This is a genomic window from Stenotrophomonas muris, assembly GCF_052751275.1.
In genome coordinates, this window is sequence record NZ_CP199879.1 from 1,465,775 (window position 1) to 1,522,966 (window position 57,192).

Sequence of the window (57,192 nt, forward strand, 5' to 3'; positions counted from 1 at the left end):
AAGGCAGTGGAGGGCCTGCGGGTGGAGGCCGCTCGCGTGTTGATCGAGCAGAGCCGCTACACGATGGATGAAGTGGCGACTGAAACGGGCTTCGGTGATACCGAACGCATGCGACGTGCCTTCCTGCGCGCCTTCGGCCAGCCGCCGCAATCGCTGCGGCGCAACGCACGGGGCGGGGCGGACTGAGTGTTCATGGCTGGATTCATGGGATGATGCACCACTGCGCCCGACTGCCACTACATGCACACACTGACCGATCCCCACCTGCTGAATGACATCGCTGAGATCGGCCGTATTGAAGCAGTGCCGCGCATCCTTGAAACCGTCGCCCATATCACAGGCTCAAGATTCACCGCGATTGCCCGGGTGACAGAAACCACGTGGACCGCCTGCGCCACCCTGGACACCCTGGGGTTCGGGCTCGTTCCGGGCGGGCAGCTGGTCCTCGAAACCACCCTCTGTGACGAGATCAGGCAGTCATCGACCTCCGTGGTGTTCGCGCACGCCAGTGCACATCCGCTGTATTCCAAACACCATACGCCCAGGATCTATGGGCTGGAGAGTTACGCCTCCGTGCCGATCCATCGGCCGGATGGCAGTTTCTTCGGCACCCTGTGTGCCATTGATTCGTCGCCGGGCAACTTCGATGAGGCGCATGTCCAACGATCCATGGAGCTGCTTGCCGACCTCGTTGGCAACTACCTCGACAAAGAGGATCAGCTGCTGGAGGCAGAGACAGCCCTTTCAACGGCACAGCGTGTTTCCGATCTGCGCGATCAGTTCATCGCGGTGCTGGGCCATGACCTCCGCAGCCCGCTGCAGGCCATCAGCGTGGCCGCCGATTCACTGGAACGTGAGGCAACTTCCGAGCGCCAGCAGCGGATGCTCGCGCACATCGCCGCCGGCGTCACCCGGATGGATGGCCTCATCGGTGATGTGCTTGATTTCGCCAGGGGGCGGCTGGGAGGAGGCATTCCGGTCTCGCTCCAGGAAAGCCACACCTTGCAGGCGGCGCTTGAACAGGTTGCAGAAGAAGTGGCGATCGCTACCGGTCGGCAGGACATCAACGTCCAGATGCGGATCGAAGGTGGCGTGGTCTGCGACACCGGCAGGCTGTCGCAGCTGCTGGCCAACCTGCTGACCAACGCAGCCCAGCACGGCGAGCGCTCCGCCCCAGTCACGCTGAGGGTTCAGGCCGCATCCCATCGCCTCACGCTGGATGTGCATAACGCCGGCTGCATTGCGCCTGAGCGGCTGGGGACGATTTTCAGCCCGTTTTCGCGTGAGCAGGGCGAGCTGCCCAAGCCAGGGCTTGGCCTGGGCATCTACATTGCATCGGAAATTGCCAAGTCCCACGGCGGCACACTGGACGTGCAGTCGAGTGAGAGCGACGGCACCGTGTTCACATTCCAGATGCCGACCGCGGCGCGTCCATGAAGGTGGGCGCCAGGCAACAGAAGGGCTCCGGCACCGCGCCGGAGCCCTGGCCACTCACTTTTCCTGCAGGAACGTCAGCAGGTCCTGGTTGACCTTGTCCTTGTGGGTGTCGGTCAGGCCATGCGGCGCACCCGGGTAGACAATCAGCCTGGCGCCCTTGATCAGTTTCGCTGACTGGCGGCCAGAGATATCGATCGGCACGATCTGGTCGTCGTCACCGTGGATCACCAGGGTGGGGACATCGAACTTCTTCAGGTCGGCGCGGAAATCGGTGGCCGAGAACGCGGCGATCGAATCGTAGGTGTTCTTGTGGCCGCCCTGCATGCCCTGCGCCCACCACGCATCGATCAGCCCCTGCGACACCTTCGCACCGGGGCGGTTGAAGCCATAGAACGGGCCCGACGGAATGTCCCGGTACAGCTGCGCGCGGTTATCCATCTGTGCCTTGCGGATGCCATCGAACACTTCGATCGGCAGGCCGTTGGGGTTGTCGGCGGTCTTCAGCATGAACGGCGGCACCGAGCTGATCAGCACGGCCTTCTTGACCCGGCCGGTGCCATGCCGGCCGATGTAGCGCGCCACTTCGCCACCACCGGTGGAGAAGCCCACCAGGGTCACATCGTGCAGGTCCAGTGTGTTGATCACCGTGGCCAGGTCATCGGCGTAGTGATCCATGTCGTTGCCGTCCCACGGCTGGCTGGAGCGCCCGTGGCCGCGACGGTCATGCGCGATGACGCGGTAGCCATGGTTGGCCAAGAAGATCATCTGCGACTCCCAGCTGTCCGAATTCAACGGCCAGCCATGGCTGAAGGTCACGACCGGGCCGTCCTTCGGGCCCCAGTCCTTGTAGTACAGCTGCACGCCGTCGGCGGTGGTGATGTAGCTGGCAGTGCGCGCGATGGCGGTGACCGGAGCCGGCTTGGCTGGTTCGGCGGCCTGCGCGGACAGGCCGGCCTGGACCGAGAGGGCAAGGGCGGCAACGGCCAGGGTACGGGCGAAGGTGTTCATGCGGAAACTCTCATGGGTGGGTGGTGAGACGTACTTTGCGCCTGCAATCAGGCGTCCGGGTGATGAAGTGTCCGGATTTCTTGATAGATCGTCTTGCATGGATGTGCGCACACCAATCGCTCGCGATCGCCTGTTGACAAGGTAGAACGACCGTTCTACCTTGCAGCCATGAGCAAGCTCACCACCGACACCCAACAGAAGATCCTGGCCACGGCCGAGGCGCTGATCTACCAGAACGGGATCCACGCCACCGGCATGGACCTTCTGGTGAAGACCTCGGGCGTGGCGCGGAAGAGCATCTACCGCCACTTCGAGAACAAGGACGACGTGGCCGCCGCTGCATTGAAGGCGCGCGACGTGCGCTGGCTCGCCTGGTTCCGGCATGAGTGCGAGAAGGCGGACAGCCCGGAAGCACGCATCCTCGGCATGTTCACCGTGCTCAAGAACTGGTTCCAGTCCGAGGGCTATCGCGGTTGCGCCTTCATCAATACCGCAGGGGAGGTCGGCGACCCTGCCGATCCGATCCGGGAAATCGCGCGGAATCACAAGCAGAAGCTGCTCGATTACACGCGGGAACTTACCGAACAACTGGATGTTGAGCAGCCGGCGGACCTGGCCCGTCAGCTGCTGATCCTGATGGAAGGCGCCATCACCCTGTCGCGCGTGATGGGTGATTACGGCGCCGCAGACACCGCGAAGGACGTTGCAAAGCTGTTGTTGGAACAGGCCAAGCGTTAGCGCCTGGGTACGCCAGATCCTTTGAAGCAACCCGTATATCCATTTCTATTGGAGGTCTCCCCGTGTCCGCAGAACAACCCCGTCCGCCGCTTCCTCCGTTCACCCTCGAATCGGCCACGCAGAAGGTGCGCCTTGCCGAGGATGGCTGGAATTCCCGCGATGCCGACAAGGTGTCGCTTGCCTATTCGCTCGACACCCAGTGGCGTAACCGTGCCGAATTCACCAATGGCCGGGAGGAAGCCCGGCAGTTCCTGGCACGCAAATGGAACAAGGAACTCGAGTACCGCCTGATCAAGGAGCTCTGGGCCTTTACCGAAAACCGCATTGCGGTCCGCTACGCGTACGAATGGCACGACGACTCCGGCAACTGGTTCCGTTCCTATGGCAACGAAAACTGGGAATTCGGAGAGGATGGCCTGATGCAGCGCCGCTTCTCCTGCATCAACGACCTGCCGATCAAGGAAAGCGACCGCAAGTTCCATTGGCCGTTGGGGCGTCGCCCGGACGATCATCCGGGGTTGTCGGAACTGGGTATGTGATTCCCGCTGAGGCGCCTTCCGAAGCGCGCTCAGGCACGAGGGGGCGGCCGGCATCTGCGCCGGCCGGGGCAGGGGCGCAATGGACATGCAGGCAAGGGGCGGAGTCGATCCGCCGGCAACGACCGATTCGCAGGAACTGACATTCCACTGGCTCTATCAGCGGGTGCAGGGTTTGGTTGAGCACAGCATCTATCCGAAGGCGGGCAGGGTGGAGACGTGGGCGTTTCGCATCGGCATGGGTGCGGCGATCGTCGGCATTCTCACTGGCCAGCTTCCGGATCGATGGCTGCCTGTCGGCGCAGTGCTGCAGGTGGTTGTTGCCTGCCTGGCAATCGAAATTGGAGGGTTCATTGCCGGGGGCGTCCTGGCCGCCCGCAGGGGCATTCGCCAGTTCAGCCAGCCTCGGCTCTCGCACGCGCGGGAGATGGATGGCGATTTCGCGCACTGGCAAGCGGTGGTGACCGAGCTTCGCGGATTTCCGCGCGTCCAGCGCGAGCGGCGCCTCAAGTACGTCAGTCACCTGCGCACAAACATGATTGAGCGCATGGGCATGATGTATGGCGGGCTGCAGCGGCTTGGACCATTCCCGCTGTTGATTGCCCTCTACCTGCAGTTCCGCGGATGGAAATGGGGCGACTGGGCGGGCGCTTTCGATGTTGGATTGCTAGGCGCACTGCTTATCTTCGCCATGGTGCTGCTGTACCTGCTGGGCTGGATGCTGATCGGCCTTCGCACCAGGCTGGATACCTACGTGGCATTGTTGGAGGGCTCTATCCACGAGCCCGAACCCTCGAAGCCAGCGCCGTGAGGGATAAACAGAACTGTGAGCCATCCAGTGAAGCATACGCATGGCTCAAGAGTGCCGCGCTGAAGAGTAAAAGTCGCGGTTGCCTGCATTGGTCGGATCGTACATGTCGCCGACTTCACAGGCCTGTACCCCGCAGATGGGCATAGTGCCCCTTGGGTAGTGTGAGCGCGTCCATCCAGCCACGGGATTTTCCCGAACGCCAGGAGGTCACTGTGCCAAGTTGTGATGAAGGAATGAAGTTGACGCGTCGCCAGGTGATCGCCGGCGGCGTCACGACCGTGGCAATGTCCGCCGCACCGGGGGCGTCATCGCTCGCCGCCGAACTGGCGACGCCCCCGCCGCCCAGGCCGCCGGTCGTCAGCACGGTGGCGTTGACCGTCAACGGCAAGCGGCGGGAGCTTGAGCTCGACACGCGGACTACGCTGCTCGATGCCCTGCGCGAACATCTGAAGCTGACCGGGACCAAGAAGGGCTGCGACCACGGTCAATGCGGTGCCTGTACCGTGCTGGTCAACGGTGAGCGCATCAATGCCTGCCTCAGCCTGGCGGTGCAGCACCAGGGCGATGCCATCACCACCATCGAAGGACTCGGAACCCCCGATGACCTGCATCCGATGCAGGCCGCCTTCATCAAGCATGACGGCTACCAGTGCGGGTACTGCACGCCGGGGCAGATCTGCTCGGCGGTGGCGGTACTGGACGAGATCAAGCGGGGTGTCCCCAGCCATGTGCAGGCAGACGTCAGCGCACGGCCCCGGGCCACCAACATGGAGATGCGCGAACGCATGAGCGGCAACCTCTGCCGCTGCGGAGCCTATTCCAATATTGCCGAGGCGATGGAAGAGGTTGCAGGCGTGACCCCTGGGAGGCGCGCATGAGGGCCTTCAGTTACGAACGCGCGAGATCCCCGGCCGAGGCCGCCAAGGCCGTCGCCGGTATCGAGGGCGCGAAGTTCCTGGCCGGAGGGACCAACCTGCTCGACCTGATGAAGCTGGAGGTCGAGACGCCAGCGCACCTGGTCGATGTGCAGGACATCGGCCTGGACAGGATCGAACCCACCGACGAGGGCGGCCTGCGCATCGGCACGCTGGTCACCAATACCGCGCTGGCCTCGCATGAGCGCGTGCGCCGCGACTACGCGGTGCTGACCCGCGCGATCGTGGCAGGCGCCTCCGGGCAGCTGCGCAACAAAGCCACCACCGGCGGCAACCTGCTGCAGCGCACGCGCTGCCCGTATTTCTACGATCCCCATCTGCCCTGCAACAAGCGCCTGCCCGGATCAGGGTGCGGCGCACTCGAGGGGTTTTCCCGTCAGATGGGCGTGATCGGCACCTCGGACAGCTGCATCGCGACCTATCCGGGCGACATGGCGGTGGCCCTGCGGGTGCTGGACGCCTCGATCCAGACCGTCAGCGGTGACGGCAGTACGCGCAGCATCCCGATTGCCGATTTCCATCGTTCCCCCGGCGACAGGCCGCAGCAGGACAACGTGCTGCAGCGCGGTGAGCTGATCACCCACGTCACGCTGCCGAAGCCCCTGGGCGGTCGGCACGTGTACCACAAGGTACGTGACCGCGCGTCCTATGCGTTCGCACTGGTGTCGGTCGCTGCGGTCGTGCAGCGAGACGGTTCGGCGCGGTTCGCCTTCGGTGGAGTTGCGCCGAAGCCGTGGCGCGTCGAGGCAGCCGAACCGCTGCTGCGCGACGGCGTAAAGGCCGCGACCGGGCAGGTGTTCGCCGGCGCCCGTCCGACGCCGGAGAACGCATTCAAGATCGCGCTCGCCGAGCGCACCCTCGCGGCCGTGCTGGTGGAAGGAGAGCGCTGATGCCCCTTGAATTCAACGCCCCCGCCGGCGACAACCTGTTCGACAAGGCCAAGGTCGTCGGCAAACCGACGCCGCGCATCGACGGTCCGCGCAAGACCACCGGCACCGCCCCCTATGCCTACGAGCGCCACGACGTGGCGCCGAACCAGGCCTACGGCTACATCGTCGGTGCGGGCATCGGCAAAGGGCGCATCATTTCGATGGATGCCTCCCGCGCGCGTGCCGCGCCCGGCGTACTGGCGGTCATCACCGCACCGGAAACCAAGCCGGTCGGCAAATCGAACTGGAACAATGCGCCGCTGTTCGGTGGACCCGAAGTGGCCCACTACCACCAGGCCATCGCCTGCGTGGTGGCAGAGACCTTCGAGCAGGCCCGCGCCGCCGCGGCGCTGATCCGCACCCGCTACGAGCGCAGCAAGGGCCGCTTCGATTTCCCGGCCCTGGCACCGACCGCGCCGCTGGCAAAGGGGCGTGACGGCAAGCCCGACCGGCAGGCGCTGGGCGATTTCGACACCGCCTACGCGAGCGCCGCGGTCAAGCTCGACGAGACTTATCACACCTCCGACGAAAGTCATTCGATGATGGAGCCGCACGCCACCATCGCCGCCTGGGAGGGTGACACGCTCACGCTGTGGACGGCGAACCAGATGATCGACTGGGCCAGGCAGGGCATGGCGGCGATCCTCGGCATCGACCCTGCCAAGGTGCGCGTGGACTCGCCCTATATCGGCGGCGGCTTCGGCGGCAAGCTGTTCATCCGCGCCGACGCGGTGCTGGCCGCGTTGGCGGCCAAGCAGGTCGGGCGACCGGTGAAGATCGCGCTGCAACGCCCGTTGATGCCCAACAACACCACGCACCGGCACGCCACCCTCCAGCGCGTGCGGATCGGCTGCGGAAAGGATGGCCGGATCTCCGCCATCGCCCATGAGAACTGGTCGGGCAACATCAACGGCGAGGATGGCGAAAACGGCACCCTGCAGACGCCCAAGCTCTATGCAGGCGCCAACCGCCTGGTGGCCAACTACATCGCCACGCTCGACATGCCCGAAGGCAATGCGATGCGCGCACCGGGTGAAGCACCGGGCCACATGGCGCTGGAAGTGGCGATGGACGAAATGGCCGAGAAGCTGGGCCTCGATCCGATCGCGTTCCGCATCCTCAACGAGCCCGAGGTCGTGCCCGGCGATCCGTCCAAGAAATTCTCCGACCGCAACCTGGTGCGCTGCCTGCGCGAAGGCGCGGAGCGCTTCAACTGGAACAAGCGCAACGCCCGGCCGGCGCAGGTCAGGGAAGGGCACTGGCTGGTCGGCATGGGCGTGTCCGCGGGCTACCGCGGCGCACCGACGATGAAGTCGGCGGCGCGGGTCCGGCTTGACGGCCAGGGCGGGGTGGTTGTCGAGACCGACATGACCGACATCGGCACCGGCTCCTACACGATCATCGCGCAGACGGCAGCCGAGACCATGGGCGTGCCGCTGGACCAGGTCCAGGTGACCCTCGGCGACTCCCGTCATCCCGCCTCCGCCGGTTCCGGCGGCCAGTGGGGCGCGGCAAGCTCCACCGCGGGCGTGTACGCGGCGTGCGTCAGCCTGCGCCGCAAGGTGGGCGAGAAACTCGGCTTCGACGGCGACACCGCAGACTTCGCCAGTGGCCGCATCCAGGCGGATGGGCGGACCATCACGCTGGCGGAAGCGGGGGCACTGTCGGCGGAGGACGGCATTGCCTTCGGCGACTTCAAACAAGGCTACGACGTCGGCACGTATGCAGGGCATTTCTGCGAGGTCGCCGTGCATGCCTACACTGGAGAGACGCGCATTCGCCGCATGCTTGCCGTATGCGATGGCGGCCGGATCCTCAATCCGCTGTCAGCACGCAGCCAGGTCATCGGCGGGATGGTGATGGGCGCGGGCGCGACCCTGATGGAGGAGCTGGTGGTCGACAAACGGCTTGGTTTGTTCATCAACCACGACCTGGCCGGCTACGAGGTTCCCGTGCACGCCGACATTCCGTACCAGGAAGTGGTCTTCCTCGACACGCTGGATCCGGTGATCTCGCCGATGAAGGCCAAGGGTGTGGGTGAACTGGGCATCTGCGGGGTTGGCGCCGCGATCGCCAATGCGATCTACAACGCAACCGGCGTGCGCGTGCACAGCTATCCCATCACCCTGGACAAGCTGTTGCCCGGCTTGCCCGACATAGGCTGACGGTGCGCATGGACCGATCCGCAGCCTCACCCGCGCTGGAGGCTTCAGCGGCAGGCGGAGGGGAGCCCGGCGATCTTGCCGAGGACCTGTCCGCAGCGCCAGGCTTCCTCGCCGAAGGCAGCCCGCGCGGCGTGCTCGAGACGGCCTTGACGCGCGTGCGTGCGGGGGAGCACGCCGTGCTCGCGCTGGTGCTGGAAACCGATGGCTCCACCTACGCCGGTGCCGGCGACATGGTGCTGTTCTGCAACGGCAGCCAGGTCGGCTGGCTGAGCGGCGGATGCCTGGAGCCCGAGCTCGCGCGACGCGCGGAGCAGGTGAGCGCGGCAGGGCGGGTCGACTGGATCGAGATCGACACCCGCAGTGACGACGACCTGTTGAGCGGATCCGCGCTCGGCTGCCGCGGCCGGCTTCGGATTGCACTTCTGCCGTTGCGTGCCATGTCCGGCGTCGACGACGTCATCGAGGTCTGGCTCCGCGAGGGCGTGTCACTCCAGCGCGACCTTCGCAGGTCGGGGCAGGTCGTTTTCCGTGCCGGCCATCGCGAGCAGGCATGGCAGCTGCATCCGATGGAGGGTACACAGCCCTTTGGCGAGGGCGCGTGGCGTTTGCCGTTGCCCCGGCTTCCGCGGGCCCTGGTGTTGGGGGGCGGTCCCGAAACGCCCTTCCTGGTTCCGCTGCTGCGCGGCCTGGGGTGGCGGGTCAGCGTGGCCGAACGGCGAGCGCGCTGGGCCCCAGCCGGGCAGTGCGCGGATGCGCATCTTCAGACCAGCCCGGCCGAGGCCCTTCATGGCGACTGTTGCGACGCGGCACTGGTGATGCATCACGATTTCGAACTGGACCGGGAGACGCTGGTGGCCCTGGCTGATACCAACGTCGCGTTCATTGGACTGCTGGGTCCGCGGCGAAGGCGCGAGGACCTGTTCAAGCTGCTGACACCGGATCAGCGCCACCGGCTTTCCCCGAGACTTCGATCACCGGTCGGCCTGAACATCGGCGGCCGAGGGCCGGAGGCGATTTCGCTCAGCATCGCCGCACAGCTGCAGCAATGGCGAAGCGCGCACGGCAGGTGACTGACGCGCATGCGGTCGTCGTGCTTGCTGCCGGCGGGAGCACCCGACTTGGCCAGCCCAAGCAGCTCCTCACCCGGCAGGGCGAGACCCTGGTACACCGCGTAGTGCGGCTAGCGCTGGAGCTCGCGCCAGCGCAAGTCCTGGTCGTGGTGGGCGCGAACGCACAGGCCGTGACATCCAGCGTTGCCGGGCTGGATGCCACTCCGGTAACCAACCACCACTGGGAGCGTGGCCTGGCGAGCAGCCTGCAGGTTGCCGGCGCACACCTGCTGCCCACGGTGACCGCGGTGATGATCGTGGCATGCGACCAGCCCGCAATCGAGCGCTCCCATCTGCAGGCGCTGCTTTCCGGTGCCCGCGCCGCAGCGTCAACGTGCGCGGGCACCCGCCACGGAAATGCGCTTGGCGTTCCCGCAGTCGTGCCGCGCGCCTGGTTCACCCCTGTCGGTGCAGCCGGTGACCGCGGCTTCGGAGCGCGCCTGCGGCAACTTCCTGTCGATACGGTGCATGTCCTTCAGGCACCGGAACTGGGCCTGGATATTGATACGCCAGAAGATCTTGCGCGTGCGCGCGATGCGGGCTGGATCGATGCCGGGAGGTGACCCGCGTGGTCACTTGGCCAATGCCTGTCGCGCAGGTGACCAGTGTGGGCCACATCGCGCACCCTCAGGCACCCCGCCCCCGAACATCTGCAGCACCCGGTCCGACAGAACAGGTTCCGGCACGTCAGCCAGCACCTGCTCCAGATAGCCCACCGGCTCCAGCTGCCATTGAAGTAGCGTGCCAAGCTGCAGAACGGCGGGCGCCCGCTGCTCCGCGTCCAGTGAGACCTGCAACAGCAGATGGTGCGAGCGCCCCTCCAGCCACAGCACGGGTATGCCCCGGCAATGAACCTCGAACTCGGCATCTCGGTGCCGCTCTACGAACTGGAAGCCCTGTCGTGGCCGAGAGTCCACGAACTGCATCGCCTGGCGGCGCAGTTGTGAGAATCGATCGTCGTTGATGTTTTGGAACGCGACAGGCGAGGGCACTAGCGTCGCCGGCCACTGCGCCTGTGCCGCAACCACCACCACAAGACAGAGCGCGTTGGCCGCCCAGCGGCACCACGCCACTCACCCCTCCGGATGCAGGCGCGTACTGGCGTGTGCGGTAAGGCCGATGCCAGCCATGATCAGGCCCTCCATGACGCGAGGGCCGACGTACTGCTCCAGCTCACCGTTCTCGCGGGCACGCTGCGCGGCCAGCAGGATCTCCAGCACCACGCGCAGACCGGCCAGCGAGCAATCGGTATCCGCCAGGGCGATGCGTCGGCCGGGCATCTGATGGCGCTCTGGCCAGGGCTGGCCATCGGAGGCGGCGCCCGAGCCGATGCTGTGCAGCAGGGCGATGAGGGTGTTCGGGTCCAAGGCAGGGCCGTTGGCGGGCGCGTCGTGGATCGGGTGCGGGGCAGGGGAGTGGGGCTGGGTCATGGCTGGGCTCCTTGCGTGCATGCAGAAGCCGCCACCGATAAAGGTGGCGGGCGGTGCGAGGTTCGAAACCCGGTCTACGCTAAACCGGCAGGCACAAGGCCTCCACGCACCGCCCGCCATAGTCGGCCGACGGATTGCCAGCCGGCACCACCTGAGGGGTGATGCCGGCTGGCAAGCGTTTACTTCAGCGTAGAACCGGGGTTTCGAATCCCGGCCACCCGTTTCCGGTGGCACGCAAAGGAATACGCCCGGTTGTGCGCGATGCCAATGCAGTAAGGCTGATGCCGTCACCACATTCAACATTTTCAGAATCGTTGTATACCGCGCAATGAGGCCGGAGCCTTGCACTGCAAGGCTATCGGCGATGTCGGTGGTGCACGCCTGACGAGTGTCGGCATCCGCCCGGCGAGGCCGTGAACGAGGCGGATGCGACAGGGTTGCCAAAGGCCGCCAGGCGTCAGTAGCCCTTCAACGCGACCTTGGTCCGCTCCAGCCATGCGGCATTGTGGCTGCGTGCGTGACGCGACCAGTGCTGGGCATCATCGATGATGCTGGCGAACAGGCTGCGGGCCTGCTCACGATCGGCGGGCTGCGGCTGTGCCATCAACCACTCGGCGTACAGGCAGCGGGCGGCGGCATCGTTTCCGCATTCCACGGCTCGCTCGAACGCGGCACGGGTGCCGGGCGCTTGGGCAGCCGCCAGTGCCTGCGCGTAAAGCAGGGTCTGTTCCGGCTTGCGGCGCACATCCGGATGGCGGGCGAACAGGCCGTCCAGCGTCTCCGCCGCAAGCGCGGGCTGCCCGGAATCGAGGCGGGCACGGGCAAGGCCGGTCAGGATGTAGGGATCGTCGCCCAGCGGCGAGCTGGCCGCCTGCTCCAGCAGGGTTCTGGCTTCCTCGGCCTGGCCGGCATCCAGCAGCGTCATGCCCAGGCGAACCCGATTCTGCACGGTGGGCGTACGCGCCAGTTCGGCACGCGCGTTGCGCAGGTCCTGGCCCGGGTCCATGAGCTGCTTGGCGGAGCGGATTGCCTGCCGCGCGCCGCGCGAGTTGCGGGCTTCCGGGAAGTAGATCGCCAGGAAGTAGACGATGCTGCCTAGCAGTGGGAAGGAGAAGAGCAGGATGAGCCAATAGAGGCTCTGGCCCGAGCGGATGGCGTGCACCGCGAAGTAGATGGCCGCCAGTACGTGGAGTCCGATTCCGATATAGGGCATGTGTGCCGCCTCGTTCCTTGTGAGGGGTGGAACTATAGTGGGGGAGGGGTGGGGCGCCAATGGGCGGGGTGATCGGACGTGACGCGTCACGTTAATAGAGTGGATTCTGCAGAGCGGAGCGCAGCATGCCACTATGTGGCCGAGCTGCATTGATGGAAGGGGATACATGGAGCGTACGAAAAAGACACTGACGATGGCCGATGTTGCTGGATGGGGTTCGGCGCTCGTCACCTTTGGATTGATTCAAGGCGCCTTCTATCTGAAGGCGTACTGGGGCCATTTCGGACTGGATCCCTTTCAGTTTGTCGCCGTAAGCGAGCTTGCGCTGGCGGGCCTTGCGAGCATTGGCATGGTGTTGTTGTTCCTGCCGGTTGCGTTGCTACTTGGTGGCTGGATCGAAGGAAAGGTGACGGCGAGCAAGTCTAAATCCAGCCTGCTGGCGTGGTTGGCGATGGTGCTTTGTCTTGTGGGTCTGGTGGCAGTGCTTTGGTGGTCGAACGGATGGTCCCTTCTGATAGGTGCAGCCTCGGTGGGCATATATGCAATAGCTGTGCGCCTGTCACCAGTGCTCCCAACCGCCGTAAAGGACTCGCCGTGGCTGATCTATGCTCTCGTAATGCTTGTCTACGTGTCGATTTCTTCGAGTTGGCTTGGATCGCGGCGCGCCAAGGAGATCACTGCCAGCGGAAACCCGTCCACGGTGAGTGTGACAATTGATGGCAAAGTACAAGGCGGCCTGGGACTTGCGGGTCGCTTAGGTGATAGTTACGTGCTGTGGGAGCCAGCGGGGAAAGTTGTGCTTCTTGTGCCTGCGGAGGACGTCAATAAGCTGGAGATCGCGCAAAAGCGTGTGATGCCTGTCAAGTCAACCCAATCGTGATGAGGAATTTCTATCTGAGGTGGTGAATGGCCGCAGATGCTCGAGATCAACGCAGGGTGGTCAGTTGATCCTTGGAGATACTCAGCACCGCACCTCTCTCAGCTAGCTAGATGGAAAAAAAGGCACCTGCATTTTAGCAGCAAGAACCCTTTAAATAATTGGAAATCTCGTGAAAACTCAGGCTCAGCCTCTCCTTTGGAATGACAGATGGACCGCCGTCGAGGGCGTAAAAAAACGTGGCGGCGGACAGGGCTCCATTACGCAAGTTCGCGGAAACGTCTGTGGACGGCTTGGCGCACTGAAAGAAATGCTCCCAGATCCACAAGATCGTGACGAGCGCCGGAGGCGAATGAAGCAAGAGGTTGCGGGACTAATAAAAGTTCAAGGGGACGGCGTCCCCCAAATCTTTGAATCTAACGTTAGCCAAGCCGCAGATGACGAAGAGCTTTACCTCGTCCAGGCCTGGATTGACGGTAATAACCTGCAGCAGTACGTGACAGCGCCCATGCCCATCGACGAATCGCTGGAAATTGCACTGTCACTAGCGCGCATTGTTGAAAGATGTCATGCCAATGGCGTCCTGCATCGCGACATCAAGCCAGAGAACATTATTGTTGACACAGCAGGGAAGCTGCATCTGGTCGACTTCGGCATCGCCTGGCTCCCCCTCGAAGATCGCGAGGACGGGTGGCATACGCGAGCAGGGCAGGAACTCGGGAATCGCTTTGTGCGCCTGCCGGAGATGACCGCTGGCCAGCTGCGCAATGACCCCAGATCGGACGTTACCTTCGTGGTTGCAATACTTTTCTACCTTCTGACAAACGAATACCCGCGAACGTTGTCGTTCGGCGGGGGCGGCGAACCACCCCATAAGCGCCTGCGCAATTCTTTTCCGACTACAACTAAAGATGACCCCAGGATGGATAGGCTAACCAGCATCTTTGATGTCGGTTTCCAGCTTGCGCCAAATCTGCGCTTCCAATCAATCGACAATCTAATCGAGCGCATTGATGAGATTCAACACCCTCGCCAGACCGCTCAACCCGTCGACATGGCGGAATCGGTGGCGCGATATCAGGAAATGATGAGTGAGCACGAGACGGCACAGCGCCACATCGTCCTCATGTCCATGCGAGGGGCCGCTGTTGCCTTTGAGCAGCGTATTCGAGAGCTTAGCGAATCACAGCAACTCGTTCCGTCGATGATGGCGGGCAGCCCGCTTCGAGAGAACGACTCTTGGGTTACGTCCGTGACTTTTACACACGCCACAGGGGGGCAGGAAGTGTCATCACGACACGTGATACAGATGGACGAGGCGGATATCGTCTGCACATTCAGCGTTGACGGCGAGCGTAGCGATTACTACCAAGGGCACGCAGTAGACACCATCAGGTTGAACGAAGAGGTGCGCCACCACGCAGACATTTTCTTCGCCCTGGTGCTAGGCGCGTTCGTACGGAAGGTGGCTGCCCAGCGTGCATTCATGAATCTACTTGAGTACTGAGTAAATGAATAGCCTAGATGAGCTTTCGGCGGCCGATTGATGAGCAGTCTGTTTCGACCGCCGAGCGCATCAGGGCTGCAGCGGGACGTCTGTGACGAGCGCGAGCGAGACACGGCCGGCTGCCGCCGCGGCAAATGGGAACGGCCTGATCGTACGTTGGCAAATGCCCTTCTGCACGTTCCCAGAAGGCCCGCCGCATCCGGCCATTCTCAAATTACCGTGGCCCATCCGTCGGCACAAAATTTCTTAGAAGCCCTCCGCCCAATATTGTCGGTGAAGTAGGTCTCACCGTTTTACGGGTATACCTCCAACATGAGTAGCGTCCGCCGCCGCCATAGACCCATGTCCAGTCCGGGGGTGTAACATCGACAAAGAATGCCTGACCCAGCAATGATTCTCCTGCGCGAAGACGGTCCCCGCAGAATATTTCATTGGTGCCGGCCAAGCCCTGCAGCTTGCATGCAATATTTGCCGCGGGCCCCACTGCTGTGAGTGAGCTACGATCGTGACTAGCAGCCCCTCGCGGCACCCCAATACGGGCGAGAAGAATGTCGCCTAGATCGACACCGACTCGAGCGTCCACTCGCTCGATCCCGTGCTGCTTCAGGACTGGATTCACAACATCCTCCAGCACGAACAACATTTCGCTACATGCGGAAAGCGCCTTAGATGCGATCGAGGCAGCGTTTTCACCAACGCCCAACACCGCCATCAAGCCATCACCAGTATTCTTCTCAACGTAAGCGCCGTGCCTGAAAAGGACGCGCATCATGGAAGGAATCACGCAGTTCAGCATGAAAAGAGTCTTCTTTAGCTCATCAATTTGCGACGAGGACGTCCTTCTAGTGAAGCCGCGGATGTCGAAGAAGATCACGGCAGCCGTTACACTGCGCGCTGAACCGATAGAGAGATCCTCTACGGATGGCGCTACACGCCCGCTGGTGATATCACTCAGGCGCTCAATCGTCGTCGGGACGCTATTTGCGAGGGCTGAGACATAGCCGCTGTAGTCCGCAAATGAAAGGCGAGGGCTCATGTCAGTTCACCGCAACTGCGAGGGCAATTGAAGCGCAGGCGGCTCCGAACCAGACTATCGCTCGTCGAACATGGAGCGTCTTCCTGATGAGAATCCGACTCACCTCAAAATTCTGGCGCGCGTACTCCCGCCCGATGTCTTCGTCTGTCAATTTCTCAACTGATTTCCAGTAGTCCTCTGCGCTCTTAAAGCCCGAGACATCAGTCCAGAAGATATGCCCATTTCCGCTATGAGGCGTTCTGGGAAGCACTGTATGCAGCGCGTAGAACGATGCCACCCCAGCGAATGAAACCCCCACGATCCGCAGGATTGGATCGGCGCTCTTTGCCTGATCGGAAAGACCCAACCCGATAAGCACAAGCGCCGCAGCTGCCACCGCCGTTGCCTTCACATCCATCAACTGGACGTATTGATTCAGATATCCGTTTACCGTCGATGGAAAATTCCGCCTGTCCATGGGCACCCCAAAAGAAATTTTGGAAAGATTACGCCAAACCGGGCTGCAGCCGCGTCTCCTGGGGTGTAGGGGCGTCGCCGCACGAGAGCGCCTTACACGCGCTGGCGTGACCTCGGCCCACGAGTCATGTAGACCACATTGGACGCGCACACATGCCCAACTGCCGTTCTCTGCGGATTCTGAGGGCATCGGCAAGGTAGATGACGCTAGATTTCGCCGTGGACGAGACTCTCCGGGTGGCCGAAGCCCGGAGGGACAGCCTCCGCCATCATCAGTCGCCATTCCCGGGCAATGTTGCAAGTCAGGGCCCACCAAGGCATGTCGCACGGCTCCAGCTGATGACCTTCGGGTGTGAAAAGTGTCCACATTTGAATCCGAAACCGGCCCAAGGGCCGGTCAAGTCAATACGGCCTTGGCCGGAGTCTGAGGTCGCAGGCAAGAGCCGAGCCAGAGGCCCAGCCATTGCCATGCGGAGGACACGAACGCCGCCACAGCCCGATACATCATTTCGCATAATGTATATTATGTTCTAGCCAGACTGGCCCGGGCGACCGCCGCCCGGGCCCAACCCGCGCTGCAGGCTCCCCCTTCAAATGGCCGCCCCAACACCGGCAGAACCGCGCCCCACAGGCCGAGCCTTTCTCACCCCGTATCCAAACGCCGTCGTGTAGGCTCGGCGCACCACTTAAGGACGGGTTTGGCGATGCGCCTGGCTGATTTTATCGAACAGAATGCGCGGGAAATCCTCGACGACGCGGTGGCATTCGCCGAAACGCAGGCACCCGATACCGTCGAGTTCAGCGCAAAGCAACTTCGGAATCATCTTCCCCAGATTCTTCAGGCGGTCATAGACGATCTCAGATCGCCGCAGACAGACTCCCAGCAGCTCGCAAAGTCCCACGGGCTTGCACCGTTGAAACCCGGCCCCGAGTCCGCCGCGTCCTATCATGGCCGAACCCGCGCCATCGCCGGCTTTGGCCTCAACCAGATGGTGGCTGAGTATCGAGCGCTTCGGGCTTCGGTACTTCGGCGATGGGCATCCGACCAGCGGCTGGTCACTTCATCGATCGATGACATCCTTCGTTTCAATGAGGCCATCGACCAGGCGGTGGCCGAATCCCTTGCTCAGTTCTCTGCCGAGGTCGAATCCTGGCGGCAGATCTTCCTCGCGGCGCTCGGGCATGATCTCCGAGGCCCCTTGGCAGCGATCATCTTCTCGGCAGACACCCTGGCCAGTGGGCTGCAGGACCCAGCTTTGGCCAAGCAGGCCGAGCGGATCATCAACGGCAGCATGCGCATGAAAAAGCTGCTGGACGACCTGCTGGCTTACAGCCGCAGCAAGCTGGGCGATGGGATGGCCATTCATCTGGTGGACTGCGATCTTGCCCAATCGCTTGGCGAGGAAGTCGAATTGCTTCGCGCTGCCCTGCCCCACGTCCCTATCACGTATGAGGTTGAAGGCGATGCCCGCGGTTGCTTCGATGCCTCTTCGTTGCGCGAGGCGGTTCACAACCTCACGACCAACGCCGCAAAGTACGGCGAACACGGCACCGATGTGCGGATCAGCCTTGAGAGCCTCGCCGACCAGACCCTGATCACGGTGAGCAACGCGGGGGCCGAACTGTCGGACGAAGCGTTCAACAGCCTGTTCGATCCCTTGCGCCGAGGCTCGCACAACGCGTCACAGGGAGAACACGCGAGCCTTGGCCTCGGCCTGTTCCTGGTGCGGGAAATCTGCCACGCGCACCGCGGCACTGTTCGTGGACGATGGCGTGATGGCCGCACCTCATTCGTCATCACACTCCCGAAGAATGCTGATTGATGCGGCCGACCTGGCGACGGCACTACAGGAACCTGTGCATTACGAAGACATCGACCAACCCGCGCCTGCCATGCCGGAAGGCCTCTGGCAGCGTTCCAACCACCGCAAACCCCAGCTTCCGGTACAGCGCCACCGCCGGGCCGTTGGTGCTGACCACGTAATTGAACTGCATGGCCAGGAACCCTTCCGCCCTCGCCAGCTCCAGGCTGTGTTCCACCAGGGCTCGGCCCACGCCCCGCCCCTGTGTCGCGGCGTCGACCACATACGTGGCGCTGGCCACATGCGCCCCAAGGTCAGGGAAATTCGGGCCCATCTTGTACATGCCCACAACCCGGCCCTCCAGCACAGCTACATGAGGTGCCTCGGCCTGGCACCAATGCGCGCGAAACGTCTCGACAGCGAAAGAGCCAGCAAAGGGCAGTGCATCCTGCGTCGCAATGGCTTGCTTGAACATGCCCCACATCACGTCGAAATCGCCTGCACGGGCGGGCCGGATATCCATGCGACTCCTGCAGATCTGTGGTGGTGACCAAGCCGGACACTACCAGAATCCAACGCCTGCTCCGTAGCTGCTTCACGCGCCACCGCCATCGGCTCGGCAATAGTTGCAGATATTCCGGCCTTCAGAGCAGTAGATGCCCCCTGTTTCCGCGCACATCCCGCACCGGCTTCGACGGTGGCGTGTTCCTGCCTGCGTCCTGCTGGGCATCTACCTGCTGTACCTGCTGGCCGGCAACATCTTCCTCAACACACCCCTGTTCGACCAGGTCACCAACCGCAAGCCGCACAAGTTCGTGATGACCACTGGGCCGGCCATTACCGTGCTGCCAGGCCACGTGATCGCCTGGAATGTACACATGCGCGGCCATGTGAACCACACGGTCTACGTGCTGCACGCCGACCGCGCCAGCGCTCGTCTGGCGGTTCTGCCCCTGTTCCAGCGCGAGGTGCGGGTGCCCCGGCTGCAGGCCACAGGGGTTTCGGCCGAGATCAGCCGCGTGGAAGAGGCCATCCCGCCACCGCCGCGCAGCGACCGCGGCTGGACCCTGCGCTTCGATGCCATCCACAGCGACAGTATCCGCAGCGCACGTTTCGGCAAGCTGCTGATCATCGGCCAGGGCCAGGGCACGGTGGGCTTCCTCAAGCAGCTGCGCGGCGGGCCGTCGGAACTGTTCGAATCCGAGGTTGCATTCAGCGATGCCGACACCAGTTTTGACGGCGTGCAGCTGTTGGGCGACATGGATCTCACCGCGCGCTTCAGCTATCCGCGCCATTATCGGGACCAGGCGCCCGGCCTGGCCAAGTTGAAGCTGCTGCATGCCCAGCTCGAGGTCGATGCCCGCAGCCAGGGCCTGCGCATGGACACCAATGCCACAACGCCGAAGATCTCCAGCGCACCAGTGCCCGGACGGCTGCAGGCCGCACTCCACCTGATCGATGGCCGCCTGCAGCCCGGCGACCACGCGCTGTGGCAGGTGCCGCTCTACCTGGGCGACGGCGCCCCCGATCGCGGCATGCTGGCGCTGCAACTCAATGTGGCCAGGGACGTGCGCCTGCAGGCCCGCTTGCCGCCAAAGTCCGGTTCAGGCAGCGAGGTGGATGCCGATCTGCATATCAGTGGCCGGGACATTCCCTTCCAACAGCCCGCACAGCTGCTGGAACGCAGTTCTGGCACAGTGCGCGGCGAATGGACGTTCACCTCGCTCAACTGGATCCCTGCCCTGTTCGTGCGCAAGCCGTGGCTGCAGCTGGATGGCGGCGGCACGCTGAAGGCGGACCTGCGCCTTCGCAACGGCGAGCTGACCGAAGGCAGCACCGTTGACATTCCTGCAGCCGAAGCCGTGGCCGAGGTGGCGGGTGTGCGCTTGGCGGGCACGGCCAGTGCCCACGGCGAACTGAAGGCCGGCACGCCCAGCCAGGCGCGGCTGGCCGTCCGGTTGCCCCGCTTCACCGCGCGGCCAGGCGATGCCAAGGACGTACGCCTGTTCGACGGCCGGGATCTGGCCCTGGACCTGACCGGCGATGGCCGCCTGCAGGAACTGCGCAAAGGCGTCCGCGCGCAGCTGCGCTTCAGTGAAGCCACCATCCCTGACCTGACCGCCTACAACCGCTACCTGGGTTCGCCCGAGGTGCGACTACTCCGTGGCACCGGCACCGTGAGTGGTGATGCGACCCTCGATACCGACGGGCGCGTCGGCCATGGCACGGCCCGGCTGTTGGGGCGCAACGCCAGTGCAAAGGTGGCAGGGCTGGACATGGGCGGCGATATCGACGTGAACGCAACACTGCGCCGGGGAGACTTCAACCAGCGTCATTTCGATCTGTCCGGCACCACGGTCGAGCTACGCAACGTGCAGGTGGCGGGCACGCAGGGCTCGACGGCATGGAAAGGCCGCGTGGACTTCAGGCGTGGGCGCATCGATGCGCAGTCGCCGTTCCAGGTGGATGCCACCACGGACCTCGATCTCAGCGATGCGCGACCGTTGCTGGCGCTGTTCGCAGAGCGCACCGACTACCCGCGCTGGACCTTGTCCCTGCTGGATTCCGGACAGGTACAGGCGCAGGCGACGCTGCGCTGGCGCCCTGGCCATCTGGTCATCGATGGCCTGCAGGCCGAGAACGACCGCCTGTCGGTACGCGCGCGGCTGGATCTGCTGGAACAGCGCAAGCGCGGTGATCTCTATCTACGGTGGGGGCTGCTGGGTGCGGGCATCGAGCTGGACGGCGACCAGCGCCAATGGCATCTGGCCAAGGCACGCGAGTGGTTTGACCAGCAGCCTTCGCTGCTGCCAGCGGGCCAGGGCACGGGTGCTGCAGGCTCGTCGCACTGAAGGCAACCGTCTGCATCCATTGCCGGCCCCGGTGCGTATACACCGACGCCCCAATTGACGAGTTGCACGCAATGAACAAGCGCACACAGGCCTATGGCCTTCTGGGATGGGTGGCGATCACCTTCGCTGCCGCCGCACTGGGCGCGTGGGCCTCGACGTCCGCCGCCAGCTTCTATGCCACCCTCGTCCTGCCTGCATGGGCGCCGCCTGCCGGTGTGTTTGGCCCGGCATGGACCCTGCTGTACGCCATGATGGCGATTGCGGCGTGGCTGGTCTGGCGGGAGCGCGGCTGGCGCGGCGCGCGGCCTGCGCTGTGGCTCTATCTGGTGCAGCTGGCCATCAATGCACTGTGGAGCTGGCTGTTCTTCGGCTGGAAGCTGGGCGCCCTCGCCTTCGCCGACATCCTGGTGCTGGTGGCGCTGGTGTGCGCGACGATGCTCGCGTTCGTGCGCGTCCGCACGATGGCAGCCGTACTGCTGCTGCCCTATCTGGCCTGGATTTGCTTCGCCTCGGCGCTCAACTTCGCAGTCTGGCGTGCCAACCCCGGGCTGCTGTGATAGCGCGCCGCATCGCTTACGCCTGGGCCACGACCTGGGGGCGCCAGTTCCTCAACAGTGCCGGCTTGAACGCCTGCTGCCCGCAGCCGGCGGGGCAACGCACCACACGCGCCGACGAATGGCTGACCAGGCCTTGTCCTTCTTCGGCCTTGAACACCGTCTCGCAGGACAGGCAACGGGCCACCAGCGAATACAGGTGCAGCAACCGGCCACTGGCGGGGTCCTGCAGTGCATCCACATCCAGCAGTTCGAACTGGCAACTGTCAGCCAGCATGCGGTACGGCGTAGAAGGCAGGGTCTGCAGGTTCACGGGCGTGGTATCCGACGGAAGTCGAGCCACCCTAGGGCAGCCGCTGTCGAGCCGGCGTGCAGCGCAGATGCACTGGCCGCGAAGCCGGCAGAGACGCCTGACGCATGCGCATCGCTGCTTGTATGAAGAATTCAGTTTCAGATGGAGGACACGCCACATGCACAGGGAGGTAGGCGGATACGCTCTTTTGCTTCACCATCCATGGTTACCGGATACACCGCTGGGTCGTTCCTGCCCTTCACGAATCATGAGTCCCGCCCTTGATGCCTTCTGCTGAGCCCACGCACGACGCGGCCCTGTCGCGTTGCGCGCGCGAACCGATCCATACCCCCGGCGCGATCCAGCCGTACGGTGTGCTTCTGGTGGTGGAACCGCACTCGCTGCAGGTGCGTGAGCGCGCCATCAGCCACCCCGCCCTGCTGCAGCAGTTCGGCGAGCCATTGATGCAACACGTCGCCGAGGTGCTGGGTGGCGTGCTGGCGCCGTTCCAGGCGGTGTTGCAGCAGGCCACGGTCGGCAGCAGCGCACACGTGGGCGCGGTGCATCTGGATGGCCATGGCCGCCACCAGCTGCTCGTGCACCGGTCTGCAACCGACCTTCTGGTTGAACTGGAGGCGCCGGTTCCGGGCCAGCCCGGTTCGCTGGAAGAGCTGTACCCGGCGATCCGCGAGCTGATGTCCGGCATCGAGACCGCCACGACGGTGGAAGACCTGTGCAGGCTGGCCGCCGCGCATGTGCGACGCCTCACCGGCTTCGACCGCACCCTGGTCTACCAGTTCGATGCCGGCTGGAATGGCACGGTGGTGGCCGAGGATGGCAACGGCCTGCTGCCATCCTATCTGGACCTGCGCTTCCCCGAATCGGACATCCCCGCCCAGGCGCGTGAGCTGTACCGCCGCAACCGGGTGCGCCTGATTGCGGACAGCGATTACACCCCTGCGCCGCTGCTGCGCGCGGAAGCGCATCGCGACGCGCCGCCCACCGACCTGAGCCTGGCCGTGCTGCGCAGCGTCTCGCCCGTGCACCTGCAGTACATGCGCAACATGGGCACCGGGGCATCAATGTCCGTGTCGCTGGTGCACGAAGGGCGGCTGTGGGGCCTGGTGTCCTGCCACGCGGTGCAGCCGCGCCGCCTGCCGTACCACGTGCGTACGGCCTGTGAGTTCATGGGCCAGATCCTGTCGCTGCAGATCGCGCTGAAGGAGCGCGCGCGCGCGATCGAGGAACGCGTGGCCCGTCGCTCGGTGCTGGTCAAGCTGCTGGCACGCATGGCCGGGGACGAAGAGTTCATGGCGGCGCTGCGCCACGATGAGGCCAGCCTGCTGTCCCTGACCGGCGCGGCCGGCGCGGCCATCGTGCACAAGGGGGACTGCATGCGCGTGGGGCAGTGCCCGCCCCCCAGCGAGGTGCTGGCCCTGGCCGACTGGCTGGCCAACCTGCACGCCGGGCAGGAAATGTACTGCACCGATCATCTCGCCGGCGACTGGTCGCCTGCCGCGCACCTGACCGACGTGGTCAGTGGCCTGCTGGCGGTGTCGATCTCGCAGCTCCATCACAGCTACCTGATGTGGTTCCGGCCGGAGGTCGTGCGCACCGTGCGCTGGGGGGGCGACCCGCGCAAGACCGAGGCACCCGGCGTGGCCCTGTCGCCGCGCAACTCGTTCGAGGCGTGGAAGGAGACCGTGCAGCAGCGCAGCCTGCCGTGGAGTGATGCCGACTGCGATGCCGCGCACGAAATGCGCACCGCCATTGTCGACATCGTGCTGCGCAAGGCCGAGGAAATGGCGGAGCTGAACGAACAGCTGGTGCGCAGCAACAAGGAACTGGAAGCGTTCTCCTATTCGGTCAGCCACGACCTGCGCGCTCCCTTCCGCCACATCGTCGGCTACTCGGAGCTGCTGGGCAGCTCTGCGGGCGAGCGCCTCAACGACACCGAACGCCGCTTCCTCGACACCATCGTGGAATCGGCGAAATCTGCCGGCACGTTGGTGGATGACCTGCTCAGCTTCTCGCAGATGGGCCGCTCGACGGTGGGCAGGGTGCGGCTGGACATGGCTGCGCTGGCCGAGGACGTACGCAGGACGTTGGCCCTGGACTATGCCGGCCGCGAGGTGCAGTGGACGCTGGCGCCGCTGCCGGAAGTCGAGGCCGATCCGACCATGCTGCGCCTGGTCTGGCAGAACCTGCTGGGCAACGCGATCAAGTTCACCCGCGAGCGCGAGCAGGCGGTTATCGAGGTCGGCCACGAACGCAACGACGACGAAGACCATTTCTTCGTGCGCGACAACGGCTGCGGCTTCGACATGCGCTACGTGGACAAGCTGTTCGGCGTGTTCCAGCGCCTGCATCACGTCGAGGAATTCGAAGGCACCGGCATCGGCCTGGCCAATGTGCGCCGCATCATCGGCCGCCACGGCGGCCGCACCTGGGCCGAGGGCGAACCCGGCAAGGGCGCCACGATCCATTTCACCCTACCCCGTTCCACAGGAGATCACCCATGAGGGACCTGCGGCCGATCCTCCTGGTCGAGGACAGCCCCAAAGACGCCGAACTGACGATGGCCGCGTTGTCACGCTGCCAGCTGCTGAACGACGTCATCCACGTGCGCGATGGCGCCGAGGCGCTGGACTACCTGCGCTGCGAAGGCAAGTTCGCCGGCGCCATGCACGGCGGCCCGGTCGTGGTGCTGCTGGACCTGAAGCTGCCCAAGGTCAATGGCCTGGAAGTGCTCGAACAGGTCCGTGGCGACGCGCAGCTGAGCAGCACCCCGATCGTGATGCTGACCTCCTCGCGCGAGGAGCAGGACCTGGTGCGGAGCTACGAACTGGGCGTCAATGCATTCGTGGTCAAGCCGGTCGATTTCAAGGAATTCTTCGATGCCATCCAGGGGCTGGGCATGTTCTGGGGCATCACCAACCAGCCACCGCCGCACCGGCCCAACGGTTCGGGGCAGCACCATGCGTGATGGATCGCGCCGCAGTGAGCGCCTGCGCATCCTCATGCTGGAGGACAGCGCGCTTGACGCGGAGCTGATCAGCGCACAGCTGCAGCGCGCAGGCCTCGACTTCGAGGCCGAGCGGCTGTGGACCCGCAATGCGTTCATCGAGGCGATCGACAATCGCCCCTTCGACATCATCCTGGCCGACCATGTACTGCCCGGATTCGATGGCGATGCCGCCCTTGCGCTGGCGCGCGAGCGCATCCCGCACACGCCTTTCATCTTCGTCTCCGGCACCCTGACCGAAGAGCTGGCCGTGCAGGCCTTGACCCGCGGCGCACGCGACTATGTGGTGAAGCAGCGCCTGCAGCGCTTGCCGGATGCCATCCGTCGCGCGCGGCAGGAAGCCCACGAGCGCAACCAGCTGGTGCAGGCGCAGGCTGCGCTCAATGAGAGCCAGGCGCAGCTGCAGCAGGTGACCGACGCCGTTCCGGCGCTGATCGCCCGGCTCGACAAGGACCACCGCTACCGCTTCGCGAACAAGGCGTTCCTGGATTGGCATGGCGTGAGCCAGGCCGAATTGCTGGGACGCCTTGCCCGCGATGTCAGCGGCATCAGCGCCTTCGAACGTGCCCTCCCCAGCCTGGAACGCGTGCTGCAGGGCGAGCGCACCAGCTTCCAGGTCGAGCTCGTGCATCGCAGCGGCCAGTCACGATTCGTGCAGATGGACTGCGTGCCGGAGCATGCCGCCGATGGCAGCGTGGCCGGCTACATCTGCATGGGCAGCGACGTATCGGTGTTGAAGCAGGCCGAACTGGCCCTGCGTGAGGACAACCAGGCCCTGGAGCAGCAGGTGCAGGCGCGCACCGCCGAACTGCGGGCCAGCAAACGGCGGCTGCAGGCAATCTTTGAATCCAGCTTCCAGCATCAGGTGCTGCTGGATCTGTCCGGGCGCGTGGTCGATGCCAATGACGCTTCATTGGCCGCCGTGCTGGCGGACAAGAGGGACATTGTCGGCCAGCGCTTCGGCGAATCCCTGTGGTTCGCCAACACCGACGGCGTCGGCGCGGTGGTTGACCAGGCCGTCGCCGCGGCGGCGCAGGGTCGCAACTCGCTGCATTCCCTCGAGCTGGAACTGCCCACCGGCCGGCGCAGCTTCGACGTCTCGCTGCGCCCGCTGCTGGACGCCGACGGCGTGGCCACTGCCGTGGTATCGGAGGCGGTGGAAACTACTGCGCGGCGGCAGGCCGAGCATGCGCTTCGCCAGTCGCAGAAGATCGAGGCGGTCGGCCAGCTCACCGGCGGCATCGCGCATGATTTCAACAACATCCTGACGGTGATCTCGGGCAACATCGAGCACGCCATGCTGCTCAGCGAACGGGCCGGCGAAGCCGGCGCGATGGCCAGCCGTGCCCTGGACAATGCCCTGAAGGGGGTTGGCCGTGCCGCCAGCCTCACCCAGCGCCTGCTCGCCTTTGCCCGGCGCCAGCCGCTGCACAGCCAGGCAGCCAACCTCAACGAGTGCCTGCTGGACATGCAGGACATGCTGCGGCGGGCGCTGGGCGAACTGGTGCAACTGGACATCCGCACCGCCGAGGACATCTGGTGCGTGGAGATCGACATCAGCCAACTGGAAGCGTCGGTGCTGAACCTGGCGGTGAATGCGCGCGACGCGATGCCGCACGGCGGCCGCCTGGTGATCGAAGTCGACAACAGCCACCTCGACCACGACTACGCCGCATTGTTCCCGGATGCTTCCCCCGGCGAGTATGTGATGCTGCGGGTGCGCGACAACGGCCACGGCATGGACGCGGCCACCCTGGCGCGCGTGTTCGAGCCGTTCTTCACCACCAAGCAGGTCGGCCGCGGCACCGGGCTCGGCCTGTCGATGGTGCACGGCTTCGTGAAGCAGTCCGGTGGCCACGTGCTGATCGATTCGGTGGAAGGCGGCGGTACCAGCATCACCATGATGTTCCCGCGCTCGCCTCTGGCGCTGCCTTGCGAGGCTCGCGTCCCGCAGACGGGCCTGGCCGGCTACTCGCCACGCGAGGAAACCGTGCTGGTGGCCGAGGACAACGACGATGTCCGTGCGCATACAGTCGATGCGCTGCGCCTGCTGGGCTACCGCGTGCTGGAAGCGCACGACGGCCCCTCGGCGTTGCGGCTGCTGGAACGGCCGGACACCAAGGTCGACCTGCTGTTCTCGGACGTGGTGATGCCGGGCATGTCCGGCTGGGAGCTGGTGCGTGAGGTGCGTGAACGCTGGCCGGCAATCGCGGTCCTGTTCACGTCAGGCTATCCACGCGACCACGATGCGGTTGGCGCGCAGGGGCGTGCAGCCGCCCTGCTGCCAAAGCCATTTACCCGCAGTGACCTTGCGCTGGCAGTGCGCACCGCGCTGGAGGCTGCGCCGCGCTGAGGTCAGGCGGACGCATCGCGCATGCCTGCCGCGATCCGGTTGATATCCGCGCACTCGATCGTGGCCGGCGGGTTTTCTCTTCCGGCCAGGGCGATCATGGCCATGCCCAGCGCCAGGTTGCTGGTCATCAGCGAGGGCGCGAGCGCACCGGCCAGTTTCATCAACGGTGCGCCGCCCCAGTACAGGGGTTTCAACAGGGCATGCCGGGTACCTGTCCCCGGCACCGGCCGGACCCCGCCCGGACGCAGCATCACCGCGCGCAGCGGCAGCGCCTGCAACGCCCGCTCGGTCTCGCCCTTCACCCGCAGCGGCATCAGCCGGCTTTGCGGGTCCGCGCCTGCGCCGGAGACATACAGGAAGGACCCCTGCGGATTCACCGCAGCCCAGGCGCGGGCCACTGCCAGTGTGGTGTCCAGGGTCACGCGCCGGTACTCGGCCTCGGCAGTGCCAACCGGTGGCGCACCGGCACAGTAGAAGCATGCGTCGTACCCGGCCAGTTCATCACGCTGCGCGTCGATATGCAGGAAGTCCGGGACCACCCGTTCGCTGCCGGGTCCGCGCAGGCTGCCCGGGCGCCGCACCAGCGCGGTCAAGCCGGCAACCTGCGGCGAACGCTGGCAGGCCAGGGCAACGCCCTGCCCCACCAAGCCTGCAGCGCCGGTCAGGAGAATCCGCAATGTCCGTGCCTGAGCCATGGCCAGGGCCGCACTAGAGTTTCACGAACCGCTGGATCTTGCGCGCCAGCCACCCGCTGAACACCAGCGGTGCATCCAGCGCCGACACGCAGATGCACGGCACCCCCGGCGCGGTCACCGGCTGATGCTCCACGTCTTCATCCAGGTCCGCCACGTCGCCGGGTGCGAACAGCCCCAGCGCATCGTTGTAGGAACCGCGCAGGATCTGGGTCAGCTCGCTGCGGCCATGGCTGTGCATGGGCAGGCATTTGCCCGGGGCGATCCTCAGCATGATCAGCGAAGGCATCTGCTCGGCACGGATGCAGTGCACGCCGGGTGCCATCCAGCGCCAACGCAACCCACTGAGCGATGCCCCGAAGTAGGGGTGCAGCGAGGCAGGCAGATGGTCCGGGTCGGCCTCGGGCCGCTCCTTCGGCACGGGACGCGCGGCCTGGTCCATGGCAATCGGCATTTCCGCAGCCAGCTGCATCAGCATGGCCTCGCGCAGCTGTTCGCGGCGTGGATCAGGCGCGGGCGGCTGGGTCTGCTCGAGCAGCACCGAGCCGATCGCCTCGGCCTCGCGCAGGCGCTGGCGGCAGTGCGGGCACTGCTCCAGATGCGTACCAGCGACCACGCTCAGTGGCGCGGGCAGCGCGCCTGCGGCGTAGCTCATCAACGTCGATTCGTGCAGGTGGTGGCGCGGGTTCACAGCGCACCTCCCACTTTGGCCTGCAGCTGCAGGAACGCGCGCCGCAGATGCGACTTGACCGTGCCCAAGGGCATGCCGATCGCCTCGGCGATCTCGCTGTGGCTCTTGGCCTCGAAATAGGACATGCGCAGCAAGCGCGCCTGCACGGCAGGCAGTTCGTTGATGCGCTGGCGCAGCCGGGCCTGGTCGGCAAACTGTTCGGCGCTGCTGCGTTCGATCACATCCAGGGTTGCTGCGTCCTCGACGGCAGCCTGCACCTGCATCCAGCTGCGCTCGCGGCGGATGCGGTCAATGTGCAGGTTACGGGCGATGCGATACAGCCACGTGCTCAGCGCACCCTGCGCGGGATCGAAGTCGGCCGCGCGCAGCCATAGCCGCAGCAGGCTCTCCTGCGCCAGTTCCTCGGCCACCGCGTCAGGCACGCCCAGGCCCCGCAGGTATACGCACAGCCGCGGCATGAAGTAATCATAGATCCGCATGAAACAGTCGCGGTCACGAAGCCGTGCCACGCCGTCCATGTCACCGGCCCAGTTCGTCGGCTCGCTGCTCGGCTGCTGGGAACTGGACACGATGCGTGCGGTATCGAAGTTGAGGGGGTTGCTGGCGGCGTCAGGGTACATCGGCGTTCGCGGCGGGCGGGTGAAGGTCTGTCCTCTGTACGCGCAGGGGCCGTGATTGGATGCAGCCGCTGCAGACGCATCCAACCGCCCATCCCCGCCGTATGACCTCAGCCCTCCTTTCCCGGATGAACGCGATGCGTACCGCCTGGCTGCTGCTGTGCCTGCCCCATGCCGCGCTGGCCGCGCCCTGGCTGCGAAGCGAGGGGGTAGCAACGTCGTCGCGCGGCGACCTGCTCTACCGCGAGGTGCACTGGCGACGCGATGCGGCCGAGGGTGCCGAGCGCTGGGTGCTGTACCAATGCGCGGACGGGCGGCCTTTCGCCCGCAAGCACCTGCCGGCCAGCGCGGACCCACAGGCGCGCGGCTATACCCTGGAGGACCGGCGCAGCGGCCAGAAGGCCGACGTCGAGGCCGCCAGCGGCAGGGTCTCGATCGCGTGGAAGGAGGATGCCGGCAGCCCACCGGTGCAGCGCGAGCTCGACCTGCCGACCGGCGCGGTCATCGACGCAGGGTTCGACGCGGCGGTGCGCCTGCATTGGCAGGCGCTCATGCGCGGCGAGCGTGTGACCCTGCCCTTCCTGGTTCCAGCGCGGCAGCGCTACTTCCCGGTACAGGTAAGGCGCACCGGCCCGCAGCGCTGGCAGGGGATCGATGCGCAGTCGATCGAGGTCAGCCTGGACACCTGGTACGGCGGCATCGCGCCACGCCTTGCGCTGGTATATGCCAGCGCTGACCAGCGCCTGCTGGAGTTCCGTGGCACCAGCAACCTGCGCGATCAACGCGGTGCCTATCCACAGGTGACGGTGCGCTTCATCGCCGCAGCGGCTGGTCGCCCCGCCAGCGAATGGCAGCAGGCCTGGGCGCAGCCGCTGACAGATCGCTGCACCGTTACGGCCAGGTGAAATCTAAATTTCCTGCCGCGCTCCGCATCCAGTGGGCCTTCTGCCGCGTAGAGGAAGACACGAAACCCGCCGAGATCCGCCATGGCCTCTGTAGCGCCCCTCCCCCGTCGACGCTGGCGTCTGCTGCGCACGCTGCAGCGCTGGTTCGATACCGGCAACGCCGCAGAGGCCACCGGCGAGCGGCCGGGGCGGATCGACTGGGTGCGCGCCGTGCCCTTCGTGCTGATGCACCTGGCCTGCATCGCAGTGATCTGGGTGGGCATCTCGTGGACAGCGGTGATCGTGGCTGCAGCACTCTATGCGGTGCGCATGTTCGCCATCACGGCGTTCTACCACCGCTACTTCTCGCATCGCACCTTCCAGGCATCGCGGCCGGTGCAGTTCGTGTTCGCGGTGATAGGCGCCTCCAGCGTACAGCGCGGGCCGCTGTGGTGGGCCGCCCACCATCGCCACCACCACCGTCACGCCGACCAGCCGCTGGACCCGCACTCCCCCCGTGAGGGCGGCTTCTGGCGCAGCCACATGGGCTGGTTCCTGACCCGCGAGGCCTTTGCCACCGACCTGTCGCGGGTGCCCGACCTGGCGCGCTACCCGGAGCTGCGCTGGCTGGACCGCTTCGATACGGCTGTGCCGGTACTGCTGGCCGCAGCGCTGTATGCACTGGGCGCCGGGTTGGAGCGCTGGGCGCCAGGCTTGCATACCTCCGGCTCGCAATTGCTGGTGTGGGGCTTCTTCATCTCCACCATCGTGCTGTTCCACGCCACGGTCACCATCAATTCGCTGGCCCATCGCTTCGGTCGCCGCCGCTTCGAGACCCGCGATGACAGCCGCAACAATCTCTGGCTGGCGCTGCTCACCTTCGGCGAAGGCTGGCACAACAACCACCACTTCTTCCCGGGCACCGTCCGCCAGGGCTTCCGCTGGTGGGAAGTGGACCTGACCTGGTATGGACTGCGCGCGATGGCGGCGCTTGGGCTGGTCAAAGGGCTCAAGCCGATTCCCGAGTGGGTGCTGGCCAAGGCGAGGTACTGACATGCGCATCGCGATCATCGGTTCGGGCATTGCGGGACTGGCCAGCGCCTGGTGGCTGGACGGCGAACACGACGTCACGCTGTTCGAGGCCAACGACTATCTGGGCGGCCATACCCACACCCACGACGTGCAGGTGGATGGCGTCCGCATGGCGGTGGACACCGGCTTCATCGTGTTCAATCCCCAGCACTACCCGCTGCTGACCGCACTGTTCGACGAGCTGGGCGTAGCCTCGCAGCCGACCACGATGAGCTTCTCGATGCACAGCGAGCGCAGCGGCGTGGAGTACAACGCCACCTCGCTGGATGGCCTGTTCTGCCAGCGCCGCAACCTGGTGTCGCCGCGGTTCTGGGGCATGCTGGCCGACCTGCGCCGGTTCTACCGCGATGCCCCCCTGTTGCTGGCAGAAGACGAGGGCCCAACGTTGGGGCAGTACCTGCGCAGCCAGCGCTACGGCGATGCCTTCATCGACGAGCACCTGCTGCCGATGGCCTCCGCGCTGTGGTCGTCCCCGACGGCCACGGTGATGGACTTCCCGGCGCGCTATCTGGCCCAGTTCATGGCCAACCACCAGATGCTGCAGATGACCGGGCGTGCACCGTGGCGGGTGGTGAGCGGTGGATCGGCCCGCTATGTCGACGCCCTGCGCGCCCGCTGGCGGGTGCATGAGCGGCTGGAGTGCCCGGTACAGTCGGTCGAGCGCATGCCGTGGGGCGCTCGCGTGCACAGCGCGGCCGGCGTGGAAGGCTTCGATGAGGTCATCCTGGCCTGCCACAGCGACCAGGCCCTGGCGCTGCTGCGTGACGCCGACCCCATCGAACGCGACGTGCTCGGCGCCATCCGCTACCAGGCCAACGAAGCGGTGCTGCACACCGACGCGTCATTGCTGCCGCGCAACCGCAAGGCGTGGGCGGCATGGAATGCCCATGTGCCCCGCGACCCTGCTGCGCCCTGCACGGTCAGCTACTGCATGAACCAGCTGCAGGGCCTGCCCGGCAGCACGCCCCTGGTGGTCACGCTCAACCGCAGCGAAGCAATCGACCCCGGCAAGGTGCTGCGCACCCTGCATTATGCGCACCCGGTGCACGACCATGCCGCAGTGCGCGCGCAACAGCGCTGGGCCGAGCTGCAGGGCCGCCGCCACACCTGGTTCGCAGGCGCCTATTGGGGCTGGGGCTTCCATGAGGACGGCATCCGCAGCGCCCGCCGCGTGGTCGATGCACTGCGCACCTGTGAACCGCACCACGTCATGGCGGCTCCCGGCGAGGTGGCCGCATGAGCGCCAGTGCGCTCTACTTCGGGCAGGTGGCGCACCGCAGGCACCTGCCACACCCGCATGCGTTCCGCTATCCGATCGCACAGCTGCTGCTCGACCTGGATGAACTCGACAGCGTGTTCGCCGGGCGCTGGCTGTGGTCGATCAATCGCCGCAATCTGGCCGAGTTCCGTCGCAGCGATTACTTCGGCGATCCCGCGCGGCCCTTGGCCGATGCAGTGCGCGACCACGCTGCATCAACCCTGGGCTACCGGCCCACCGGCCCGGTCCGCCTGCTCACCCATCTGCGCTTCGCCGGTCACGTGTTCAACCCGGTCAGCTTCTACTACTGCTACCGGGCCGATGGCAGCACGCTGGACTGCATCGTCGCCGAGATCACCAACACACCCTGGAAGGAACGTCACGCCTACGTGCTGCCGGTCGCAACGGCCACGCAGGAAGGCACCTCGCTGCGCTGGCGGTTCGACAAATGCTTCCATGTCTCGCCCTTCATGCCGATGGATTGTCATTACGACTGGCGGTTCAACTGCCCTGATGAGGACCTGCGCGTGCACATGCAGGTCTGGCGCGACGGCGCGCGCCAGTTTGATGCCACCCAGGTCATGCAACGACACCCCCTGGATGGCCGCGGGCTGGCCCGCGTCCTGGCCTGCTATCCACTGATGACCACCCAGGTGGTGGCCGCCATCCACTGGCATGCGTTGCGGCTGTGGCTGAAACGCAATCCCGTACACGACCACCCTACCCTTGCCGAGAAACCGCGATGAATTCGATGATTCCTTCGGTCGCGCTGCCGCGCCCCGGCGCATTGGATGCCTTCCTGCGCCGCCGCCTGCTGGCCCAGCTCGCCCCGATGCGCGACGGCCGCCTGTGCGTGCGCGACGCGCTGGGCGAAGTCTGGTTGGGCGATGCCCGCGGTGAGCTGCATGTCACCGTCACCATCGAGGACCCGGCGTTCTATCGCAAGGTGGCGGCCCAGGGCAGCGTCGGCGCCGGCGAAAGCTACATACATGGCGAATGGCGCTGTGACGACCTGGTCGCCCTGATCCGGCTGCTGGTGCGCAACCGCGATCTGCTCGACAGCATGGAACACGGCCCGGCGCGCGTGGGAGGCTGGCTGCTGCGCGGCTGGAACCGCCTGCGCCGCAACAGCCGTGAAGGCAGCCGCCGCAACATCGCCGCGCACTACGACCTCGGCAACGACTTCTTCGCCCTGTTCCTGTCACCGGACCTGATGTACTCCTCGGCCCTGTTCGCCGAAGAGGGCGAGTCGCTGGAATCCGCCTCGCGGCGCAAGCTGGACCGCATCTGCCAGCAGCTGCAGCTCAAGCCGGGCGACCGCGTGGTGGAGATCGGTACCGGCTGGGGTGGTTTTGCGCTGCACGCGGCGCAGCACTACGGCTGCCACGTCACCACAACCACGATCTCCGCCGAGCAGCATGCACTGGCCAGCGAGCGCGTCCGCGTAGCCGGGCTGCAGGACAAGGTCACGCTGTTGATGCAGGACTACCGCGACCTGCAGGGCCAGTTCGACAAGCTGGTATCGATCGAGATGATCGAAGCCATCGGCGCCGAATACCTGGACACCTACATGGCAACGCTGCAGCGCCTGCTCAAGCCCGATGGTGTCGCCCTGCTGCAGGCCATCACCATCGAAGATCACCGCTACGAGCAGGCACGGCGCAGCGTCGACTACATCAAGCGCTATGTGTTTCCGGGCAGCTTCATTCCGTCGATCAACGCGATCATGGCGGCCAAGACCCGATCCAGTGACCTGCAGCTGGTCGCCCAGCAGGATTTCGGCCACTCCTACGCACTGACCCTGCGCGCCTGGCGCCAACGCTTCCTTGCCCAGCTGCCCGCTGTGCAGGCACAGGGCTTTGATACGCGCTTCTGCCGGATGTGGGAGTTCTACCTGGCCTATTGCGAGGGCGGCTTCCTGGAGCGTTCGATCGGCGTTTCGCATCTGCTGCTGGCGCGCCCCGGGCATCGTCCCGCTGGCGCATCGGGTCAAGGCGGCTGAGGTGCGCCGGTTCTGGGCCAATCTGCTTGGCAACCAGCTGGTCTGGCTGTGCGCCGTGGCCGGCGCCGGGCGCGGCTGGCAATGGCCGGCGCTGCTGGCAGCGTCGCTCTACATCGGCAGCCAGCTGCTGACCTCGCCGCAACCTCGGCTGGATCTTCGGCTGATGCTGTTGGCGCTGGCCTGCGCGTGGCTGGTCGACGCCAGTGCCGCCGCCAGCGGCACCGTACGCTACGCCGCGGCCCCGCTGGGCTGGACGCCACCCCTTTGGATCATGGCGTTGTGGGCCGCGTTTGCGATGACGCTGACCACTTCGATGCGCTTCCTGCTGCGCCACCCTGCCCTGCCAGCCGCGTTCGGCCTGCTGCTGGCCCCGCTGGCCTATCTCTCCGCAGCGCGCGGTTTCGATGCGGTTCGATTCACTACGCCGCTGTGGCAAGGCCTGCTGGTACTGGGGGTGGGCTGGAGCATCGCGCTTTCGCTGCTGTGCATGGCCGCTCGTCGCGGCTCCCGCACCATCCCGCCGCCCTTGGCCGGAGCGCCGTCATGATCAATCTGGTGTGGGTACTGCTGTATGCCGTGCTTGTGATGAGCTGGGGCTGGGCCTGGCAGCGGCGCCACCGCAACATCGGCGTGGTCGATGTGCTCTGGGCCAAGGGCGTGGGTGCTTCGGCCCTGTTGCTGGCTTGGCTCGGCGATGGTGCGGCGGCGCCACGGATTGCACTGGGCGTGCTCGGTGGCCTGTGGGGCAGCCGACTGGCACTGCACCTGTGGCATCGGGTCCGCCATGAACAGGAAGACGGTCGCTACCGTTATCTGCGCGAGTACTGGCAAGGGCATCAAGCCAAGATCTTCGGCTTCTTCATGGCCCAGGCACTGCTGGTCGTGCTGTTCGCCCTGCCCTTCGTCGCGGTGGCTGCCAATCCACAGACCAGCATGACGTTGTGGGTCGTGGCCGCCGCACTCGTCTGGCTGCTGAGCGTCGGCGGCGAGAGCCTGGCCGACCATCAGCTGGCCCGGTTCCGCGCGGATCCTGCAAAACAGGGTCGCACCTGCCGCGACGGGCTCTGGCGTTACTCCCGCCACCCGAACTACTTCTTCGAGTGGCTGCACTGGTTCAGCTATGTCCTGCTCGCGGTCGGCTCGCCGCTGTGGTGGCTGGCGTGGTCCGGCCCGCTGCTGATGTATGTGTTCCTGCGCTACCTGAGCGGCATTCCATTCACCGAAAAGCAGGCGCTGCGCAGCCGCGGCGACGATTACCGCGCCTACCAGCGCAGCACGCCGATGTTCTTCCCCTGGTTCCCTCGTCCTTCCAAGGAGCATTCCGCATGAGCGCGATTCCGTCACTGACCCCGGCCGACGACGCGGAAGCCGGGCTGATCGCCTGGGCCGAACGCGGCCTGGTTCCCGATGCCGCGCTGCGCGCCGGCATCCGTCGCTTGTGCGCGCAACGCCTGCACGAGGAAATGCTGGGCGGTATCGAAGCACAGTCCGCACGCTTCGGCCGTCGCATCGCCGAGCTGGCCGACAGCCCGCTCGCGCTGCATACCGACGCGGCCAACCGCCAGCACTATGAGGTTCCGGCGGCCTTCTTCCAGGCCTGCCTGGGCAGGCGCCTGAAGTACAGCAGCTGCTACTACCCCACCGGGCGCGAAACGCTGGACCAGGCGGAGGACGCCATGCTGGAGCTGTACGGCCAGCGCGCCGGACTGGCCGATGGCCAGCAGATCCTCGAACTGGGCTGCGGCTGGGGTTCGCTGACCCTGTGGATGGCCGAGCGCTATCCCACCGCCGCGATCACCGCCGTGTCCAATTCGCACAGCCAGCGCCAGCACATCATGGCGCAGTGCCAGGCCCGGGGGCTGCACAACGTCGAGGTGATCACCCGCGACGTCAACCAGCTCGAGCTGCCAACCGCACGCTTCGACCGCTGCGTCTCGGTGGAAATGTTCGAGCATGTGCGCAACTACGAGCGCCTGCTGGCGCGCATCAGCCAGTGGCTGAAGCCCGACGGCGCGCTGTTCGTGCACATCTTCGCCCACCGCACGCTGATGTACCCGTTCGAGACCGAGGGCGGCGACAACTGGATGGGCCGCCATTTCTTCACTGGTGGCCTGATGCCGGCGGCCGACACGCTGCTGCATTTCCAGCGCGACCTGCGGCTTGACCAGCGCTGGTTGCTGGACGGCACCCACTACCAGCGCACGGCCGACCACTGGCTGGCCAACCAGGATGCAGCACGCGAGGCGGTGATGCCGGTGCTGGTCGCGACCTACGGCCAGGCCGCCGCGAAGATCTGGTGGCAGCGCTGGCGCATGTTCTGGATGGCATGCGCCGAGCTGTTCGGCTACGACGACGGCCAGCAGTGGCTGGTCGCCCACTATCTGTTCCGCCCCCGTTGAGGTGTGACATGCGCATGCGCTCGCTGCTTCCCCTGCTGGCATTGAGCCTGTTTGGTTCCGGCTGCAGCTCCACCGATACCCGTCCCCTGCCCCGCCCGCCCTCAGTGGACGTGCCACGCTTCATGGGCGACTGGTATGTGATCGCCCACATCCCCTCATGGCCGGAGCGCAAAGCTTTCGACGCGGTGGAGAGCTACGCATTGAAGCCCGACGGGCGCATCCAGACCACCTTCACCTATCGCAAGGGCAGCTTCGACGCCCCCCAGAAGTCGATGCACCCAGTTGGACGGGTCGAGAAGGACGGCAACGGCGCCATCTGGGGCATGCAGTTCATCTGGCCGATCCAGGCCGAGTATGTGATTGCCTGGCTGCGCGATGACTACGGCCAGACCATCGTCGCGCGCAGCAAGCGGGACTACGTGTGGTACATGGCACGCACGCCACAGGTGTCCGAGAGCGACTACCAGCAGGCCGTGCAGCGCATCGCGGCCATGGGTTACGACACCGCAAAGCTGAGGCGCGTGCCGCAGTCGGTGCGCTGAGCCATCGGTCATCCCCACGCAGCACCTGCTGACGGCAGGGCGTGTCGACATCTGCTTGCGCCGGATGTCGCATTCATCACCGCTGCCGCATTGTTCATCCGGCACGCGCGCAGCCGCTGCCGGACCCGAGCGTACAGCGACGCCGCCCCTGCCCTGCCTGCAGTAGCTGGCGCCGGGGTCGCGAACACTCAAGACTCGACCGCGGCGGCCGCTAATGGCCAATGCAGGGCTGTGCGCGCCGGCCACAATGGCCGACGAAGGGTGCATTCCGGTCGTGGCCGATTTCACAATGGAAGGAACAGGCAGTTGAAGGAAGAACGACGCAACACGTTGCAGGCCAGTCATCGCTCGATCCTCAGCTTCTGGCACAGGGTTGAGTTCTTCATACCCTACGATCTGCAGGGCCAGGTCCTTGAGTCGAAGGACGCGGACTGGAGCGTACGGCAGCTGTCCAGGGATCAGCTCGAGCGATTGGACCCGAAGGATCTGTGGTCCCCACCCCTGCCATTCGGTCGCAGGCTGAGCGGATTCGATGTCTACCTCGGCATATTCGACAAAGCCCAGCTGGCCGATATCACCCAGCGGGTACTGGCTGAGACGCCAAGCGGAGACGAGTCGCTGGAACAGGACGAACGGGCCGAACTGGAAGGCCTGACCTGCGCGGCCAGCCTGCGGGCAAGCGCCGAGGGCGTGCTGCAGCTGGGTGAAATCTCGGTATCGACCGTTCCGTGGGCACTGGGCACGATCTCCAGGCGTGGCTTGCAGGGCCTGGACTTCGACGCCTTCCAGGCAAGCCTTGAAGCACTCAAGCGCGACGTAGCAACGTTCCGCAGCGGCGCTGCCACCCCCGCCGGACAGGGTGAGGGCCCAACGCCCTGCAGCCCCGACGACCTGTTGCGCCTGCTCGACATCCTGTGCAACTGGTCGGGTCATGACCCTTCCGCGGGCGACGCGTCCGCTCCGCTGCTGGTCATCCGGGCGAAAAGCGTTGAAGACAAGCCGAAGCCGGAACGGGCAGCAAAAGCCACACCCCCAGGGCCGGACAACGAGCCAACGGCGGAAGCGGACGACGCCGAGGACGACGAGGCCCAGCCCGAAGAGGACGCGGAGATCAGCATCCTCAACAGTTTCTTCGTCGAGGATATCGCGCGGGCCATCGGCGCACTCGACCAGGGCAAGGCCAGTGCGCCCCTACGCGCCTATCTGAGCCCATTGCCTGAAAGCCGACGCGAAGACCTTTACACCCCAGAAGGCCATGCGCTGATTGCCGACCGGCTGCGCCCGCGCCACATCAATCGGGGCCACTGGCCCGGCGATCCTGCACACACGATGAGCCTGATGCAGCAGTTCGCTGTGAACAGCATCTTCGAGCAGGTGCGCGATTCAGGCATGTTCTCGGTCAATGGCCCGCCCGGAACCGGAAAGACCACGCTGTTGCGTGAGGTCTTCGCTGAGAACATCGTGCGGCGCGCACGTGCATTGTCACAGTACGCGACGCCAGCCGCTGCGCTCGGCCCAGCCCGCGAAGTGAACTTCGAAGGTGAGAAGCCGTGCAGGGTCTCGCCACTGAAGGCCGACCTGACCGGCTTCGAGATGGTGGTCGCATCGTCGAACAATGCCGCCGTGGAGAATATTTCGCGTGACCTGCCGAAGAGCCGGTCACTGGGCAAGCCCGGAGGGTCGCGCTGGCGCAACAGCACAGGGGACGTGACCTTCGACTACCTGCGGCCACTGGCCCGCAACCTGCTCGAATGGAACGGCAGGGGCGCCTATGAACGACCGGCGGCAGACAGCGATGCCTGGGGGTTGATCAGCTGCGCGCTGGGCAGGAAGGCCAACCGCGAGGCACTTGTGCGGGCCATCAGCAGGAGCGCCCCAAAAGATGGCAAAACCCCCGCACCGAAGGGCTACGACCGCGCCCGCCACCAGTCGCTCTGGGAGTGGCGGGACAACCCAGCAGCGATGAGCTTCCAGCAGGCCAGGCAGGCGTTCGGCAAGGCCGATGCGATCGTCAATGGCCTGGTCGAAAAGCTTGATCGGCTCGCCTCGCTCAGCCGTGAGATCAGCGGCAACGATGAGGAGAGCTTCTGCCGGCAAACGACTTCTCAGCTTCGCGATGCACAGCGCGCGCATGAGGAAGCTGCACAGCAGTGCCGTGCACTCGAGGGCCAGCGCAGCAGATCCGATGAACAGCTCGCCCTGCTCAAGGCGCAACGCATCCTGCTCAGGGAAGAGAAGCCTGGCTGGTGGGCCCGCATCTTCGACCGGCAGCGCGCGCACAGCCATGCGGCCGCAATGGTGCAGAACGCAGATCATCAGCACCGATGGACCCAGCGCGGGCTCGAACTCGGGACGCAATGTGATACGGCGCAACAGCACCTGGGCCGAACCGCGAGCACCCTGGCCGAGGCATCGGCCGCCGCGCAGGCACGGGCGCAGCAATGGGCTGGAATGACGCAACAGCTCGAACAACTGAAAGCCGAATTCGGCACCGCGTCCCATCCCGCCGACGCGGCCGAACTGGAAGATCAGGACTGGCAGATCAAGGGAGTCTGGAACAGCGAGCAGCTCAACGAGCAGCGCGCCAACCTCTTCGTGGCGGCACTGCAGCTTCACCAGGCCTGGCTGCACGAAGTCGTGCAGAAGGGCGGCGGCTTCGCCCAGAACGTCATTGCACTGTGCCACCTGCTGAGTGGCAAGCGGCTGCAGGAGCCACGCGATGCGCTGGCCATCTGGCAGAGCCTGTTCATGATCGTGCCGGTTGTCTCCAGCACGTTCGCCTCGGTCGCACGCCAGTTCCGACATCTGGGGCCGGACTCGATCGGCTGGCTGTTCATCGATGAAGCTGGCCAGGCCGTGCCGCAGGCGGCAGTCGGTGCACTGCTGCGCTCCAGGCGCGCGGTCGTGGTGGGTGATCCGCTGCAGATCGAGCCGGTGTTCACCGTGCCGGTCAAACTGCTGCAGGCGCTGGGCCGAACCAGCGCACTGCCCGCAGGCGTGAACGTCTCGCCCGACAAAACCTCCGTACAGGTACTGGCCGACGAGGCCAACCCGCTCGGTGCCCGCATGGAGTCCGGCGGCTCGCCGCTCTGGATCGGCAGTCCGCTGCGCGTGCATCGTCGCTGCGTCGAACCGATGTTCTCCATTGCCAACACGATTGCCTACGAGGGGAAGATGATCTTCTCCAACCCCTGGGAACCCAGTGCGGCGCGGCCACCCGCCGACAGCCTGGACATCGGCAGCAGCGCCTGGGTACACGCCCCCGGCCGCACCAGCGACAAGCAGGTCGTGCCGTGCCAGATCGACCTGGTGCAGCAGGCGTTGGCCGCGCTCTACCACAGCACCGGAAGCCTTCCCCCGGTCTACATCATTTCGCCCTTCAAGCGCATCAAGAATGCCCTGCTCGAGCGACTGCGGAGCCAGGACGCCTGGCTTGGCCCGGATGCCCCACCCGGCACGCAGGCGCCACGCACCACCGAACTGCGCACGTGGTGCAGGGAGCGCGTCGGCACCGTGCACACCTTCCAGGGCAAGGAGGAAAGCATTGTCTGGATGGTCCTGGGCTGCGACACGGACACGGTGGGCGCGGCGCACTGGGCCTCCAGCAAGCCCAATCTGCTCAACGTCGCCGTCACCCGTGCCCAGCACCGCTGCTTCCTGATCGGAGACACCGCACTCTGGGGCGGCCTGCGCCACTTCTCAGACGCCCATGCCAAACAGTTGCCCCGCATCACCCCGGCGCAGTTCCTGGGTCGCATGTCGATCCCCCGCGTGCAGACTCGATAGCCCTGCCCTGCCCTGACGGCGTCAACCAGTCAGGTCAGGGGCGCAGGGTCACGCCAGCGTGACGCGTCACATTAATGGTTCCGGCAGCCACGACGGGACGCCTGCAGCACCCCATCCATTTACGTCACGAATGCGTAAGCCCCGGCCGATCAACTGCGTCCATCGATCTTTAGGAATAGTCGTAAAAACGCAACGAATTCGATGTTCGACGCGACAGCGGCGCCAGAATGGCGGCCACGCCCATGGGCGCCGACCACCTCCCGCGCATGAATGGATTTCCTGCACCGCGTCGGCTTCGCCTGGCGCTCCTGGACGATCACGAAGTCGTCCGTCGCGGCACCGCCCTGCACCTGTCAGGCGATCTCCGCTTCGACATCGTCGCCAGCCACGGTTGCAGCAACGAACTGCTCTGCAGCCTGCAACGCACACCAGTGGATGTGGCCATCATCGATCTCACGCTTGCCCGTGACGACCTGGGTAGCCTCGAGCTGGTTGCGCTGCTGCGCCGGGAATTTCCGCGCACGCCATTGCTGGCCTTCGCCACGCTCTGCCCCACCACCAACCTCAACAGCCTGATCGATGCCGGACTCAACGGATTCGTCAGCAAGGCCGAACCGCTTGCTGCATTGTCCGACGCCATCGTACGTGTTTCCCAGGGCCTGACCCGGGTTCCACCGGACGTCAGGCTGGCCGGCGACCGCGGCGAGCTCAGCCGCAACGAGCGCGAAGTGCTGGGCCTGCTGCTGGAAGGCTTGACGGTCTCCGAGATCGCATTGCGGCGGCACCGCAGCATCAAGACTGTCAGCACGCAGAAGGTTGCTGTGCTGCGCAAGCTGGGATTGCGCAGCGACGTGGAAATCTACGCACTGCGCGAACGACTGGAGACACCGTGAGGCGCCAGCCGCCGTTGCGCCGCCGCTTCCTGTCCACGGGGCTGCTGGCGCTCCTTCTCCTGCCGGCTGCCTCGGCCGAAGATATCCGCTCGCCACGCTGGCTGCCGGGCAGCACTGTACGGGTCGCCACGACTCCCTCCCTGCGCCCCCTGCCCGCGGCCCTGGCCGATCCGTCATCACCGCCAACGCTCGCCCATGGCTATGCCAACCTGGTGGCGCGGCACGCCCAATTCCGTTTCCTGGAACACCCCTACCCGACAACCGCCGCATCGATCCTCGCTGTATGCCATCACGAGGCTGACCTGGTCATGGTGTTTGGCGGCGCAAGGCACCAGGCGCTGCCCTGCCCCGGCCTTGCCGCGTCCACCCCGTTCCGTGGCGGCGCCACCCTGTTGGCCGGACGCGCCGGCGAGTGGCTGCCACGGGAGATGCGCGAACTCGACGGCCGGGTCATCGCCGTCGTTGAAGGCGGACCCTACGCCAGCTGGCTGCACGCGCATCACCCGCAGGTCCGGCTGCGGCAGCTGCCAGACCGGCATGCAGCACTGGCGGCAGTCGAAAGCGGGCTGGCGGACGTGGCGATTGGCCTGGAGCCCACGCTGCGCCCCCTGGTTCGACGCCATTTCAATGGCAGCCTGCGCCTGCAGCCGTTCGATAGCGGCTTCTCCACCGACCTTTACCTGCTGGTTCGCCGGGAAGACCAGCAACTGCTTGGGCGCATCGAACAGGCATTGCGGGAGATCACTCTGGAAGAGCACGCAGGCCTGCTCCACTTGTGGGCAGGCCAGACCCTGCCTGCCGCGGCCGGGAATGCACTGGACTGGATGCAGGCGTCGCCCCCGCGCGGATGGTTGCTGCTGGCCCCACTGCTGATTGCCCTGCCGCTGCTGTGGCTCGCAATGCGCCACCTGCGGGCGCGCGGTGACCGAAGCAGCGCGCATGCCATCGGCGTGATCAGCCACGAGATGCGCAACTCGGCGCAGGCCGTGCTGACCTCGATCGAGCTGCTGGGGCAATCGACATTGCCCAAGGGCGAGCGTGACCTGCTCGCCGCTGCCAGCAGCGCCAGCCAATCCCTGCGCAGCCTGTTGAATCGCGCACTGGATTTTTCGCGCCTTGCGAGCGGCGCTTTCAAGCCGCATGCGCAACCCTGCGATGCAACCCAGCTGTGCCGGCAGGCTCTGGAGGCGATCCGGCCACAGGCCCAGCGGAAAGGCCTGCAGCTGCATCTCGATGCCCAGGGCGCATCCCCGTCGAACATCCTGGTGGACGCCGATGCGCTACGCCAGATTGCCAGCAATCTATTGGCGAACGCAGTGAAGTTCAGCGATTCCGGCCGCATCGAGCTGCGCCTGCAACTGATGCCGGCAGCGCGTCCGCGGGCGCTGCTGCTGGAGGTGATCGACAGCGGCATCGGCATCGCGCCGGCGCAGGTAGCCACCCTGTTCCAGCCTTTCCAGCAAGGCAGCAGCGGACAGCGGCGTGGCGGAAGTGGGCTGGGGCTTTCCATCGCGCGCGAGCTGGCCCGCGCAATGGGCGGCGACCTCACCGTGCACAGCGTGCTGGGCCGTGGCAGTCGCTTCATCCTGCGCCTGCCGGTGTGCCCGGCTGGCACCGGCGTGGATGCCCAGGACATGCCCGTGGGCGATACGCCACTGGCCGGACTGCACCTGCTGCTGGTCGAGGACCACGAGCTCAATCGCCACGTGATCGCCGAACAGCTGCGGCGCTGGGGCGCAGAGGTGTGCGCCGTGAAAGATGCGGCCAGTGCCCTGGCCGAACAGGCACGACAGCCCCGCTCCGTTGCTCTGATCGACATTGGGTTGCCTGGCGCCGATGGTCACGTGCTGGCGCGCGAGCTACGCGGGTCTGCCGGGCGCACCGTTCGCCTGATCGCATTGTCTGCCCGCACCGGACGGCGTCATCGCGCACGCTGCCACCGCTCGGGCTTCGACGCGGTGCTGGCCAAGCCACTGCGCGCCGCCCAGCTGCTGCCTGCGCTCGGCATTGCGCGACCAGAGGGCCCGGGCGCAGCCGCGCAGACGATTGACATGGACGCGGCCTACATCGCCGACATCCACGATGAGCTCGGCAACATGGAGCGGGTTATTGATCGAGCGGATGCATCGGCACTGGGCCATCACGCGCACCGATTGCAGGGCACGCTGCAGATGCTGGGCCAATGCGAGCATGCGGCCATCGCGGCGGAGCTGGTCGACCTGGCGCATGACGCCGCGCCGGACTGGGCCGATGCGCGGCGCCTGCTGGACGTGCTGAAGGCCGGACAGGGCTCCCGCCCAGCGGGAACCCTGCCAATGCCTTGATCAGGCGGCCAGGCGCTCGACCTGGCGACGGGTCAGGTCATTGAAGCGACCCAGCGACATCAGGTGCTGGTGGATCAGTGCCAGCCAGCCGCTGCGGTGCCACTCGACCACGGTGGCTTCCGGCAGCGCAACGAACTTCTCGACGTCCACCACCAGGAAGCCATTGAGGTTGAACTCGCGGCCATCCGGGGTACGCACGGTGGCGTTACGCTCGACCAGCAGGCCGTTGTCGGTCAGGGCCTTGGAGAAGGCCAAGGTCTGTTCGTGCTCGCGGGTGTACTGGCCGCAGAACTCCAGCGCCTGCTGCACCATTTCGGTGGCCTTGCCGTCAACGAACAGCGGCTGGCCTTCCTCGCCGCCCTTGACCACGCGCGGGCTTTCTTCGTCGATGCCCAGCAGGAAGTCATTCTCCGCGCCGGTGTCGATGAAGATGAAGGGGTGGCGGCGCAGGTAGGCCGGAATATAGGCCTCGTCTTCCCACAGGCCGTCCTTGATGAACAGGTTCTGGTCGGACACGCCGACGGCAGCCATCGGAACCCCACCGGGGCCGGCGAACAGGATCGGGAAATGATGCAGCGCCAGCGAGAACTCGCCCAGCACCAGCGGAATGGCGTTGTTGCCGGCGGCGAACTCGAGCTTGCCCGGCAGGATGCGCAGATCGGCGTGCACATCGGCCTGCAGCGGCACCGGACGGGTATAGAACAGGGGAGCGCCGCTCGGCGCCGCTTCGGTGGTGGTGTCGCTGGTGGTGGTCATCTTGGGAACCGTTCGATCATGCGCGCCTGCCATCCCGGGCACGCCAGCGGGAACAACCTGAATCCCGCATTATCAACAAGCTCGATGACAACGGCCACCCCGCCAGCGAACTATTTCAGCTGCAGGGGGTAGCGCTGCCAGAGCACGTGGACCAGGAATCCGGCCAGTTCGGTGTCGCGCGCGCTCACCGCTGCACGGATCTTGTCCAGCAGCACCATGTCGCTGCAGGAGCGCACATCGGCGTGGTTGGCCTGCCCTGCCCGGCGCGCACGATAGCGTGCGGCCCGCTGCGCATCGCTCATCGCATACCCGAACTTGGGCGGACGACCGCGCTTGCGCGGCAGGGTCAGCTCCAGGGTTCCGGGGTCTTTGTCATCACGCATGAGAGGGGTGCGGGCGGCGGCGAGCAACGGGGGGTGCGCAATTTATCGTGAGGCATCACTTTAATCCAGCTTTTTCTGCAGTTTTGTTGCATCGCAATGCAAAAAAACGCATCGCGAGGGCCCCATCCACGCATGGCGTGGATCTAGTGCAGAGCTCGCGACCCGATCACCCGGTAGATCCACGCCATGCATGGATGCGGAAACCCGAACCCACAAAAAAGGGAGCCCGCGAACGGGCTCCCCTCACCTTCTTCATGCAGCGCGCACCGGCTCGTAGCCATGCAGGTGCGCCTCGCTGCTGGCCCGCCCCTGGCTGAGCGAACGCAGCGAGGTGGTATAGCCCACCAGCTGCGCCAGCGGTGCGAAGCCACTGACCTCGGCGCGACCATCCTGATCGTCGATGCGGGCAATGCGACCATGGCGGCGGTTGAGGTCGCCGACCACATCACCCACCGACGCTGACGGCGAATGCACCGTCACCGCCATCACCGGCTCCAGCAGCTGCGTGCCGCCTTCGGCCAGCGCCGCCTTGATCGCCTCGGCGCCTGCGCGATGGAACGCCATCTCCGAGGAGTCCTTGGCATGGGTCTGGCCATCGACAAGACTGACCTCGATGCCGACCACCGGATGGCCCTGGGGGCCTTCCGACAGCGCAGCACGCACACCTTTCTCCACCGCCGCGATGAAGCTGCGCGGCACCACGCCACCGACGATGCGGTCGTTGAATACGACCTGGTCGTCCTCGCGCGGCGATACATCCAGCACCACGTGCGCGAACTGGCCCTGGCCGCCGGTCTGCTTGACCAGCCGCCCGACGACGCCGGTCATCGCACGCATCGGCGTCTCCTGGTAGGCCACGCGCGGCGCACCTACGCCTACGTCGACCTTCCATTCGCTGCGCAGGCGCTCGACCATCACCTCCAGGTGCAGTTCGCCCATGCCCCAGACCAGGGTCTCCGCCGTGTCGCGATCGGTTTCGACGCGGAACGAGGGATCTTCCTGGGCCAGGCTGGCCAAACCCTGTGCCATCCGGATCAGGTCGGCCGCACGCGCCGGCTCCAACCGCCACGCCAGCACCGGTGCCTGTGCCTGGATGTTCTCCAGGCGCAGCGGCTGCGCACGACCGCTCAGCGCTTCACCACTGACCGCATCCTTCCAGCCCAGCACTGCAACGATGTCACCGGCCACGGCCTGTTCGATGTCGTGGGTCTGGTCGGCCTGCACCCGCACCAGGCGACTGACACGCCGCCCCTGCGGATGCTGCGAACTGGCCACCGCATCACCCACCTTCAAGGTGCCCGAGTACAGCCGCACGAAGCTCAACGCGCCGTGCTGCTGGTGGGTGATCTTGAACAGCAGGCCGGCCAGCGGACCGTCCGGGTCCGGCGGCAGCACGACCTCGCCCTCATCGCTTTCGGCGCTGACGGCAGGGCGATCCAGCGGCGACGGCAGGTAATCGACCACGGCGTCCAGCAGCGTCTCGATACCCTTGTCCTTGAACGCAGCACCGGCCAGCACGGGCACGCCCGCACCCGCCAGCGTCGCCCGGCGGATCGCCGCGCGCAGCTGCCCGGCATCGATCACGCGACCTTCCAGCCAGGCATCGGCCAGTTGCTCATCGTGATCGGCCACGGCCTCGACCAGCGCATCGCGCTGGGCTTGCCACTGGGCCCGCGCCGCTTGGTCCCACGGGGTCACCGTGGTTGCGGCACCATCCTGCCACTGCAGCACGCGCTCATCGACCAGATCGACCCAGCCGTTGAAGCCACTTTCGCTGCCCAACGGCACGCCCAGCGCCCACGGCCGCGCCCGCAGTTTGTCCTGCAGCTGCTCCAGCACGCGCTCGAACGAAGCGCCGACGCGGTCCATCTTGTTGACGAAAGCGATCAGCGGCACGCGGTGGCGACGCGCCTGGCGCCACACGGTTTCGGACTGCGGCTGCACGCCATCCACGGCCGAGAACACGGCCACGGCGCCGTCGAGCACGCGCAGTGAACGCTCGACTTCGATCGCGAAGTCGATGTGGCCGGGGGTGTCGATCAGGGTCAGCCGATGCGGCGGCAGGTCGCGCGGCGCCCACTGCGCCTGCACGGCGGCAGCGCCGATGGTGATGCCGCGTTCGCGTTCGATCGCCGAGAAATCGGTGGTCGCGTTGCCGTCGTGCACTTCACCGACGCGGTGGATCTCGCCGCTTTTCCACAGCAGGCGTTCGGTCAGCGTGGTCTTGCCGGCGTCGATGTGGGCAATGATGCCAAGGTTGCGACGACGGGAAAGGACTTGGGTGTTCATATAGAGGTTCCTGCAAAGCCAACTTCAGGGGCCGCGCCCCCCGGTTGGCGACAGGGTGCGCGGCTAGCGTTCGGTCTCGGCGATCTGGTGCATGGCACGTTCTCCTTTGCAGTACTGGGTAGCGTCGGCTGGGTAGCGTCGACTGGGTAGAGTCGACTGTTAGTCGACTAACAAAAACAAAAAGAGCGCCCCGGGGGGCGCTCTGTCGAAGGTCCAGCGATGGCCGCTTCAACGGCCTCGTGGGGCTCCAGGCAGACACGCCCGTTCCGCGTTGGCGCGGGTCAGGGTGAAAAACTTCAGGAGCGGCATCCGGTTCATGGGGCGCATTCTAGACCTGCCAATCTGGCGCGCAAGTGAATATTGCAAACATAAATGGAACGATGAGGCCGACAATGATCGGGGTCAGATCCCTTTGACCCTGGGCAAAGGGATCTGCCTCCTCTCAGCCTTTACTTGCAGCCGTGCAGCGTGCGCGCCTCGGCCACGGTCGCCGCCTGGTCATCCCCCATCGAAATCCACCCCTTCAGCGACGTCGCCGGGTCAATGTGCGGCAGCCGCGGGCCACCATGGATCAGCACCTCGGTCCAGCTCCCCACCGGCGCCAGTTCGGACAGGCGTGCCGCCTGGTCATCCTCGGTGCTGAACGTGTCGTCCGGGCTCGCCGGGGGCGTCGTGTTCACGGCCTCGGTCTTGCGGGAATGCACACGCAGCGCGCCGCCCGGCATGCGCTGGGTGGTGACGTCGTAGCGCTCGATACCGTACGCCCAATGGCTTTCACCAATGCTGCGGGTCTCGCTTCCGTCATCCGCCACAGCCACCACCTCGCCCGCCGGCCCGACCACGCCCGCGACAGCACCCAGGCCGGACATCAGCGCCTGGTAGACGATCATCTGCCGCTGCTCGGTGCTCAACGCAGCGGCCTTGAGCTTGGCAGGGGGAATCTGCAGGTATGCCGCCTCCTTGCAAAGCACCAGCACCCGCTGGTCATCCCAACTCACGGACATTTCCTCGCTGGCGAAGTACTGCGTCCGGATGGACGCAACAGGGGAACCCGCGCCAGCGGAATGCCGTATCTCGATCAGCGAGGCATTCTCCGCCGCATCGGTCAGCGAAACCGGAGAGGTGGAAGCCGCAGTCGCAGCGCCTGCGAAGCCAACCAACACGGCCAGCAGCGTGCCGCGCGAAATGCTACAGATCATTGCATCAGTCCATTGAGGGAATACCGGTCAGACATGATACGCGGCGACGGCAGCAGATCCGGACTACGTCACCACCACCAACGGCACCCCGCGCCGCGGATGCTCCAGCACCACCACATCCTGCTGATAGACCCGCTGCAGGTTGTCTTCGGTGAGCACCTGCAGCGGCGTGCCATCGGCGGCCACCCTGCCCTGTTCCAGCAACACGATGCGGTCGGCATAGCCGGCGGCCAGGTTCAGATCGTGCAGCACCACGATCACGCACGCACCGGCTTCGGCACAGGCACGCACACTGCGCAACGTACGCTCCTGGTGGCGCAGATCCAGCGCCGCGGTCGGTTCATCAAGCAACAGCAGCGGCGTGTCCTGCGCCAGCACGCGCGCGAACGTGGTCCGGGCGGACTCGCCACCGGACAGCTGCTGCACTTCGCGCAGGCGCAGCGCCTGCAGTTCTGCGGCATCGATGGCAGCTTCCACCCGTGCATCGTCCACACGCGGATCCGGCGAATGCGGCAACCGTCCCATCGCCACCACTTCTTCCACGCTGAAGGCGAAGCGCACGCCATGTTCCTGCGGCATCACCGCGCGCTCGCGTGCCAGCGGCCCCGCCTTGTAACTGGCCAACGGCTTGCCCAGCAGGCTCACCTCCCCCGCATCGGCGCGCAGGTCACCGGCCGCCACCGCCAGCAACGTAGACTTGCCCGCGCCGTTCGGGCCAACCAGCGCGGTCACCGTGCCCGGCTCGAACGCCAGCGAGATGCCATGCAGGATCTCGCGCTGCTGGCGGCGCACCACCACCTGGTGCAGCTTCAGCAGCACGCTCATGGCGCCGCCTTGCGGCGCTGCTGCAGCACCAGCCACAGGAAGAACGGCGCACCCAGCGCGGCCGAGAACAGGCCCAGCGGAATCTCCGCAGGTGGATCGAGCGTGCGTGCGGCGGTGTCGGCCACCACGATCAGCAGCGCACCGAGCAGCCCGGACAACGGCAGCAGCCAGCGATGACCCGGGCCGACCAGCAGTCGCGCCACGTGCGGCACCACCAGGCCGACGAAGCTGATCGAGCCCGCGAACGCCACCGCTGCGCCCACCAGCAGCGCACTGAACGCGACCAGGCGACGCCGCGTACGGGTCACGTCCAGCCCCAGGTGCTGCGCCTGGCGCTCACCCAGCGCCAGCATGTCCAGCGGCGTGGCCAGTCGCTGCAGCGCAAACACGCCGAGCGCAAACAGCGGCACCACCGCGGCCACGTCGGCCCAGTTGGCGCGCGCCAGCGAGCCCATCTGCCAGAACACCAGCGACTGCAGCTCGCTTTCGCTGGCGATGTAAGTAAGGAAACCGATCAGCGCCGAGCAGAACGCGGCCATCGCGATGCCGACCAGCAGCAGCGTGGCATTCCCACTGCCTTTGCCGGGCCGGGCCAGCGCATAGGTCAGGCCGATCGCCAGCGCGCCGCCGACGAAGGCTGCCACCGGCACCAGCCAGCCGGCCGCACCGGCAGCGCCGAGAACAATGGCAGCCACCGCACCCAGCGCAGCACCCTGGCTGACACCGACGATGCCGGGGTCGGCCAGCGGATTGCCAAACAGGCCCTGCAGGCTGGCACCGGCCATCGCCAGCGACGCACCGACCATCGCGCCCAACAGGGCGCGCGGAATGCGCAGCTGCCAGACCACGGCCAGATCACGGCTGCTGACTGCCCCTGGGTCAAGCAGGCCCAGCTTCACCGCCAGCGCCTGCATCACCTCCAGCGGCGGCAACCGCAACGGACCCACGGCGAACGACGCCAGCACTGCCCCCAGCAGCGCCAGCAACGCCACCATCAACATCGTCCGCCCGCGACGGCGGCGCCGATCCGCCGGACTCATGCCTCCGGCAACGCCGCCAGGGCCTTGGCCAGCGCCAGCGCGCCCGCACCAGAACCCACGCTGGTGTACTTCAGCTGCACATCCGGCATCACCCAGACCCGATTGGCCTGCCCGGCCGGCGTCTGCTTCAGCGTCGGGTACGCCTTCCACAGGCCTTCGGCACCGCCGAACAGCCGCAGGTCATGCTCGGTCACCAGGATCACCTCCGGTGCCGCGGCGACCACCCCCTCGTTGCTCAGCTGCGAGTAGTTCTTCACCCCGGCCTCGGTGCCGATGTTGATGCCGCCGGCCAGCGCGATCAGCTGCGCTGACGCGCTGTCGGCACCGGCAACAGTGGGCGAGCCGCCAGCGCCGGTGGCCGATACGTGGATCAGTCGTGGCGCATGGCCCAGGCCCTTGCCAATCGCTGCAGCCTCGTCGAGCTGGCGCTGCACCTGCGTGGCCAATGTTTGCCCCGCTTCGGCCAGCCCTAGTGCGGCGGCGACCTTGCGCACCTTGTCCGGGGCCGGCTGCAGATCATCGATGACCACCGCCGGCTCACCGACTTCGCGCAGCTTTTTGGCCAGCTCGGTGTGGCGGCGCAGGCTGTTGCCGAGGAACAGCGAGCCCTGCAGGCTCAGCACGCCCTCCACGCCGGTGGTGCGGTTGAACAGGAACTGGTGCGGCGCGGCCAGGCCGGCCTGGGTGGTGGTGTTGGTCGGCGCGGCGAATACCTGCGTGCCCAGCCCCAGTGCTTCGATCACCGCGATGACGTCGTCGCCACCGGCAATGATCCGGCTGGTATCGGTCACCTCGATATCGGCGCCGTCATCGGAATGCACCTTGGCCGGCAGCATCGCCTTCTGGTCATGCACGGCCGGCAGCTCGGCACCGGCCACGCGCTGCCAGCCTGCCGGCAACGCGGTTTCGGCAGCGGCCGGTGCGGCGGGCGGCTCGGCGGCCTTCTGGCCATCAGGCGGTGTCGACGCGCCGCCACAGGCGGCCAGTACCAGCGAAACAGCCAACGGAAGCGCACACAGGCGCAGACGGGACGCGATGTTCATGCTCGTTCTCCTTGCTGGCAGGGCGGCGCGCACGCCGCCCCACCGTGTGACTTACTGCTTCGGGGTGATGCGGGTGATGCGGTCACCCTTCGGGTCCTCAGCGCCGCGCGACTTGTTCACCGCGAACACGTTGCCCTTGCCATCGGCGCGGACGTGGTTCGGCAGCGTGCCGCCATCAAGATTGGCGACCACCTTGCCGTCGCCATTCACCACGGTGACCGTGCCAGCGCCACGGTTGCTGACATAGGCCAGGCCGGAGGCATCATCGAAGGCGACGTTCAGCGCACCGGCGCCGACCGGCACGTCATGCAGCACCTTGCCGGCAGCCACGTCGACGATCAGCAGGTTGTCGGTGCCCTGCGAGGCGACGTAAAGGCGGTTGCGTGCCGCATCGAAGGCCACGCCCGAGGCACTGATCGAATTGCCCAGATCGATGACCTTCTCGACCTTGCCGCTGGCCACATCGATCACCGCCGCTTCCGGGGTGCCGATGCTGACGGTGAACAGCTTGCCGCCCTTCTCGTCCAGCACCAGGCTCATCGGGGTGAACGTGCCGTCGTCCACGCCGGATTCCAGCGTCACTGCCGGCAGCTCCTTGAAGGTCCTGGCGTCGAACACCGACAGGTGGTCCTCGCCCGTTGCCGAGGCGAACACCTTGCCGCGGGTGCCATCGACCACCACGTCGCGCGCGTGCGGCACAGTGTCGGCCGGGAACTGGTGGACCAGCGACAGGTCCTTCTGCCGGTAGACCGCGATCGAGTTCTGGCGGGTGTTGGTCACCCAGACATTGCCGTTGGTGTCATCCACGCCCACGCCGTAGACCGCGTACACCGCACCATTGGTGCTGCCCGGCACCTGCGCCGGGGTGATCGCCTTGGTCACCTTCAGCGACGTCGGGTCCAGCTTCAGCAGCTGCGACTGGGTCACCGGCGGGCGACCCACCGCCGAGGTCACGAACACTGCGTTGCTGGCGGCACTGTAGGCGGACTGGTACAGGCCCGGCACCAGCTTGCTGGACCGGGTGGCGAACTGCGCCTGGCCGGACAGCGGCAACTGCGGCGACACGCGCAGCTTCAGCACCGTGGCCGCAGCCGGCTGGCTGGCGCGCACCACCACCGGGTGGGTGCCCGGCACCGCGTCGGCCGGAATGCTCAGCTGGGTCTTGAAGTTGCCATCGGCATCGACCACCACCGGCTGTGCGTTGAGCACGCTGTCGCCACGCAGCAGGCTGACCTTCTGGCCCGGCACGAAACCACGGCCGACCACGTCGGCGGTGCTGCCGGGAACCACGTTCTCACCGCGTGAGACGACCTCACCCTTGAAGGTGGCGTTGGCCGGCTGGTCGAACACCGGCTGCGCGGTGGCGGTCACTGCCAGCAGCAGGCCGGCAGCGAGAGAGGTAAGACGGAGAGACGGACGGAACGACATGGCAGGCTCCTTGCACACGTAGGTCGCGCCACGTGGCGCGGGGGTCATCGGTTGCCTGGGCCGCTGCACGTCGGCAGCCTCGCCTGGGTAGTGGAGTCGCACGGCAGCGCGTGCGAAGGGATTCATTCGGCGGCGTTGTCACCGCCATTGGGCGCGCCATCGCCGGCGCTGCGATCGGTCACGCCGTACAGCTCATGCAGCGCCGCATGGAAGGACGCCGGCAGCATCGGGCCGTGGCCAAGGCCGGGGAACTCGCGGTACTGCACGCTCAGGCCCGGCACCTCGCCCAAGCGCTCGGACAGCTGCATCGCCGCATCCGGGGTGGCGCCACCGATGCGGCGCAGGTGCGCGACCACGCGCGGATTGTTCATGTCGCGCTTGCCGCGATCACCGACACGCTCGGCACCGCCCAGCATCAGCCAGAGCCTTGCCGGTTGGCCGTGCACGTTCTGCACGAACTGTTGTTCCGGATCCCCCAGCGCCGCACCCTGGCTCCACCACAGCGACGGGCTGGCGGCCAGATAGGACTGGAAGGCGGCCGGACGCGTGTACAGCGCATTGAGCACGAACAATCCCCCCAGCGAGTGGCCCCACAGCGCTTGCTGCTGCGTATCGATGCGTGCGCGACGCTCGACTTCCGGCTTGATGCGGCGTTCGATCACATCCAGGAAGGCCGCAGCACCACCGCCGACCGCCTGGGTCGTACCGCTCTCATCGTCGGCACGGTCGATCCATGCGGTGTAGTCGCGGGTGCGCGCCTTGGAATCGATGCGCAGGTCGTTGTCGTAGCCGATCAGCACCAGCACCGGTGGCGCCTTGCGCGCGGCCAGCTCGGCCAGTAACGGCTGATCCAGGACCATCGCGACGGCGTTGCCGTCCAGCGCGTAGAGCACCGGGGATGGCGTCTTGCCGGCCTTGGCCGGAATCGCCAGGTTCACCCGCCAGCGGCGTTGCTGGTCGGGACTGTCCACCACGAAATGCTCGAAGCGATAGCTGGCCGCCGGCTCGTCGAGTACGGTGTGGCCGATTTTCTGCAGCGGGTTGCGCTGCTGTGCATGGGCATATGGGGTGGCCAGGAGCAGACCCATCATCAAGGCGACCAGGCCGCGGGCCAGCGGACCACGGCGCGAAGGCGGAACAAAGTGCTTCATCAGCGGCGGCAGAAGCGGCCCAGGGCCGCCGGTTCACAAGGGACCGCAGTCTACCTTAAACGCGAATGATTATCACATCGATCAAACGTCACGCTGTGTATCACGCGCGCGCATGCCCGGGTTGCGCAAGGGGCAGCAATTCCCCTATTTTGCCGCCCATCGGGGCATTGGATCGCCCCGCTTCCAGCGCAGCCATGGATGGCGGGCACTTGCCGCCATCCGGGTCGCGTTCATCTGCACACAACCGCCATGGGATTGGATCCCATGATTGTGAGACTCCCTTGAAGCACACCACCCTGATCGCCCTCTCCCTCGGCCTGCTTGCGCCGCTGGCCGCCCATGCCGCACAGGACCTGCCAACGCTCTACCAGGCCTTTGAAGAAGCCGGTAATTCGTCACTGGGCATGGACCAACTCAACCAGACGGTGACATTCACTGCCGTAGCCCTGAGCGTTTCCAGCAACCTGGCGGGCGAGCCGCTGATCGAGGCCGGCGACGACCAGGGCAATGTCCTGGCCCGACTGACCAGCGACGACGAACAGCAGGCGGCCAAGCTGGGCGCACTGGAAGAAGGCGCGACGTTCACCGCCAGCTGCACGCTGCAGTTCAGTTCCGGCACGGACTACCTGTCCTTCGGCGACTGCACCATCAAGTAAAGACGAAGCCGGCGAAATGCCGGCTTCTTTTCTTTGCCTCTTGTGGAGTCGAGCCATGCCCGACTCGCGAAATGTCACGGCCCCGAAGGCACCGGACCATAAGCATTTTCCTGCGGCGTGCCCGGCAGCAGCGCGAATACGAAGATCACCAGGCCGCCGAACGGAACGAAGGCCAGCAGGTACATCCAGCCCGACTGGTTGCAGTCGTGCAGGCGGCGCACGGTGACGGCGATGACCGGCACGAACGTGGCCAGCCAGAACACGACAAACAGGATGATCGACGCGATGCCCAGGACGTCGGACTGCATCACCAGCCCGGCAACGAGCGGCACCATCAGGACGGCGGAGACGATCAGCATGAACAGCTGGAACATCCAGTACTCACGACGGTTGGCACGCCCCTCGAACTGGGCGTAGCGCTTCAACGGCAGAATCATTTCCTGCACGGCATCAATCCTTGAAAAAGTGGCCGCGCAGTGTGCCAAAGACCGCCGCCGGGAACACTGTGGAGCCGAGCCATGCTCGGCTGCCATTGGCCCTGTAGAGCCGAGCCCATGCTCGGCTGCCGTTGCCGCAGGCGCTGCTGGCCCGGTCCAGAGCGGAGTCGAGCGCGGCTCGACGCTACATAAGCCGGGTCAGCGACCCTTTGCCGCCCTCGCCGCTTCGCGCTCGGCACGCAGCCGGTCCAGCTTTTCCTTCAGCTTGATTTCCAGGCCACGCGGCACCGGGTTGTAGTACACCCGTTCGCCCATCGCATCCGGGAAACCCGTCTGGTCCAGCGCGATGCCACCCTCGGCGTCATGGTCGTACTGGTACTCGGCGCCGTAGCCGAGCTCCTTCATCAGCTTGGTCGGTGCATTGCGCAGGTGCAGCGGCACTTCTTCGGTACCACTCTCGCGCACGTCGGCCTTGGCCTGGTTGAAGGCGGCATAGCCGGCGTTCGACTTGGCGGTGCTGGCCAGGTAGAGCACCAGCTGGGCGAACGCCAGCTCGCCTTCCGGGCTGCCCAGCCGCTCGTAGATGTCCCAGGCTTCCAGCGCCATGCTCTGCGCGCGCGGATCGGCCAGGCCGATATCCTCGATGGCCATGCGGGTCAGCCGGCGCGCCAGGTAGGACGGGTCGCAGCCACCATCGAGCATGCGGGTCAGCCAGTACAGCGCGGCATCCGGGTTGGAGCTGCGTACCGACTTGTGCAGCGCCGAGATCTGGTCGTAGAACTGCTCGCCACCCTTGTCGAAGCGACGGGTACGGTCGGCCAGCACCTGGGCCAGGGTCTGCGGGGTGATGCGTCCCCCCTCCCCGCCCGCCAGTTCCGCGGCGATCTCCAACAGGGTCAGCGCACGGCGCACGTCGCCATCGGCGGCGGTGGCGATTTCCAGCAGCAGTTCGGGGGCGACCTCGATACCCTCTTCGCCCAGGCCGCGCTCGCGATCACCCAGCGCACGTTCCAGCGCCTCGACGATGTCGGTGGGCGAAACGCCTTCCAGGACATGCACGCGGCAACGCGACAGCAATGCGGAATTCAACTCGAACGACGGATTCTCGGTGGTGGCACCGACGAACAGGATGGTGCCGCGCTCGATGTGCGGCAGGAAGGCGTCCTGCTGCGCCTTGTTGAAGCGATGCACCTCATCCACGAACAGCACGGTGCGCCGGCCTTCGGCGAAACGCTGCGCGGCCTCGGCCAACACTTGGCGCACCTCCGGCAGGCCGGAGAGCACGGCGGAGATGGCACGGAATTCTGCGTCGGCGTATTCGGCCAGCAACAGCGCCAGCGTGGTCTTGCCACAGCCTGGCGGCCCCCACAGGATCATTGAATGCACGCGACCGGATTCGACCGCGCGACGCAGCGCGCTGTCCGGCGCCAGCAGGCGCTTCTGCCCAACCATTTCGTCGAGAGTGCGCGGCCGCATGCGCTCGGCCAGCGGGCGCAGGTGTTCCCGATCGACGCTCAGCAGATCGGGACCAGGGAAGGAAGTTGAACGATGTCTTGCCACCCGGTCATTGTACCGCGCCGCCCAACGGTAGCGCCGGGCCGTGCCCGGCGGCGGGACGCGATGTCTGGTAGTGCCGGCCGCTGGCCGGCAGATCCCAAGCGTGCCAACCAACGGTTGACACCCACCAAGGCGGTCCCGGTTGAAACCCACCAGAGCAGAAAGCGCCGGGCCATGCCGGCG

At 66.0% G+C, this 57,192-nt stretch carries 53 protein-coding genes (1 of these 53 running past the window's edge); 31 read left to right on the plus strand and 22 right to left on the minus strand.

Annotation, left to right across the window (positions count from 1 at the left end):
* Positions 1–186, plus strand: the end of a protein-coding gene (locus ACUVWL_RS06635) for a GlxA family transcriptional regulator (protein ID WP_229653766.1). Its footprint begins 714 nt before the window's first position; only the last 186 of its 900 coding nucleotides appear in the window; its start codon lies off the left edge, out of view; the stop codon is at positions 184–186.
* A gap of 54 nt (positions 187–240) precedes the next feature.
* Entirely contained in the window at positions 241–1,437 is a 1,197-nt protein-coding gene (locus tag ACUVWL_RS06640; RefSeq protein WP_445978955.1) for a GAF domain-containing sensor histidine kinase, read from the plus strand.
* A gap of 54 nt (positions 1,438–1,491) precedes the next feature.
* Here ACUVWL_RS06640 and ACUVWL_RS06645 read toward each other — a convergent pair whose 3' ends face one another.
* Positions 1,492–2,445, minus strand: coding sequence for an alpha/beta fold hydrolase (locus ACUVWL_RS06645; protein ID WP_049407332.1), 954 nt, complete (start codon positions 2,443–2,445; stop codon positions 1,492–1,494).
* Positions 2,446–2,613: 168 nt separating this feature from the next.
* On the opposite strand from ACUVWL_RS06645, the gene ACUVWL_RS06650 reads away from it, so the two are divergent.
* The 8 genes from ACUVWL_RS06650 to ACUVWL_RS06685 all read left to right on the plus strand — a co-directional run bounded on the left by ACUVWL_RS06650 (position 2,614) and on the right by ACUVWL_RS06685 (position 10,231).
* On the plus strand, positions 2,614–3,183 hold the full coding sequence (locus ACUVWL_RS06650) for a TetR family transcriptional regulator (RefSeq protein WP_180834668.1): 570 nt from the start codon (positions 2,614–2,616) through the stop codon (positions 3,181–3,183).
* 62 nt (positions 3,184–3,245) lie between these two features.
* On the plus strand, positions 3,246–3,722 hold the full coding sequence (locus ACUVWL_RS06655) for a nuclear transport factor 2 family protein (RefSeq protein WP_123958565.1): 477 nt from the start codon (positions 3,246–3,248) through the stop codon (positions 3,720–3,722).
* A gap of 79 nt (positions 3,723–3,801) precedes the next feature.
* Entirely contained in the window at positions 3,802–4,530 is a 729-nt protein-coding gene (locus ACUVWL_RS06660) for a hypothetical protein (RefSeq protein WP_111205746.1), read from the plus strand.
* A gap of 233 nt (positions 4,531–4,763) precedes the next feature.
* Positions 4,764–5,408 (plus strand): aldehyde dehydrogenase iron-sulfur subunit PaoA, encoded by a 645-nt coding sequence (gene paoA, locus ACUVWL_RS06665; RefSeq protein ID WP_445979160.1) that lies wholly within the window; start codon positions 4,764–4,766, stop codon positions 5,406–5,408.
* Positions 5,405–6,355, plus strand: coding sequence for an FAD binding domain-containing protein (locus ACUVWL_RS06670; RefSeq protein WP_445978956.1), 951 nt, complete (start codon positions 5,405–5,407; stop codon positions 6,353–6,355). The genes paoA and ACUVWL_RS06670 overlap by 4 nt, the downstream gene beginning before the upstream one ends.
* Positions 6,355–8,559: an aldehyde oxidoreductase molybdenum-binding subunit PaoC gene (gene paoC / locus ACUVWL_RS06675; protein WP_445979161.1), complete on the plus strand. Its 2,205-nt coding sequence runs from the start codon at positions 6,355–6,357 to the stop codon at positions 8,557–8,559. The genes ACUVWL_RS06670 and paoC overlap by 1 nt, the downstream gene beginning before the upstream one ends.
* Before the next feature lie 8 nt (positions 8,560–8,567).
* Positions 8,568–9,629: an XdhC family protein gene (locus ACUVWL_RS06680; protein WP_445978957.1), complete on the plus strand. Its 1,062-nt coding sequence runs from the start codon at positions 8,568–8,570 to the stop codon at positions 9,627–9,629.
* Positions 9,605–10,231, plus strand: coding sequence for a nucleotidyltransferase family protein (locus ACUVWL_RS06685; RefSeq protein ID WP_134808858.1), 627 nt, complete (start codon positions 9,605–9,607; stop codon positions 10,229–10,231). Before ACUVWL_RS06680 ends, ACUVWL_RS06685 begins: the two co-directional genes overlap by 25 nt.
* Positions 10,232–10,240: 9 nt before the next feature.
* Here ACUVWL_RS06685 and ACUVWL_RS06690 read toward each other — a convergent pair whose 3' ends face one another.
* The 3 genes from ACUVWL_RS06690 to ACUVWL_RS06700 form a co-directional block, all read right to left on the minus strand.
* Entirely contained in the window at positions 10,241–10,741 is a 501-nt protein-coding gene (locus ACUVWL_RS06690) for a hypothetical protein (RefSeq protein WP_445978958.1), read from the minus strand.
* Positions 10,742–11,098 (minus strand): hypothetical protein, encoded by a 357-nt coding sequence (locus ACUVWL_RS06695; RefSeq protein ID WP_010485758.1) that lies wholly within the window; start codon positions 11,096–11,098, stop codon positions 10,742–10,744. It abuts the gene before it with no gap.
* 457 nt (positions 11,099–11,555) lie between these two features.
* Positions 11,556–12,311: a tetratricopeptide repeat protein gene (locus ACUVWL_RS06700; protein WP_241883859.1), complete on the minus strand. Its 756-nt coding sequence runs from the start codon at positions 12,309–12,311 to the stop codon at positions 11,556–11,558.
* A 166-nt stretch (positions 12,312–12,477) separates the two neighbouring features.
* Between ACUVWL_RS06700 and ACUVWL_RS06705 the strand changes: the two genes are divergently transcribed.
* Entirely contained in the window at positions 12,478–13,191 is a 714-nt protein-coding gene (locus tag ACUVWL_RS06705) for a hypothetical protein (RefSeq protein ID WP_241883858.1), read from the plus strand.
* 169 nt (positions 13,192–13,360) lie between these two features.
* Complete coding sequence (locus tag ACUVWL_RS06710) at positions 13,361–14,695, plus strand: serine/threonine protein kinase (protein ID WP_241883857.1); 1,335 nt, start codon at positions 13,361–13,363, stop codon at positions 14,693–14,695.
* Positions 14,696–14,909: 214 nt separating this feature from the next.
* On the opposite strand, the gene ACUVWL_RS06715 is transcribed toward ACUVWL_RS06710, so the two are convergent.
* Together ACUVWL_RS06715 and ACUVWL_RS06720 are read right to left on the minus strand one after the other, a co-directional pair.
* On the minus strand, positions 14,910–15,731 hold the full coding sequence (locus tag ACUVWL_RS06715; RefSeq protein WP_164109236.1) for an adenylate/guanylate cyclase domain-containing protein: 822 nt from the start codon (positions 15,729–15,731) through the stop codon (positions 14,910–14,912).
* A gap of 1 nt (position 15,732) precedes the next feature.
* Positions 15,733–16,188: a Pycsar system effector family protein gene (locus ACUVWL_RS06720; RefSeq protein WP_158454142.1), complete on the minus strand. Its 456-nt coding sequence runs from the start codon at positions 16,186–16,188 to the stop codon at positions 15,733–15,735.
* Positions 16,189–16,891: 703 nt separating this feature from the next.
* On the opposite strand from ACUVWL_RS06720, the gene ACUVWL_RS06725 reads away from it, so the two are divergent.
* A complete protein-coding gene (locus tag ACUVWL_RS06725) occupies positions 16,892–18,010 on the plus strand; it encodes an ATP-binding protein (protein ID WP_445978959.1) in 1,119 nt (372 codons plus the stop codon).
* A gap of 22 nt (positions 18,011–18,032) precedes the next feature.
* On the opposite strand, the gene ACUVWL_RS06730 is transcribed toward ACUVWL_RS06725, so the two are convergent.
* Positions 18,033–18,512 carry a GNAT family N-acetyltransferase gene (locus ACUVWL_RS06730; RefSeq protein ID WP_241886809.1) on the minus strand — a complete coding sequence of 160 codons (480 nt, stop codon included), beginning with the start codon at positions 18,510–18,512 and terminating at the stop codon, positions 18,033–18,035.
* 133 nt (positions 18,513–18,645) lie between these two features.
* Between ACUVWL_RS06730 and ACUVWL_RS06735 the strand changes: the two genes are divergently transcribed.
* The gene (locus ACUVWL_RS06735) at positions 18,646–20,841 is read left to right on the plus strand and encodes a hypothetical protein (RefSeq protein WP_445978960.1); all 2,196 of its coding nucleotides are present in this window, start codon (positions 18,646–18,648) and stop codon (positions 20,839–20,841) included.
* 71 nt (positions 20,842–20,912) lie between these two features.
* Complete coding sequence (locus ACUVWL_RS06740) at positions 20,913–21,398, plus strand: TspO/MBR family protein (RefSeq protein WP_049439841.1); 486 nt, start codon at positions 20,913–20,915, stop codon at positions 21,396–21,398.
* Positions 21,399–21,414: 16 nt separating this feature from the next.
* On the opposite strand, the gene ACUVWL_RS06745 is transcribed toward ACUVWL_RS06740, so the two are convergent.
* On the minus strand, positions 21,415–21,708 hold the full coding sequence (locus tag ACUVWL_RS06745; protein ID WP_111206852.1) for a hypothetical protein: 294 nt from the start codon (positions 21,706–21,708) through the stop codon (positions 21,415–21,417).
* A gap of 263 nt (positions 21,709–21,971) precedes the next feature.
* Here ACUVWL_RS06745 and ACUVWL_RS06750 point away from each other — a divergent pair, with 263 nt between their 5' ends.
* The 3 genes from ACUVWL_RS06750 to ACUVWL_RS06760 are packed head-to-tail and all read left to right on the plus strand — an operon-like array spanning position 21,972 to position 27,065.
* Positions 21,972–24,209 carry an ATP-binding protein gene (locus tag ACUVWL_RS06750; protein ID WP_445978961.1) on the plus strand — a complete coding sequence of 746 codons (2,238 nt, stop codon included), beginning with the start codon at positions 21,972–21,974 and terminating at the stop codon, positions 24,207–24,209.
* The gene (locus ACUVWL_RS06755; protein WP_014647135.1) at positions 24,206–24,673 is read left to right on the plus strand and encodes a response regulator; all 468 of its coding nucleotides are present in this window, start codon (positions 24,206–24,208) and stop codon (positions 24,671–24,673) included. Before ACUVWL_RS06750 ends, ACUVWL_RS06755 begins: the two co-directional genes overlap by 4 nt.
* Positions 24,666–27,065 carry a response regulator gene (locus ACUVWL_RS06760; RefSeq protein WP_445978962.1) on the plus strand — a complete coding sequence of 800 codons (2,400 nt, stop codon included), beginning with the start codon at positions 24,666–24,668 and terminating at the stop codon, positions 27,063–27,065. The genes ACUVWL_RS06755 and ACUVWL_RS06760 overlap by 8 nt, the downstream gene beginning before the upstream one ends.
* 2 nt (positions 27,066–27,067) lie before the next feature.
* Here ACUVWL_RS06760 and ACUVWL_RS06765 read toward each other — a convergent pair whose 3' ends face one another.
* From ACUVWL_RS06765 to ACUVWL_RS06775, 3 genes are read right to left on the minus strand one after another with little or no spacing between them, the layout of a single operon-like run.
* Complete coding sequence (locus tag ACUVWL_RS06765; protein WP_032961090.1) at positions 27,068–27,760, minus strand: oxidoreductase; 693 nt, start codon at positions 27,758–27,760, stop codon at positions 27,068–27,070.
* Between the two features lie 13 nt (positions 27,761–27,773).
* Positions 27,774–28,448, minus strand: a complete 675-nt coding sequence (locus tag ACUVWL_RS06770) for a ChrR family anti-sigma-E factor (protein WP_075075968.1) — start codon at positions 28,446–28,448, stop codon at positions 27,774–27,776.
* A complete protein-coding gene (locus tag ACUVWL_RS06775) occupies positions 28,445–29,068 on the minus strand; it encodes a sigma-70 family RNA polymerase sigma factor (RefSeq protein WP_142234702.1) in 624 nt (207 codons plus the stop codon). The genes ACUVWL_RS06770 and ACUVWL_RS06775 overlap by 4 nt, the downstream gene beginning before the upstream one ends.
* Before the next feature lie 134 nt (positions 29,069–29,202).
* On the opposite strand from ACUVWL_RS06775, the gene ACUVWL_RS06780 reads away from it, so the two are divergent.
* The 12 genes from ACUVWL_RS06780 to ACUVWL_RS06835 all read left to right on the plus strand — a co-directional run bounded on the left by ACUVWL_RS06780 (position 29,203) and on the right by ACUVWL_RS06835 (position 44,245).
* On the plus strand, positions 29,203–29,970 hold the full coding sequence (locus ACUVWL_RS06780; RefSeq protein WP_111206857.1) for a hypothetical protein: 768 nt from the start codon (positions 29,203–29,205) through the stop codon (positions 29,968–29,970).
* Between the two features lie 81 nt (positions 29,971–30,051).
* Positions 30,052–31,002 (plus strand): acyl-CoA desaturase, encoded by a 951-nt coding sequence (locus tag ACUVWL_RS06785; protein WP_014647129.1) that lies wholly within the window; start codon positions 30,052–30,054, stop codon positions 31,000–31,002.
* A 1-nt stretch (position 31,003) separates the two neighbouring features.
* On the plus strand, positions 31,004–32,281 hold the full coding sequence (locus ACUVWL_RS06790; RefSeq protein ID WP_049439856.1) for an NAD(P)/FAD-dependent oxidoreductase: 1,278 nt from the start codon (positions 31,004–31,006) through the stop codon (positions 32,279–32,281).
* Complete coding sequence (locus tag ACUVWL_RS06795; protein ID WP_014647127.1) at positions 32,278–33,045, plus strand: DUF1365 domain-containing protein; 768 nt, start codon at positions 32,278–32,280, stop codon at positions 33,043–33,045. Before ACUVWL_RS06790 ends, ACUVWL_RS06795 begins: the two co-directional genes overlap by 4 nt.
* Positions 33,042–34,301, plus strand: coding sequence for an SAM-dependent methyltransferase (locus ACUVWL_RS06800; protein ID WP_041863424.1), 1,260 nt, complete (start codon positions 33,042–33,044; stop codon positions 34,299–34,301). The genes ACUVWL_RS06795 and ACUVWL_RS06800 overlap by 4 nt, the downstream gene beginning before the upstream one ends.
* Position 34,302: 1 nt before the next feature.
* Positions 34,303–34,848, plus strand: a complete 546-nt coding sequence (locus ACUVWL_RS06805) for a DUF2878 domain-containing protein (RefSeq protein WP_014647125.1) — start codon at positions 34,303–34,305, stop codon at positions 34,846–34,848.
* Positions 34,845–35,630: a DUF1295 domain-containing protein gene (locus tag ACUVWL_RS06810; RefSeq protein ID WP_445978963.1), complete on the plus strand. Its 786-nt coding sequence runs from the start codon at positions 34,845–34,847 to the stop codon at positions 35,628–35,630. Before ACUVWL_RS06805 ends, ACUVWL_RS06810 begins: the two co-directional genes overlap by 4 nt.
* Complete coding sequence (locus tag ACUVWL_RS06815; protein ID WP_197604998.1) at positions 35,627–36,700, plus strand: class I SAM-dependent methyltransferase; 1,074 nt, start codon at positions 35,627–35,629, stop codon at positions 36,698–36,700. Before ACUVWL_RS06810 ends, ACUVWL_RS06815 begins: the two co-directional genes overlap by 4 nt.
* An 8-nt stretch (positions 36,701–36,708) precedes the next feature.
* Positions 36,709–37,242, plus strand: a complete 534-nt coding sequence (locus ACUVWL_RS06820; RefSeq protein ID WP_111206860.1) for a lipocalin family protein — start codon at positions 36,709–36,711, stop codon at positions 37,240–37,242.
* 306 nt (positions 37,243–37,548) lie between these two features.
* A complete protein-coding gene (locus tag ACUVWL_RS06825; protein WP_445978964.1) occupies positions 37,549–41,028 on the plus strand; it encodes a DEAD/DEAH box helicase in 3,480 nt (1,159 codons plus the stop codon).
* 266 nt (positions 41,029–41,294) lie between these two features.
* Positions 41,295–41,921 carry a response regulator transcription factor gene (locus tag ACUVWL_RS06830; RefSeq protein WP_032961138.1) on the plus strand — a complete coding sequence of 209 codons (627 nt, stop codon included), beginning with the start codon at positions 41,295–41,297 and terminating at the stop codon, positions 41,919–41,921.
* A 14-nt stretch (positions 41,922–41,935) separates the two neighbouring features.
* On the plus strand, positions 41,936–44,245 hold the full coding sequence (locus ACUVWL_RS06835; RefSeq protein ID WP_445978965.1) for an ATP-binding protein: 2,310 nt from the start codon (positions 41,936–41,938) through the stop codon (positions 44,243–44,245).
* Here ACUVWL_RS06835 and ACUVWL_RS06840 read toward each other — a convergent pair whose 3' ends face one another.
* The 9 genes from ACUVWL_RS06840 to ACUVWL_RS06880 form a co-directional block, all read right to left on the minus strand.
* Positions 44,246–45,001 carry a SapC family protein gene (locus ACUVWL_RS06840; protein ID WP_445978966.1) on the minus strand — a complete coding sequence of 252 codons (756 nt, stop codon included), beginning with the start codon at positions 44,999–45,001 and terminating at the stop codon, positions 44,246–44,248.
* Between the two features lie 110 nt (positions 45,002–45,111).
* Complete coding sequence (locus ACUVWL_RS06845) at positions 45,112–45,384, minus strand: hypothetical protein (RefSeq protein ID WP_005409616.1); 273 nt, start codon at positions 45,382–45,384, stop codon at positions 45,112–45,114.
* A gap of 252 nt (positions 45,385–45,636) precedes the next feature.
* Positions 45,637–47,673, minus strand: coding sequence for an elongation factor G (gene fusA, locus ACUVWL_RS06850; protein WP_445978967.1), 2,037 nt, complete (start codon positions 47,671–47,673; stop codon positions 45,637–45,639).
* A 449-nt stretch (positions 47,674–48,122) separates the two neighbouring features.
* On the minus strand, positions 48,123–48,872 hold the full coding sequence (locus ACUVWL_RS06855) for a hypothetical protein (protein WP_445978968.1): 750 nt from the start codon (positions 48,870–48,872) through the stop codon (positions 48,123–48,125).
* Positions 48,873–48,935: 63 nt separating this feature from the next.
* Positions 48,936–49,697: a heme ABC transporter ATP-binding protein gene (locus ACUVWL_RS06860; RefSeq protein WP_046430487.1), complete on the minus strand. Its 762-nt coding sequence runs from the start codon at positions 49,695–49,697 to the stop codon at positions 48,936–48,938.
* Complete coding sequence (locus ACUVWL_RS06865) at positions 49,694–50,737, minus strand: FecCD family ABC transporter permease (protein WP_046430486.1); 1,044 nt, start codon at positions 50,735–50,737, stop codon at positions 49,694–49,696. The genes ACUVWL_RS06860 and ACUVWL_RS06865 overlap by 4 nt, the downstream gene beginning before the upstream one ends.
* Complete coding sequence (locus tag ACUVWL_RS06870; protein ID WP_049439866.1) at positions 50,734–51,780, minus strand: heme/hemin ABC transporter substrate-binding protein; 1,047 nt, start codon at positions 51,778–51,780, stop codon at positions 50,734–50,736. Before ACUVWL_RS06870 ends, ACUVWL_RS06865 begins: the two co-directional genes overlap by 4 nt.
* Before the next feature lie 51 nt (positions 51,781–51,831).
* Entirely contained in the window at positions 51,832–53,208 is a 1,377-nt protein-coding gene (locus ACUVWL_RS06875; protein WP_241886796.1) for a YncE family protein, read from the minus strand.
* A gap of 122 nt (positions 53,209–53,330) precedes the next feature.
* Positions 53,331–54,359, minus strand: coding sequence for an alpha/beta hydrolase (locus ACUVWL_RS06880; protein ID WP_445978969.1), 1,029 nt, complete (start codon positions 54,357–54,359; stop codon positions 53,331–53,333).
* A 281-nt stretch (positions 54,360–54,640) separates the two neighbouring features.
* On the opposite strand from ACUVWL_RS06880, the gene ACUVWL_RS06885 reads away from it, so the two are divergent.
* Complete coding sequence (locus ACUVWL_RS06885; RefSeq protein WP_014647092.1) at positions 54,641–55,015, plus strand: hypothetical protein; 375 nt, start codon at positions 54,641–54,643, stop codon at positions 55,013–55,015.
* 74 nt (positions 55,016–55,089) lie between these two features.
* Here ACUVWL_RS06885 and ACUVWL_RS06890 read toward each other — a convergent pair whose 3' ends face one another.
* Positions 55,090–55,461, minus strand: coding sequence for a DUF805 domain-containing protein (locus ACUVWL_RS06890; RefSeq protein WP_014647091.1), 372 nt, complete (start codon positions 55,459–55,461; stop codon positions 55,090–55,092).
* Between the two features lie 189 nt (positions 55,462–55,650).
* Positions 55,651–56,928 carry a replication-associated recombination protein A gene (locus tag ACUVWL_RS06895; RefSeq protein WP_329767776.1) on the minus strand — a complete coding sequence of 426 codons (1,278 nt, stop codon included), beginning with the start codon at positions 56,926–56,928 and terminating at the stop codon, positions 55,651–55,653.
* Positions 56,929–57,192 lie beyond the last annotated feature (264 nt).

Coding starts and splice junctions, on each gene's coding strand:
- ACUVWL_RS06640 (WP_445978955.1), top strand. CDS start 241: ATGCACACACTGACCGATCCCCACCTGCTGAATGACATCGCTGAGATC.
- ACUVWL_RS06645 (WP_049407332.1), bottom strand. CDS start 2,445: ATGAACACCTTCGCCCGTACCCTGGCCGTTGCCGCCCTTGCCCTCTCG.
- ACUVWL_RS06650 (WP_180834668.1), top strand. CDS start 2,614: ATGAGCAAGCTCACCACCGACACCCAACAGAAGATCCTGGCCACGGCC.
- ACUVWL_RS06660 (WP_111205746.1), top strand. CDS start 3,802: ATGGACATGCAGGCAAGGGGCGGAGTCGATCCGCCGGCAACGACCGAT.
- paoA (WP_445979160.1), top strand. CDS start 4,764: ATGAAGTTGACGCGTCGCCAGGTGATCGCCGGCGGCGTCACGACCGTG.
- ACUVWL_RS06670 (WP_445978956.1), top strand. CDS start 5,405: ATGAGGGCCTTCAGTTACGAACGCGCGAGATCCCCGGCCGAGGCCGCC.
- paoC (WP_445979161.1), top strand. CDS start 6,355: ATGCCCCTTGAATTCAACGCCCCCGCCGGCGACAACCTGTTCGACAAG.
- ACUVWL_RS06680 (WP_445978957.1), top strand. CDS start 8,568: ATGGACCGATCCGCAGCCTCACCCGCGCTGGAGGCTTCAGCGGCAGGC.
- ACUVWL_RS06685 (WP_134808858.1), top strand. CDS start 9,605: ATGGCGAAGCGCGCACGGCAGGTGACTGACGCGCATGCGGTCGTCGTG.
- ACUVWL_RS06695 (WP_010485758.1), bottom strand. CDS start 11,098: ATGACCCAGCCCCACTCCCCTGCCCCGCACCCGATCCACGACGCGCCC.
- ACUVWL_RS06700 (WP_241883859.1), bottom strand. CDS start 12,311: ATGCCCTATATCGGAATCGGACTCCACGTACTGGCGGCCATCTACTTC.
- ACUVWL_RS06705 (WP_241883858.1), top strand. CDS start 12,478: ATGGAGCGTACGAAAAAGACACTGACGATGGCCGATGTTGCTGGATGG.
- ACUVWL_RS06715 (WP_164109236.1), bottom strand. CDS start 15,731: ATGAGCCCTCGCCTTTCATTTGCGGACTACAGCGGCTATGTCTCAGCC.
- ACUVWL_RS06720 (WP_158454142.1), bottom strand. CDS start 16,188: ATGGACAGGCGGAATTTTCCATCGACGGTAAACGGATATCTGAATCAA.
- ACUVWL_RS06725 (WP_445978959.1), top strand. CDS start 16,892: ATGCGCCTGGCTGATTTTATCGAACAGAATGCGCGGGAAATCCTCGAC.
- ACUVWL_RS06730 (WP_241886809.1), bottom strand. CDS start 18,512: ATGGATATCCGGCCCGCCCGTGCAGGCGATTTCGACGTGATGTGGGGC.
- ACUVWL_RS06735 (WP_445978960.1), top strand. CDS start 18,646: ATGCCCCCTGTTTCCGCGCACATCCCGCACCGGCTTCGACGGTGGCGT.
- ACUVWL_RS06740 (WP_049439841.1), top strand. CDS start 20,913: ATGAACAAGCGCACACAGGCCTATGGCCTTCTGGGATGGGTGGCGATC.
- ACUVWL_RS06750 (WP_445978961.1), top strand. CDS start 21,972: ATGCCTTCTGCTGAGCCCACGCACGACGCGGCCCTGTCGCGTTGCGCG.
- ACUVWL_RS06755 (WP_014647135.1), top strand. CDS start 24,206: ATGAGGGACCTGCGGCCGATCCTCCTGGTCGAGGACAGCCCCAAAGAC.
- ACUVWL_RS06760 (WP_445978962.1), top strand. CDS start 24,666: ATGCGTGATGGATCGCGCCGCAGTGAGCGCCTGCGCATCCTCATGCTG.
- ACUVWL_RS06765 (WP_032961090.1), bottom strand. CDS start 27,760: ATGGCTCAGGCACGGACATTGCGGATTCTCCTGACCGGCGCTGCAGGC.
- ACUVWL_RS06775 (WP_142234702.1), bottom strand. CDS start 29,068: ATGTACCCTGACGCCGCCAGCAACCCCCTCAACTTCGATACCGCACGC.
- ACUVWL_RS06780 (WP_111206857.1), top strand. CDS start 29,203: ATGCGTACCGCCTGGCTGCTGCTGTGCCTGCCCCATGCCGCGCTGGCC.
- ACUVWL_RS06785 (WP_014647129.1), top strand. CDS start 30,052: ATGGCCTCTGTAGCGCCCCTCCCCCGTCGACGCTGGCGTCTGCTGCGC.
- ACUVWL_RS06790 (WP_049439856.1), top strand. CDS start 31,004: ATGCGCATCGCGATCATCGGTTCGGGCATTGCGGGACTGGCCAGCGCC.
- ACUVWL_RS06795 (WP_014647127.1), top strand. CDS start 32,278: ATGAGCGCCAGTGCGCTCTACTTCGGGCAGGTGGCGCACCGCAGGCAC.
- ACUVWL_RS06800 (WP_041863424.1), top strand. CDS start 33,042: ATGAATTCGATGATTCCTTCGGTCGCGCTGCCGCGCCCCGGCGCATTG.
- ACUVWL_RS06810 (WP_445978963.1), top strand. CDS start 34,845: ATGATCAATCTGGTGTGGGTACTGCTGTATGCCGTGCTTGTGATGAGC.
- ACUVWL_RS06815 (WP_197604998.1), top strand. CDS start 35,627: ATGAGCGCGATTCCGTCACTGACCCCGGCCGACGACGCGGAAGCCGGG.
- ACUVWL_RS06820 (WP_111206860.1), top strand. CDS start 36,709: ATGCGCATGCGCTCGCTGCTTCCCCTGCTGGCATTGAGCCTGTTTGGT.
- ACUVWL_RS06830 (WP_032961138.1), top strand. CDS start 41,295: ATGAATGGATTTCCTGCACCGCGTCGGCTTCGCCTGGCGCTCCTGGAC.
- ACUVWL_RS06840 (WP_445978966.1), bottom strand. CDS start 45,001: ATGACCACCACCAGCGACACCACCACCGAAGCGGCGCCGAGCGGCGCT.
- ACUVWL_RS06845 (WP_005409616.1), bottom strand. CDS start 45,384: ATGCGTGATGACAAAGACCCCGGAACCCTGGAGCTGACCCTGCCGCGC.
- fusA (WP_445978967.1), bottom strand. CDS start 47,673: ATGAACACCCAAGTCCTTTCCCGTCGTCGCAACCTTGGCATCATTGCC.
- ACUVWL_RS06855 (WP_445978968.1), bottom strand. CDS start 48,872: ATGATCTGTAGCATTTCGCGCGGCACGCTGCTGGCCGTGTTGGTTGGC.
- ACUVWL_RS06860 (WP_046430487.1), bottom strand. CDS start 49,697: ATGAGCGTGCTGCTGAAGCTGCACCAGGTGGTGGTGCGCCGCCAGCAG.
- ACUVWL_RS06865 (WP_046430486.1), bottom strand. CDS start 50,737: ATGAGTCCGGCGGATCGGCGCCGCCGTCGCGGGCGGACGATGTTGATG.
- ACUVWL_RS06870 (WP_049439866.1), bottom strand. CDS start 51,780: ATGAACATCGCGTCCCGTCTGCGCCTGTGTGCGCTTCCGTTGGCTGTT.
- ACUVWL_RS06875 (WP_241886796.1), bottom strand. CDS start 53,208: ATGTCGTTCCGTCCGTCTCTCCGTCTTACCTCTCTCGCTGCCGGCCTG.
- ACUVWL_RS06880 (WP_445978969.1), bottom strand. CDS start 54,359: ATGAAGCACTTTGTTCCGCCTTCGCGCCGTGGTCCGCTGGCCCGCGGC.
- ACUVWL_RS06895 (WP_329767776.1), bottom strand. CDS start 56,928: ATGCGGCCGCGCACTCTCGACGAAATGGTTGGGCAGAAGCGCCTGCTG.